42 protein-coding genes (1 of these 42 only partly in view) are annotated in these 57,671 nt (G+C 68.6%); 18 read left to right on the top strand and 24 right to left on the bottom strand.

Annotated elements, in window-relative coordinates:
- The 4 genes from GLA29479_RS17530 to GLA29479_RS17515 all read right to left on the bottom strand — a co-directional run.
- Positions 1 to 626 carry the 5' portion of a LytR/AlgR family response regulator transcription factor gene (locus tag GLA29479_RS17530; protein ID WP_036148912.1) on the bottom strand. The gene continues 112 nt to the left of window position 1, outside the view, so only the first 626 of its 738 coding nucleotides appear in the window; it begins with the start codon at positions 624 to 626; its stop codon lies off the left edge, out of view.
- 17 nt (positions 627 to 643) lie between these two features.
- Positions 644 to 1,699: a sensor histidine kinase gene (locus GLA29479_RS17525; RefSeq protein ID WP_057972358.1), complete on the bottom strand. Its 1,056-nt coding sequence runs from the start codon at positions 1,697 to 1,699 to the stop codon at positions 644 to 646.
- 13 nt (positions 1,700 to 1,712) lie between these two features.
- Entirely contained in the window at positions 1,713 to 2,408 is a 696-nt protein-coding gene (locus tag GLA29479_RS17520) for an alpha/beta hydrolase (protein ID WP_057919886.1), read from the bottom strand.
- 122 nt (positions 2,409 to 2,530) lie between these two features.
- On the bottom strand, positions 2,531 to 3,493 hold the full coding sequence (locus tag GLA29479_RS17515) for a TonB family protein (protein WP_057972357.1): 963 nt from the start codon (positions 3,491 to 3,493) through the stop codon (positions 2,531 to 2,533).
- Between the two features lie 354 nt (positions 3,494 to 3,847).
- Here GLA29479_RS17515 and GLA29479_RS17510 point away from each other — a divergent pair, with 354 nt between their 5' ends.
- From GLA29479_RS17510 to GLA29479_RS17490, 5 genes are all read left to right on the top strand, one after another.
- On the top strand, positions 3,848 to 4,222 hold the full coding sequence (locus GLA29479_RS17510; protein ID WP_144436592.1) for a hypothetical protein: 375 nt from the start codon (positions 3,848 to 3,850) through the stop codon (positions 4,220 to 4,222).
- 287 nt (positions 4,223 to 4,509) lie between these two features.
- Complete coding sequence (locus GLA29479_RS17505; protein ID WP_248842755.1) at positions 4,510 to 5,709, top strand: TolC family protein; 1,200 nt, start codon at positions 4,510 to 4,512, stop codon at positions 5,707 to 5,709.
- Entirely contained in the window at positions 5,706 to 6,704 is a 999-nt protein-coding gene (locus tag GLA29479_RS17500; RefSeq protein ID WP_057916662.1) for an efflux RND transporter periplasmic adaptor subunit, read from the top strand. The genes GLA29479_RS17505 and GLA29479_RS17500 overlap by 4 nt, the downstream gene beginning before the upstream one ends.
- 40 nt (positions 6,705 to 6,744) lie before the next feature.
- Positions 6,745 to 9,966, top strand: coding sequence for an efflux RND transporter permease subunit (locus GLA29479_RS17495; protein WP_057973251.1), 3,222 nt, complete (start codon positions 6,745 to 6,747; stop codon positions 9,964 to 9,966).
- Between the two features lie 94 nt (positions 9,967 to 10,060).
- On the top strand, positions 10,061 to 10,948 hold the full coding sequence (locus GLA29479_RS17490; protein WP_057972355.1) for a cation diffusion facilitator family transporter: 888 nt from the start codon (positions 10,061 to 10,063) through the stop codon (positions 10,946 to 10,948).
- Between the two features lie 140 nt (positions 10,949 to 11,088).
- On the opposite strand, the gene GLA29479_RS17485 is transcribed toward GLA29479_RS17490, so the two are convergent.
- The 3 genes from GLA29479_RS17485 to GLA29479_RS17475 all read right to left on the bottom strand — a co-directional run bounded on the left by GLA29479_RS17485 (position 11,089) and on the right by GLA29479_RS17475 (position 14,371).
- A complete protein-coding gene (locus GLA29479_RS17485; protein WP_144436590.1) occupies positions 11,089 to 11,658 on the bottom strand; it encodes a hypothetical protein in 570 nt (189 codons plus the stop codon).
- A gap of 10 nt (positions 11,659 to 11,668) precedes the next feature.
- Positions 11,669 to 13,852, bottom strand: a complete 2,184-nt coding sequence (locus GLA29479_RS17480; protein ID WP_057972353.1) for a xanthine dehydrogenase family protein molybdopterin-binding subunit — start codon at positions 13,850 to 13,852, stop codon at positions 11,669 to 11,671.
- A gap of 63 nt (positions 13,853 to 13,915) precedes the next feature.
- Complete coding sequence (locus GLA29479_RS17475; protein ID WP_057916659.1) at positions 13,916 to 14,371, bottom strand: (2Fe-2S)-binding protein; 456 nt, start codon at positions 14,369 to 14,371, stop codon at positions 13,916 to 13,918.
- A gap of 307 nt (positions 14,372 to 14,678) precedes the next feature.
- On the opposite strand from GLA29479_RS17475, the gene GLA29479_RS17470 reads away from it, so the two are divergent.
- Together GLA29479_RS17470 and GLA29479_RS17465 are read left to right on the top strand one after the other, a co-directional pair.
- Positions 14,679 to 15,695 (top strand): XdhC family protein, encoded by a 1,017-nt coding sequence (locus tag GLA29479_RS17470; protein WP_057972352.1) that lies wholly within the window; start codon positions 14,679 to 14,681, stop codon positions 15,693 to 15,695.
- 3 nt (positions 15,696 to 15,698) lie between these two features.
- A complete protein-coding gene (locus GLA29479_RS17465; RefSeq protein ID WP_057972351.1) occupies positions 15,699 to 16,304 on the top strand; it encodes a nucleotidyltransferase family protein in 606 nt (201 codons plus the stop codon).
- A gap of 1,144 nt (positions 16,305 to 17,448) precedes the next feature.
- Here GLA29479_RS17465 and GLA29479_RS17460 read toward each other — a convergent pair.
- Positions 17,449 to 17,664, bottom strand: a complete 216-nt coding sequence (locus GLA29479_RS17460) for a hypothetical protein (RefSeq protein ID WP_031372547.1) — start codon at positions 17,662 to 17,664, stop codon at positions 17,449 to 17,451.
- A gap of 275 nt (positions 17,665 to 17,939) precedes the next feature.
- On the bottom strand, positions 17,940 to 18,851 hold the full coding sequence (locus GLA29479_RS17455) for a LysR family transcriptional regulator (RefSeq protein WP_057972350.1): 912 nt from the start codon (positions 18,849 to 18,851) through the stop codon (positions 17,940 to 17,942).
- Positions 18,852 to 18,949: 98 nt separating this feature from the next.
- Here GLA29479_RS17455 and GLA29479_RS17450 point away from each other — a divergent pair, with 98 nt between their 5' ends.
- The gene (locus tag GLA29479_RS17450) at positions 18,950 to 19,396 is read left to right on the top strand and encodes a carboxymuconolactone decarboxylase family protein (protein ID WP_057919884.1); all 447 of its coding nucleotides are present in this window, start codon (positions 18,950 to 18,952) and stop codon (positions 19,394 to 19,396) included.
- Positions 19,397 to 19,476: 80 nt separating this feature from the next.
- On the opposite strand, the gene GLA29479_RS17445 is transcribed toward GLA29479_RS17450, so the two are convergent.
- Complete coding sequence (locus GLA29479_RS17445) at positions 19,477 to 20,286, bottom strand: class I SAM-dependent methyltransferase (protein WP_057972349.1); 810 nt, start codon at positions 20,284 to 20,286, stop codon at positions 19,477 to 19,479.
- 356 nt (positions 20,287 to 20,642) lie between these two features.
- Here GLA29479_RS17445 and GLA29479_RS17440 point away from each other — a divergent pair, with 356 nt between their 5' ends.
- The gene (locus GLA29479_RS17440) at positions 20,643 to 21,560 is read left to right on the top strand and encodes a rhodanese-like domain-containing protein (protein ID WP_057972348.1); all 918 of its coding nucleotides are present in this window, start codon (positions 20,643 to 20,645) and stop codon (positions 21,558 to 21,560) included.
- Positions 21,561 to 21,577: 17 nt separating this feature from the next.
- Here GLA29479_RS17440 and gloA2 read toward each other — a convergent pair whose 3' ends face one another.
- Positions 21,578 to 21,967 (bottom strand): SMU1112c/YaeR family gloxylase I-like metalloprotein, encoded by a 390-nt coding sequence (gene gloA2, locus GLA29479_RS17435; RefSeq protein WP_057972347.1) that lies wholly within the window; start codon positions 21,965 to 21,967, stop codon positions 21,578 to 21,580.
- 144 nt (positions 21,968 to 22,111) lie between these two features.
- Between gloA2 and GLA29479_RS17430 the strand changes: the two genes are divergently transcribed.
- Positions 22,112 to 22,396, top strand: a complete 285-nt coding sequence (locus GLA29479_RS17430) for a DUF4031 domain-containing protein (protein ID WP_031372541.1) — start codon at positions 22,112 to 22,114, stop codon at positions 22,394 to 22,396.
- Between the two features lie 3 nt (positions 22,397 to 22,399).
- Here the strand turns inward: GLA29479_RS17430 and GLA29479_RS17425 are convergent, their stop codons facing one another.
- The 4 genes from GLA29479_RS17425 to GLA29479_RS17410 form a co-directional block, all read right to left on the bottom strand.
- The gene (locus tag GLA29479_RS17425; protein WP_057919883.1) at positions 22,400 to 23,029 is read right to left on the bottom strand and encodes a LysE family translocator; all 630 of its coding nucleotides are present in this window, start codon (positions 23,027 to 23,029) and stop codon (positions 22,400 to 22,402) included.
- A gap of 277 nt (positions 23,030 to 23,306) precedes the next feature.
- Positions 23,307 to 26,414 (bottom strand): autotransporter domain-containing protein, encoded by a 3,108-nt coding sequence (locus tag GLA29479_RS17420; protein ID WP_248842754.1) that lies wholly within the window; start codon positions 26,412 to 26,414, stop codon positions 23,307 to 23,309.
- 535 nt (positions 26,415 to 26,949) lie between these two features.
- Positions 26,950 to 27,615: a response regulator gene (locus GLA29479_RS17415; protein ID WP_057916651.1), complete on the bottom strand. Its 666-nt coding sequence runs from the start codon at positions 27,613 to 27,615 to the stop codon at positions 26,950 to 26,952.
- Positions 27,612 to 29,120, bottom strand: a complete 1,509-nt coding sequence (locus GLA29479_RS17410) for a sensor histidine kinase (protein WP_057972345.1) — start codon at positions 29,118 to 29,120, stop codon at positions 27,612 to 27,614. Before GLA29479_RS17410 ends, GLA29479_RS17415 begins: the two co-directional genes overlap by 4 nt.
- A gap of 128 nt (positions 29,121 to 29,248) precedes the next feature.
- Between GLA29479_RS17410 and GLA29479_RS17405 the strand changes: the two genes are divergently transcribed.
- The 5 genes from GLA29479_RS17405 to GLA29479_RS17385 all read left to right on the top strand — a co-directional run bounded on the left by GLA29479_RS17405 (position 29,249) and on the right by GLA29479_RS17385 (position 34,991).
- A complete protein-coding gene (locus tag GLA29479_RS17405) occupies positions 29,249 to 30,460 on the top strand; it encodes a DUF418 domain-containing protein (RefSeq protein ID WP_057972344.1) in 1,212 nt (403 codons plus the stop codon).
- A 240-nt stretch (positions 30,461 to 30,700) separates the two neighbouring features.
- A complete protein-coding gene (locus tag GLA29479_RS17400) occupies positions 30,701 to 31,288 on the top strand; it encodes a beta-barrel domain-containing protein (RefSeq protein ID WP_057972343.1) in 588 nt (195 codons plus the stop codon).
- Positions 31,285 to 33,438 carry a peptidase domain-containing ABC transporter gene (locus GLA29479_RS17395; RefSeq protein WP_057972342.1) on the top strand — a complete coding sequence of 718 codons (2,154 nt, stop codon included), beginning with the start codon at positions 31,285 to 31,287 and terminating at the stop codon, positions 33,436 to 33,438. The genes GLA29479_RS17400 and GLA29479_RS17395 overlap by 4 nt, the downstream gene beginning before the upstream one ends.
- Positions 33,439 to 33,518: 80 nt before the next feature.
- Complete coding sequence (locus GLA29479_RS17390; protein WP_057916646.1) at positions 33,519 to 33,704, top strand: hypothetical protein; 186 nt, start codon at positions 33,519 to 33,521, stop codon at positions 33,702 to 33,704.
- A gap of 165 nt (positions 33,705 to 33,869) precedes the next feature.
- Positions 33,870 to 34,991 carry an MvdC/MvdD family ATP grasp protein gene (locus GLA29479_RS17385; RefSeq protein WP_057916645.1) on the top strand — a complete coding sequence of 374 codons (1,122 nt, stop codon included), beginning with the start codon at positions 33,870 to 33,872 and terminating at the stop codon, positions 34,989 to 34,991.
- 925 nt (positions 34,992 to 35,916) lie between these two features.
- Here GLA29479_RS17385 and GLA29479_RS17380 read toward each other — a convergent pair.
- Positions 35,917 to 36,963: a lipid A deacylase LpxR family protein gene (locus GLA29479_RS17380; RefSeq protein ID WP_057972341.1), complete on the bottom strand. Its 1,047-nt coding sequence runs from the start codon at positions 36,961 to 36,963 to the stop codon at positions 35,917 to 35,919.
- 324 nt (positions 36,964 to 37,287) lie between these two features.
- Positions 37,288 to 37,692 carry a DUF3224 domain-containing protein gene (locus GLA29479_RS17375; RefSeq protein WP_057916643.1) on the bottom strand — a complete coding sequence of 135 codons (405 nt, stop codon included), beginning with the start codon at positions 37,690 to 37,692 and terminating at the stop codon, positions 37,288 to 37,290.
- A gap of 287 nt (positions 37,693 to 37,979) precedes the next feature.
- Here GLA29479_RS17375 and GLA29479_RS17370 point away from each other — a divergent pair, with 287 nt between their 5' ends.
- Positions 37,980 to 40,148 (top strand): TonB-dependent receptor, encoded by a 2,169-nt coding sequence (locus GLA29479_RS17370; protein WP_057972340.1) that lies wholly within the window; start codon positions 37,980 to 37,982, stop codon positions 40,146 to 40,148.
- A 1-nt stretch (position 40,149) separates the two neighbouring features.
- Positions 40,150 to 41,523, top strand: coding sequence for a PepSY-associated TM helix domain-containing protein (locus GLA29479_RS17365; protein ID WP_057972339.1), 1,374 nt, complete (start codon positions 40,150 to 40,152; stop codon positions 41,521 to 41,523).
- 105 nt (positions 41,524 to 41,628) lie between these two features.
- Here the strand turns inward: GLA29479_RS17365 and GLA29479_RS17360 are convergent, their stop codons facing one another.
- The 3 genes from GLA29479_RS17360 to GLA29479_RS17350 form a co-directional block, all read right to left on the bottom strand.
- Entirely contained in the window at positions 41,629 to 47,952 is a 6,324-nt protein-coding gene (locus GLA29479_RS17360) for an autotransporter domain-containing protein (RefSeq protein ID WP_057972338.1), read from the bottom strand.
- A 521-nt stretch (positions 47,953 to 48,473) separates the two neighbouring features.
- Positions 48,474 to 48,899 (bottom strand): organic hydroperoxide resistance protein, encoded by a 426-nt coding sequence (locus GLA29479_RS17355; RefSeq protein ID WP_057972337.1) that lies wholly within the window; start codon positions 48,897 to 48,899, stop codon positions 48,474 to 48,476.
- Positions 48,900 to 49,023: 124 nt separating this feature from the next.
- Positions 49,024 to 49,491, bottom strand: a complete 468-nt coding sequence (locus GLA29479_RS17350; protein ID WP_057972336.1) for a MarR family winged helix-turn-helix transcriptional regulator — start codon at positions 49,489 to 49,491, stop codon at positions 49,024 to 49,026.
- A 221-nt stretch (positions 49,492 to 49,712) separates the two neighbouring features.
- On the opposite strand from GLA29479_RS17350, the gene GLA29479_RS17345 reads away from it, so the two are divergent.
- Positions 49,713 to 50,819, top strand: a complete 1,107-nt coding sequence (locus GLA29479_RS17345; RefSeq protein ID WP_057973250.1) for a serine hydrolase domain-containing protein — start codon at positions 49,713 to 49,715, stop codon at positions 50,817 to 50,819.
- Between the two features lie 72 nt (positions 50,820 to 50,891).
- Here the strand turns inward: GLA29479_RS17345 and GLA29479_RS17340 are convergent, their stop codons facing one another.
- From GLA29479_RS17340 to GLA29479_RS26150, 4 genes are read right to left on the bottom strand one after another with little or no spacing between them, the layout of a single operon-like run.
- On the bottom strand, positions 50,892 to 51,665 hold the full coding sequence (locus GLA29479_RS17340; protein WP_082638778.1) for a M15 family metallopeptidase: 774 nt from the start codon (positions 51,663 to 51,665) through the stop codon (positions 50,892 to 50,894).
- Positions 51,604 to 53,208, bottom strand: coding sequence for a serine hydrolase (locus GLA29479_RS17335; protein WP_082638777.1), 1,605 nt, complete (start codon positions 53,206 to 53,208; stop codon positions 51,604 to 51,606). The genes GLA29479_RS17340 and GLA29479_RS17335 overlap by 62 nt, the downstream gene beginning before the upstream one ends.
- 58 nt (positions 53,209 to 53,266) lie before the next feature.
- Entirely contained in the window at positions 53,267 to 56,236 is a 2,970-nt protein-coding gene (locus GLA29479_RS17330) for a TonB-dependent receptor (RefSeq protein WP_057972335.1), read from the bottom strand.
- 42 nt (positions 56,237 to 56,278) lie between these two features.
- A complete protein-coding gene (locus tag GLA29479_RS26150; protein ID WP_425599987.1) occupies positions 56,279 to 56,857 on the bottom strand; it encodes a transglutaminase-like domain-containing protein in 579 nt (192 codons plus the stop codon).
- Positions 56,858 to 57,671: the final 814 nt, after the last annotated feature.

Below are 57,671 nucleotides of genomic sequence, written 5' to 3'. Positions count from 1 at the left end.
AGTTCGACGATCTCGTGGCGCGCGACCAGGCAGTTGCGGTGAATGCGCACGAAGCGTTCGCCGAATTCGTCTTCCAGCGACTTCAGCGATTCCTCGATCAGGTCTTCGCCGCGCGCGTGATGGACGATTACGTACTTCTCTTCGGCGTGCAGGTAGTGCACGTCCTCGATCGGGATCAGGCGCAGGCTCCCGCGCAGACGCGCGCACAGGTGGCTGCGGCTTTGCCCGGGCGCGGTTTCGGTGCCGCCGACATGGCGCTCGCGCCCGGCGGCGAAGGTGCGCACCCGCTCGAGCGCGGCGTCGAGGCGTTCGGCCCGTACCGGCTTGACCAGGTAGTCGATCGCCTCGGCCTCGAACGCCGACAGGGCGTGGGCGTCGTAGGCGGTGCAGAACACCACCGCCGGGCGCGGCTCGAACGCGGCCAGATGGCGCGCCGCTTCGAGCCCGTCGATGCCGGGCATGGCGATGTCGAGCAGGACCAGATCCGGCCGGTGCTCGGCACAGGCGTGCAAGGCGTGCTGGCCGTCGGCCGCTTCGGCGACGACCTCGACGTCGTCGCGCTCGGCCAACAGGCTGCGCAAGCGCTCGCGCGCCAACGGTTCGTCATCCGCGATCACCACTCTCATGGCCGGCCTCGTCGCTTTCATCGGCTATGCGCCTCCACCCCGGTCGGCACGTGCAGTTCGCACAGATAGTAGCCTTCGTTCCAGCCCGCGGTCATCCGCACCGTCGGCCCATAGGCATAACGCAGGCGCTGGCCGATGCTGCTGTGGGCATGGCGGGCCCCGCTGCGGCCGTCGGCCGGGGGCGGGGCCGGGTTGCGGATGCGCAGCAGCAGCTCGTCGCTGAGCTCGGTCAGCTCGATTTCGATCTCGCCGCCGCCCGGCAGCCGCGAGATGCCGTGCAGCACGGCGTTCTCGACCAGGGGCTGCAGGACCAGGCGCGGCAGCGGCATCCGCCACGGCAGCGGCTCGCGCTTGCGCCAGACCACCCGCAGGCGCTCGCCCAGGCGCAGCAGCTCGATCGCCAGGTAGCGCTCGGCCAGCTCGACCTCCTCGGCCAGGCTGGAATCGGACTTGGACGCGCCCAGCGCGGCCCGGAACAGATCCGACAGGTCCAGCACCGCGCGCTCGGCGACCACCGGGTCGCTGCGCACCAGGCCGGCGATGGTGTTCATGCTGTTGAAGAGGAAGTGCGGCTTGATCCGCGCCTGCAGCGCATCGACCTCGGCGCGGGCGTTGGCGCGGACCTGGGCCTTCCAGCTGTCGTTGACGTAGAGGTAGCGCAGGACCACGCCGACGGCGAGGATCGCCACCGCGGCGGTGCCGCCGACGAAGCGCTGGAACGAGATCCCCGGCGGCACCAGACCGATGCCGGTGACGCTGTCGATGATGTGGGTGATCGCCGCGACCGCCGCGGCGATCGCCGCCGCCGTCGCGGTGGCGATGAAACCGCCCACGCCGGGCGGCAAACGCGACAGCTGGCGCCGCGACACGCACAGCAGCACCGAGATCGCCAGCGCCAGCCACAGCGCGAAGGCGCTCGAGGACACAAAGCGGCTGAGGTCCCAGCGGGTGCCGTCCGGGGCCAACGCCAGCACGATCACGATCAGCTCGGCCATGCTCAGCATGACCACCAGCCGCGGCAGACGGCACAAGTCCGGCAGCCACGGTTCGTGTTCGCCGGCGGACTCGAGCATGGTCAGGGCCGGCTCATGCCGTGGCGGCGAACCGTTGCGACATCCAGTCGCCGAGCGCGTCGATCTCCTCGGCGCAGACCTGGTGCGCCATCGGATAGGCGTGCCAGTCGACCTGGAAGCCCAGGCCGCGCAGCCGCGCCGCGGCGCGTTCGCCGCCGGCATAGGGCACCATCGGGTCGTGTTGGCCGTGGGCCATGAAGGCCGGCTGGCTCGGCGCGACCGAAGTCGCCTCGGCGACCAGGCGCTCGGGCATCGGCAGATAGCTCGATAGGGCGATCAGCCCGCCGAGCGCCTGCTTGCGCCGCAATGCGGTGGCCAGGGTGATCGCGCCGCCCTGGGAAAAACCGGCCAGCAGGATGCGTGAGGCCGGCACGCCGCGTTCGATCTCGCGCTCGATCAGCGCATCGACCTGCTGCACCGACTCGTCGACGCCGGCTTCGTCGGCGCGCTGGGCCAGATCGCTGATGTCGCGGATGTCGTACCAGGCGCGCATGCGCGCGCCGTTGTTGATCGTGACCGCGCGCACCGGCGCGTGCGGGAACACGAAGCGCAGGGCCGGCCAATCGCGGCGCAGCAGTTCGGGCACGATCGGGGCGAAGTCGTGGCCGTCGGCGCCAAGGCCGTGCAGCCACAGCACGCTCCAGCTCGGCGCCGGGCCGGTCTCGCGTTCGACGGTTTCGAGTAAGGCGGGGGGTGCGGAAGTCTCCATCGCCGCATTGTGGCGGCACAGCGCGCGGACCGCCAAGCTCCCGCCCCGGCGGACGTGTCCGCCGTCGCAATCGGCCATCGCAGTGGACCGTGGCAAGGACCGACCGCCCCGCCCCGCGCGCCTCAGCGCGAGGGCAGGCGGAAATTGAGGGTGCGACGGGCCGTATGCGACTGGCCGCTGGCTTCGAAACGCAGGCGCGCCACCGCCGCCAGCGCGGCGGCGTCGAACACCCCGGCCGGTTCCGAGGACACCAGCCTGGGCGCGCCGACGCGCCCGTCGGGCAGGATCGTGAAGCTGACCTCGACGCTGCCCTCGATCTTGCGGTTCAAGGCCGGCAAGGGATAACGCGGGCTGGCATCGGCGAGCAGGCGCGGCATCGCCGGCGAGGCGGCGTTCGCCGAGGTCATTGCCGGCAACGCAGCGGCCGGGGTCGCGGCCGAGGCCGCCACCGGTTGCGCCGCCGACGCGCTGCCGGTTTTCGCGGCGGCGGCATCGGCGGCGAGCGCGCTGGCGGCCGCATCGGCCTTCATCGCCGCGTTCGCCAACGCCGCATTGGCGGTACGCGCCGCCTCGCGACGCGCCGACAGCACGGTCGCCGCGTCGGTGCGCTCGGCCATCAGGCGTTCGGTTTCCTCGCGGGTCTTGCGCTCGCGGCTCGCCTCGGCCACGCGCAGGCTTTCGCGCATGCGCGGCAAGGCCGGCGCTTGCGGGTCCATGCGCGCCAGCAAGTCCAGCAAACGGTGCGATTCGGCCAGATCGTCGTCGAGCAAAGCCTGCTCGCCGGCGATCACCACATAGGGCTGCAACTCGTCGAGCGCGCCGATCACGTCGATCTGGCCCGGCTCCTTGTCGCGCAAGGCCAGGTAATAGTCGACCGCGCTGTCGCCGGCCGGGGTGTGGATGCGCTGCTCGCGCAGGGCCTGAGTGGCGCGCGCGCGCAAACCTTCAATATCGAGTTCGTCCAGCGGCGCCGGCAATTCCAGCGCGGCATCGGCAAGCGGCGCCGGGGAGGCGGCGCTGTGGGGAGCTTCGGAACCGCAACCGCCCAGGGCGACGCCCAGGGCCAGACCGGCGATCGCGCGCATACCGGCTTTCGACCAACGACCGGCGGGGAACTCACACACCGGCTTCACAACAACCTTCACTGCCAAACCCCCTGTACCGCCACTACCGAATACGTGCGCAGACTAGGTAAACGATATGACGGCGCCGAGGCACCGTCATTGCCGATCCTGTCCGGACAACTGTCTGGGTATCCCTGCCCGCGGTTCCGCAGGTCCGTTGCGCGGCGCGATTATCGCCGCAATCGGCCGCCGCAGCAGAGCCGCCGCGGGCCCGCGGCGGCCGGCATTCAGTGGCGATGCGCTACGGCCGTACATGAACGGCGATGCGAGGCCTGAAATTGTATAGCGGGCTCGGCAGCTCCTAAGATGCCCGCCATGCCCGGCCCCTCCGCCATCGCGATCGCGTTCCGCTACCTCGTCTTCGGCGTGCTGATCGCCGTGATGCTGGTCAAGCCGACGCTGACCTTCGCCACCGAAATCGGCGAACTCGCCGGGCCGGTCGCGGCGCTGGCGCACGAGCACGCCGGCGCATCCGCCGGCGACAGCGCCGCACCGGACAGCGCCGACCCGGACGGTTGCGGCGACGCCCGCTGGCACCTGAGCCACTGCTGCGCCCTGCAAGCCGCGCTGCTGCCGCGCTTCGAGGTCGGCCTGCTCGCACCCAGTGCCGCCGGCCCGGTACCGGCCGTTTCGACCGCGTTCGTGCCGACCCCGACCGCGGTCCCGTTCCGCCCACCTATCTCCGCCTGATCCCGATGCCGGCCTGAGCCGGTCGCTCGCGTGCGCCCCTGCAGCGCCGCGTCGGCCTGCGCGGGTCTTCGTCGCCGTGCGCTGCGTTCGCGCCCGGCGTCTTTCGAGATTCAGGAGAACTCCCCATGCGTTTGCGTCCGGCGGCCCTGGCCGTCCTGACGGCCGCTCTGTGCTTTTCGGCACAGGCGCGGCCTTCCCTTGCCGCCGCTTCCGGTCCTGCCACGTCCGGCCCTGCGACTTCCGGCCCGTCCGCTTCCACCCCAGCCGGGACCGCGCGCGCGGCCTCGGTGTTCACCCTCGACGACGCCTTCGCGCGCATCGGCGACGCCCATCCGGACCTGCGCCTGTTCGGCAGCCAGCGTTCGGTGCTCGAAGCCGAGCGCGATCTCGCCGCGCAGCGTCCGGCCTGGGTCGCCGGCGCCGCGGTCGACAACGTCTTCGGCAGCGGCGCGGTCAGCGGCGTCAAGGGCGCCGAGCTCACCCTCAGCCTGGCCTCGGTGTTCGAACGCGGCGGCAAGCTCGATGCGCGCCGCGCTTTCGCCCAAAGCCGCATCGATGCGCTCGCGGTCGACCGCGAAAGCCGTCGCCTCGACCTGCTGGCCGAAACCGCGCGGCGCTATCTCGGCATCGTCGCCGCGCAGCGCCGGATCGAACTGGCGCAGTTCGACATCGGCCAGCGCAAGCGCACCGTCGCCGCCGCACGCCAGCGCCTGGTCGCCGGTGCCTCGCCGGAGTCGGGCTTGCTGACCGCGCAGGCGGCGCTGGCGCGCGCCGAACTCGATCGCGCACGTAGCGAGCAAAGCCTGCTCGCCGCGCGCCAACACCTGGCCGCGCTGTGGGGCGAACGCGACCCGGGTTTTGCCGGCGTCGCCGGCGATCCGTATGCCCTGCCCAAGATCGAAGAGGCGACGGCCCTGGCGGCCTTGCTCGACCGCAGCCCGGAACTGACCCGCTTCGTCGACGCACGCCGGATCGGCGAGGCGCGCGTGCGCCTGGCGCAGAGCCAGGCCAGCGCCGACATCGATTGGCAGATCGGCGTGCGCCGCCTGCAGGACGGCGGCGACACCGCGCTGATCGGCAGCGTGTCGATGCCGCTCGGCGCGCGCAGCCGCGCCGAACCCGGCATCCGCGGTGCCCAGGCCGAACTGACCGTGCTCGAAACCGAGCGCGAAGCCAAGGGCTTGTTGCTGTACTCGACCCTGGTCGAAGCGCACGGCCGCTACCGGGTCGGCGCGCTCGAAGTCGCGCGCCTCAAGGACGAGGTCCTGCCGCGCATGAGCCGGGCCGAAAACGCCGCCGAGTACGCCTACCGCGCCGGCGCCATCAGTTACCTCGAACTGGCCCTGTTGCAGGCCGACAGCGTGGCCGTGCGCAAACAGCGCCTGGACACCGCGCTCGACGCGCAACTGGCGCTGATCGAGATCCAGCGCCTCACCGGCGAATCCTTCCTCGCCCCATCGTCCGCCCCCGCAGGAGCCACCCCATGAAGCCCGAACTGTTGATCGCCGCGGGCCTGCTGGCTCTGACTTTGAGCGCATGCGGCGGCTCCGCCGAAGCCCCCGCGGCCAAAGCCGAGGGCACGCATGCCGACGAAGCCAGCGACGAGCACCGCCACGGCGAGGGTGAAGCCGGCCATGGCGAGAAAGGCGAGGCCGAAGAGGAAGCCGAAAGCACCGCGATCCCGGCCGCGATCGCTCAACGTTCCGGCATCGTCGTCGCCGCCGCCGGCCCGGGCACCATCGCCGACGAACACGAAGTGCAAGGCCTGGTCACGCCGCTGGAAGGCCGCATCGCCAACATCACCGCGCGCTATCCCGGCCCGGTGCGCTCGCTGCGCGCCAACGTAGGCGACCGCGTCAAGGCCGGCCAGACCTTGGCCACGGTCGACAGCAACCTCAGCCTGACCACCTACGCCATCGCCTCGCCGATCACCGGCGTGGTGCTGGCGCGCAACGCCTCGGTCGGCGAAGTCGCGGTCGAAGGCACGACCCTGTTCGAGGTCGCCGACCTGTCCACCCTGTGGGTCGATCTGCACGTGTTCGGCGCCGATGCCTCGCACCTGCGTCCTGGCGTGCCGGTGACGGTGATGCGCATGGGCGAGGAACAAGGCGTGGAAACCACCCTCGACCGCATCCTGCCCGGCACCGCGACCGCGAGCCAGAGCACCGTCGCGCGCGCATCGATCGCCAACGCCGACGGTCTGTGGCGTCCGGGTTCGGCGGTGCGCGCACGCGTCACCGTCGAACAGCAGCCGGTCTCGCTGGCGGTGCCGCTGACCGCGCTGCAACGCATGGACGAACGCGACGTGGTGTTCGTGCGCGAGGGCGAGCGGTACATCGCCAGGCCGGTCCGCATCGGCCGCCGCGACGCGCGCCGCATGGAAGTGCTGTCCGGCCTGCGCGCCGGCGAACAGGTGGTGGTCGAGCAGAGCTTCCTGATCAAGGCCGACATCGAAAAATCGGGAGCCTCGCATGAGCACTGACACGACGACCGGGCCGGCCCCGGCGCCGGCGCGCTCGGGCCTGCTCGAACGCATCCTGCGTTTCGCCATCGGCCACCGCTGGCTGATGCTGGCGCTGACCGGCGCGCTGATCGCGATCGGCGTGTGGAGCTTCCGGCAACTGCCGATCGACGCCACCCCCGACATCACCAACGTGCAGGTGCAGATCAACACCCAGGCGCCGGGCTACTCGCCGCTGGAATCCGAACAGCGCGTGACTTTTCCGATCGAGACCGCACTCGCCGGCCTGCCCAAACTCGACTACACCCGCTCCCTGTCGCGCTACGGCCTGTCGCAGGTGACGGTGGTGTTCAAGGACGGCACCGACCTGTACTTCGCCCGGCAACAAGTCGCCGAGCGCCTGCAGCAGGTGAAGTCGCAGATCCCGGCCGGCCTGGAACCGGAACTCGGCCCGACCGCGACCGGCCTGGGCGAGATCTTCATGTACACCGTCGACGCCGAGCCGAAGGCGCGCAAGGCCGACGGCACGCCGTACAACGCCACCGACTTGCGTACCCTGCAGGACTGGGTGATCCGCCCGCAGTTGCGCAACACGCCCGGGGTCACCGAGGTCAACACCATCGGCGGCTACGCGCGGCAGATCCACATCACCCCGGACCCGGCGCGGCTGGTGGCCTTGAACCTGACCCAGCGCGACGTGGTCGCCGCGCTCGCCGCCAACAACCAGAACGTCGGCGCCGGCTACATCGAACGCAACGGCGAGCAGTTCCTGGTGCGGGTGCCCGGGCAGATCGTCGGCATCGAGGCGATCGGCGACATCGTCCTGGACCGCCGCGACGGCGTGCCGATCCGGGTGCGCGACGTCGCCAAGGTCGGCGAAGGCCCCGAACTGCGCAGCGGCGCCGCCACCCAGAACGGCCACGAAGTCGTGCTCGGCACGGTGTTCATGCTGGTCGGCTCCAACAGCCGCGACGTCTCGCAAGCAGCCGCAGCGAAGCTGCAACAAGCCAATGCCAGCCTGCCGAAGGGCGTCAGCGCCAACGCGGTCTACGACCGCACCTCGCTGGTCGACCGCACCATCGCGACGGTGTCGAAGAACCTGGTCGAAGGCGCGCTGCTGGTGGTGGTCGTGCTGTTCCTGCTGCTCGGCAATTTCCGCGCGGCGCTGATCACCGCGCTGGTGATTCCGCTGGCGATGCTGTTCACCATCACCGGCATGGTCCGCGGTGGCGTGTCCGGCAATCTGATGAGCCTGGGCGCGCTCGACTTCGGCCTGATCGTCGACGGCGCGGTGATCATCATCGAGAACTGCCTGCGCCGCTTCGGCGAAGCCCAGCATGCACTCGGCCGCGAGATGAGCGACGAGGAACGTCACGACCTCACCGCTACGGCCACCGCCGAGGTGATCCGTCCGAGCCTGTTCGGCCTGGGCATCATCGCCGCGGTGTATCTGCCGATCTTCGCGCTCAGCGGCATCGAAGGAAAAATGTTCCACCCGATGGCGATCACCGTGGTGCTGGCGCTGACCGGCGCGATGCTGCTGTCGCTGACCTTCGTCCCGGCCGCGGTGGCGATCTTCCTCGGCGGCAAGGTCGCCGAAAAGGAAAACCGCGCCATGGCCTGGCTGCGCCGCCGTTACGAGCCGGTGCTGGCCTGGGCGCTGCGCAGCCGGATGACGGTGTTGGCCGGCACCGCGGTGCTGGTGATCCTCAGCGGCGCGGTGGCGATGCGCATGGGCAGCGAGTTCGTGCCGAGCCTCGACGAAGGCGATGTCGCGGTGCAGGCCATGCGCATTCCCGGCACCAGCCTGACCCAGTCGGTGACCATGCAGAAGACGATGGAGCAGGCGTTTTTAGCGATGCCGGAGGTCGAGCGGGTGTTCAGCAAGATCGGCACCGCCGAGGTCGCCAACGACCCGATGCCGCCCTCGGTCGCCGATACCTTCCTGATGCTCAAGCCGCGCGAGCGTTGGCCCGACCCGGGCAAGACCAAGGCGGCGTTGATGGAGGACATCGAAGCGGTCGCGCGCACCCTGCCCGGCAACAACTTCGAGTTCACTCAGCCGATCCAGATGCGCATGAACGAGTTGATCTCGGGCGTGCGCGCCGACGTCGCGATCAAGGTCTACGGCGACGATCTGCAGCAATTGCTCAAGATCGCCCAGCAGATCGAAACGGTGGCCAAGCAGGTGCCCGGCGCGGCCGACGTCAAGGCCGAGCAGGTTACCGGCCTGCCGATGCTCAGCGTCGAGCCGGACCGCCGCTCGCTGGCCGTGTACGGGCTCAACCCGGCCGCGGTGCAGGACACGGTGGCGACCGCGGTCGGCGGCGAAGTCGCCGGGCAGCTGTTCGAAGGCGACCGCCGCTTCGACCTGGTCGTGCGCCTGCCCGAACGCCTGCGCCAGGACACCGCGGCGCTGGCCGACCTGCCGGTGCCGCTGCCCGCGCGGAGCGAAGGCGACCGCGACGAATCCAGCCGCGACGCCACCTGGAGTTCGGGTGCGCCGCGCACGGTGCCGTTGCGCGAAGTGGCCAAGCTCAATTCGATCCTCGGCCCGAACCAGATCAACCGCGAGAACGGCAAGCGCCGCATCGTGGTGACCGCCAACGTGCGCGATCGCGACCTCGGCGGTTTCGTCACCGAGCTGCGGCAGAAGCTCGATGCCCAGGTGAAGGTGCCGGAGGGTTACTGGATCGGTTACGGCGGCACCTTCGAGCAACTGATCTCGGCCAGCCAGCGCCTGGCGGTGGTGGTGCCGGTCACCCTGGTGCTGATTTTCACGCTGTTGTTCATGGCTTTCGGCTCGGCCAAGGACGCCGCCATCGTCTTCAGCGGCGTGCCGCTGGCGCTGACCGGCGGCGTGATCGCCCTGGCCTTGCGCGGCATACCGCTGTCGATCTCGGCCGGGGTGGGCTTCATCGCCCTGTCCGGCGTGGCGGTGCTCAACGGCCTGGTGATGATCGCCTTCATCCGCAAGCTGCGCGAACAGGGCGACCCGCTCGACAACGCCATCGTCGACGGCGCCCTGGGCCGGCTGCGGCCGGTGCTGATGACCGCGCTGGTGGCTTCGTTGGGCTTCATCCCGATGGCCTTCAACGTCGGGGCCGGCTCGGAAGTGCAGCGGCCGCTGGCGACGGTGGTGATCGGCGGCATCGTCTCCTCGACCCTGCTGACCCTGCTGGTGCTGCCGGTGCTGTACCGCTGGTTGCATCGCAACGACGCCGGCGAGCGCAAGTTCGATCCGCCGGCGCTGGCGACGGCCGAGCCCTCGCCCGCACACTGATACGGCGAAATGGCGGGTCGCGTTCGCGCGGCCCGTCCCGATCCTGGGCATCGCCCGCGGGCGATCCGCTTACGACGCAAACAGGAGCATCGATATGGGCAGCGGACACGACCACGGCAGCACCGCGATCCGTCACGAACGTCCGCTGTGGTGGGCGCTCGGCTTGACCGGCGGTTTCCTCATCGCCGAAGTCGTCGGCGCCTTCCTGACCAACAGCCTGGCGCTGTTGTCGGACGCCGCGCACATGGGCACCGACACCCTGGCGCTGATGATCGCGCTGACCGCGGTGCGGCTGAGCCGCAAGCCGGCGGATGCGAAACGCAGCTACGGCTACGCGCGCATGGAAGCGATGGGGGCGATGGCGAACGGGCTGATGCTGTTCGCGGTCGCGGCCTACATCCTGTGGGAAGCGGCCGGCCGCTTCAGCGAACCGCCGCAGATCGCGACCGCCGGCATGCTGGCGATCGCCGCGCTCGGCCTGGTCGTCAACTTGGTGGCGATGCGCCTGCTCAAGGCCGGCAGCGGCGAAAGCCTCAACATGAAAGGCGCCTACCTCGAAGTGTGGAGCGACATGCTCGGCTCGGTCGCGGTGATCGCCGGCGCCATCGTGATCCGTTTCACCGGCTGGACCGTGGTCGACCCGATCCTGGCCGTATTGATCGGCCTGTGGGTATTGCCGCGCACCTGGACCTTGTTGCGCGAGGCCGGCAACGTGCTCATGGAAGGCGTGCCCGGCGGCATCGACCTCACCGCGGTGCGCACGATGCTGATGGCGGCGCCCGGCGTCGGCGAGGTGCACGACCTGCACGTGTGGTCGTTGGGATCGAGCACCCCGGCGATGAGCGCGCACCTCGTGGTCGATGCAGGTGTCGATGCCGATGCCCTGCGCGGCGAATTGGTGCGGCAACTCGACGAACGCTACGGCATCGAGCACTGCACCCTGCAGATCGAGAGCGCGGCTTGCGACAACCCAAGCCACTGACGATCTGCTTCAAGGGTAGGAGCGGCGCGAGCCGCGACCGCGACCTCCCGGTTGCGATGCGAGCGCGGTTTCGCGGTCGCGGCTTGCGCCGCTCCTACTCTTAGGATCAACCGCATCGACACGATGATTCGTACGCCGCGCTACGACGCCGGGCACGGCCCGCCCGCGTCGGCCCAGGTCTTGAACTTGGCGACGAACTCCGGGTGCGGCACCGACACCGGCTTGCGTTCGCCGCCCGGCGCCCAGCCCCACAGGACCAGTTTGTCTTCGCTGACGTGCTTGATCAGCGCGGCGAAGTCGCGGCCGCCATTGCTCTTCTTGTCCTTGATCATCTCGCACAGCTTCGGTGACGGCAGCCCGATCCAGGCCATCTTGTGGTCCGGCGGCGGCAGCTGCCAATGCGGCGCGCCCGGCGGCGCGTTCGGGCCGTAGCTCGCCGGCAGGTTGGCTTCACCGTGGCAGGTCGAACACGGCAGGCCGGCCGCGCCCTTGCCTTCGGGGCCGCGCACCACGCCCATCGCATGCGGCAGGCCGGCATCGAATTGCAGCGGCTGGTCGCCGGGGATGTGGCAGTTCTGGCAGCGCGGATGCTGGAACACCTGCTGCACGGTCGCGAACGCGGCGATGCCCTGCTCGCGTTGCTCCGGGGTGACCTTCGGACCGCAAGCGGTGGCGGCGAGGGCCGCCATGGCGATGATCAATGCGCGCATCGTCGTCTCCTCAGGCCGGCAGCTGCAGCGGCAGTTCGCGCAGCCGCTGTTGATTGAGTGCGAACACCGCATTGGCCACCGCCGCCGCGACCGGCGCGGTGCCGGGCTCGCCGGCGCCGCCCATCTTCTCGGTGCTCGGCACGATGTGCACTTCGATCTGCGGCGCCTCGTCCAGGCGCAGCACGCGGTAGTCGTGATAGTTCGACTCCTGCACTCTTCCGTCCTTGAAAGTCAGTTGGCTGTACAGCGCCGCGCCGAGGCCGAAGTTGATGCCCGATTCCATCTGCGCGCGCACGCCGTCGGGATTAACCGCCAGGCCGCAGTCGATCGCGCAGACGAAACGGTGCACGCGGATGCCGTGGCCTCCGCCCGGTTTGGGCTCGACCGAGACTTCGGCGACCTGGGCGATGTAGCTGCCGAAGGATTCGTGCACCGCCACGCCGCGCGCGCGCCCCGCCGGCAAGGCCGTGCCCCAGCCGGCCTTGTCGGCGACCAGGTCCAACGCCGCCAAATGGCGCGGATGTTGCTTGAGCAAGGTGCGGCGGTATTCGACCGGGTCCTTGCCGGCGGCGTGGGCCAGTTCGTCGATCAGGCTTTCCATGACGAAGGCGTTGTAACTGTGCCCGACCGAGCGCCACCACAGCACCGGGATGCCGGTGCTCGGCGAATGCAGGTCGACGCGGTAGTCGGCGATCTCCTTGAGATACGGCGAATCGGCGACGCCCTCGACCGAGGTCGCGTCGATGCCGTTCTTGATCATCGCCCCGGCGAACGGCGTGCCGGCGATGATCGACTGCCCGACCAGCACGTGCTGCCACGCCACCGGGATGCCCTGCGCATCGATGCCGATGCGCGCGTGCTGCAGGTACATCGGCCGGTAATAGCCGCCGCGTACGTCGTCCTCGCGCGACCACACGGTCTTGACCGGTTTGCCGGCGGCCTTGGCGACATGCACCGCTTCGGTGACGAAGTCCGCGGTCGGGGTGGCGCGGCGGCCGAAACCGCCGCCGAGGAACATGGTGTGGATCTGCACCTGATCGGGCTTGAGGCCGGTGATCTTGGCCGCGACCTGCTGGTCGACGGTCTGGAATTGGGTGCCGGTCCAGATCTCGCAACTGTCGGCCTCGATCTTGACCGTGCAGTTCAGCGGTTCCATCGGCGCGTGCGCCAGATAGGGCACGTTGTACTCGGCCTCGATGGTCTTGGCGGCTTTCGCCAAACCGCCCTTGACGTCGCCGGCCTGAGCCGCGACCGCGCCGTCGGTGGCGGCCAGCTTGCGGAAGTCTTCGCGTAGCTTCGTTGTATCCAGGCCGGCGTTCGGGCCGAGGTCCCAATCGATGACCAGCGCGTCGCGCCCCTGTTTCGCCGCCCAGTAGTGATCGGCGATCACCGCCACGCCGCTCGGCACCTGCAGCACGTCGCGTACGCCGGGCACGGCCTTGGCCGGTGCGGCATCGAAGGATTTGACCGTGCCGCCGAACACCGGCGCGCGCGCGACCACCGCGGTCAGCAGGCCGTCGAACTGCACGTCCATGCCGAACTTCGCCTTGCCGGTGATTTTCTCCGGCGAGTCCAGGCGCTTGGTCGGCTTACCGATGATCTTCCAGTCCTTGGCGTCCTTGAGCGTCTGCGGCGCGGTCGGCGCCGGCAGCTTGGCCGCGTCGGCGGCGAGCTCGCCGTAACGCGCGCGCTTGTCGCCGGCGATGGCCGCGCCGTTTTCAGTGCGGACCTGGTCGACCGGCACGCCGAAGCGTTGCGCCGCGGCCGCCACCAACAAAGCGCGCGCGGTCGCGCCGGCCTGGCGATAGCGGTCGAACTCCGACCAGGTGCTGGTGGAACCGCCGGTCATCTGCATGCCGAACGCGGTGTGCGCGTACGCCGGCGCGGCCGGCGCGTGTTCGACCTTGATCTTCGACCAGTCGGCATCGAGTTCTTCGGCGATCAACATCGCCAGACCGGTCCACACCCCCTGGCCCATCTCCGAATGCGAGATCAGCACGGTCACGGTGTCGTCGTCGCCCACGCGCAGGAAGGCGTTGGGCACGAAGCCGCTCGACACCGCCGTGGCCGCGGCCGGATCGGCGTGGGCGAAACGCTTGGCGCCTGGCACCACGAAGCCGACCACCAGGCCGCCGCCGATCAAGGCGCTGGTCTTGAGGAACTGGCGCCGCGACGGCGCCGGTACGGTATTCACATCGACCTCCTAAAGCGCCCGAGGTGCCGGCGCTGCGAGCATGACGTCGTGGGGATGACGCGATCAGGCCTTGCCGATTTCGGCCGCGCGCTTCACCGCCGCGCGGATGCGCGGATAGGTGCCGCAACGGCAGATGTTTCCGGACAGCGCCTGGTCGATGTCGGTGTCGGTCGGCTTGGGGATCTGGGTCAGCAAGGCGGCCGCCGACATGATCTGGCCGGACTGGCAGTAACCGCACTGGACCACGTCGATCTCGGCCCAGGCGCGTTGCACCGGATGACTGCCGTCCTGCGACAGGCCTTCGATGGTGGTGATCTGTTTGCCTTCGACGCTGGCGACCGGGGTCACGCAGGCGCGTCGCGGCGCACCGTCGACATGGACCGTGCAGGCACCGCACTGGGCGATGCCGCAACCGAACTTGGTGCCGGTCAGGTGCATCAGGTCGCGCAGGACCCACAGCAGGGGCATGTCCGGTGGCGCGGCAACCTCGTGTTCGGTGCCGTTGACAAGAAGCTTCATGGTTCCCTCGCGGCGGCTGGGGTCGTCCGAGCCTACTCCTCAAAATTGGCCTCCGCCAGATCGCCTTCGATACCAAGATGAAGCGCCGAAACAGGGCGCTTGCCGGATTCTCCGAGCCTTGGTGGCGGTTGTGCGATGCAGGTCGCGGCCTCCTTCGCGAGCGTTGCGACACGTCCCTGGATTTTCGCGCGAGGGCCTCGATCGCGGCTTGCCCAAAACTGCCGCCTGCGGTCGGCGTGATGCACCGCAACGCCGCCGATGCCGCGAACGCTCTAGACTCGAAGCTTCTCCGCCCCTGGGCGTACGCATGGCCGACTCGCCGGACCCCTCGTTTCCGAAGCGCAGCGCGCCCGGCGGTCCGCGCGCGGTGCTCGAGGCCAGCGCCGCCGCGGCCGCGCGCGGCGATCCGGCCGCATTGGCGATCGTCCTCGAAACCGAAGGCTCGACTTATGTCCGGCCCGGGGCGATGGCCTTGTTCGGCGCACGCGACGGCCAGGTCGGCTGGCTCAGCGGCGGCTGCATCGAGCCGGACATCGAACTGCGCGCACAGGACGCCGCGCAATCGCAGGGCATCGAGTGGATGGACATCGACACCCGCAGCGACGAAGACCTGTTCGCCGGTTCCGCGGTCGGTTGCCGCGGCCGCCTGCGCCTGGCGCTGCTGCCGCTGTCGGCACTGCGCGAATGGCCGGCCTTGATCGACGAATGGCGGCGCGGCCATGGCGACCTGCACCTCGACCTGCGCAATCACGGCGCCCTTGCCGCCTCGGTCGGCGACGAACGCATGCGCTGGACCCTCGCGGTCAACACGCCGCCGTGGTCGTCGGCCGCAGTCGCCCAATGGAACCTCGAAATCCCGGCGCCGCCGTCGGTGCTGGTGTTCGGCGCCGGCCCGGAAACCCCGACCCTGTTGCCGCTGCTGCGCACCTTGGGCTGGATGACCACCCTGGTCGAACGGCGTTCGCGATGGAGCGCGGCCGGCGCGCTCGCCGACCACGCGATCGAGCGCAGCCCGGCGCAGGCCTTGGCGACCGCGCGGCCGCACGACGCCGCGCTGGTGATGCACCACCACTTCGATCTCGACCGCGAGGCGCTCGAACATCTGGCCGAAAGCGCCAACGGCCAGCAGATCGGTTTCGTCGGCCTGCTCGGCCCGATGCGGCGGCGCGAAGACCTGTTCCGGGTGCTGCCGGCCTCGGCCCAGGCCTCGCTGACGCCGCGCCTGCATTCGCCGATCGGGCTCAAGCTTGGAGGCGAGGGTCCGGAAGCGATCGCGCTGAGCATCGCCGCGCAATTGCAGACCCATCGCCACGGCGAACCCTGAGCGATGACGCATGTCGCCGTAGTGTTGGCCGCCGGTGCGAGCCGCCGTCTCGGACAGCCCAAACAATGCTTGCGTCGCAACGGCGAGACCTTGCTGCACCGCGCCGCGCGCTTGGCGAGCTTGACCGGCGCAGAACGCATCCTGGTCGTACTCGGCGCGCATAGCGGCGCGATGGCCGCCTCGGTCGCCGACCTGGCGGTCGAGTGCATCGACAACGACGCCTGGGAGGGAGGCCTCGCCAGCAGCCTGCGCGCCGCCGCGCGCGCGCTGAGCGATTTCGGTATCGAAGCGCCGGTGCTGGTGCTCGGCTGCGATCAACCGGCGCTGGGTGCCGCGCACCTGCAGGCCTTGCTCGATGGCGCCGCGCGAGCCACCTCCGGTTGCGCCGCGACCGCGCATGGCGATGCGCTCGGCATCCCGGCGGTGATCGCCGCCGCGGTCTGGCGCAAGGCCGAACAGTTGCGCGGCGACCGCGGCTTCGGCGCGGCGCTCAAGCGCCTGCCCGCCGAGACGGTCTGGCGGCTGCACGCCCCGGAGCTGGAACACGACCTCGACACCCCCGCCGACCTCGTTGCCGCGACGGCGCGAGGTTGGATCGATATGCCGTAGGGAAAGCGGAAGCCAAACCTGGCCGTTGCACCCAGACGGCGCGCGGATCCTGTCGGAGCACTCTGTAGGAGCTGCGACCCACGGGGAACCCTTTGGTCACAAGCTAAGACCGCGAATCCACAGCGACAACGCAACCGACAGGACGCGGTCGCGGCTCGCGCCGCTCCTACCCAAGAGCGGCGGCGAATCCAACTGGAGCCCTGACGAATCCTGCGGGGCTTCTGTAGGAGCTGCGCAAGCTGCGACCGCGAAGCCGCAGCGGCGACGCAACCGGACAGGACGCGGTCGCGGCTTGCGCCGCTCCTACCCAAGAGCGGCGGCGAATCCAACTGGAGCCCTGACGAATCCTGCTGGGCTTCTGTAGGAGCTGCGCAAGCTGCGACCGCGAAACCGCAACTACGACGCAACCGGACGGGACGCGGTCGCGGCTTGCGCCGCTCCTACCCAAGAGCGGCGAAGAATCCAACTGGAGCCCTGACGAATCCTGCTGGGCTTGTGTAGGAGCTGCGCAAGCTGCGACCGCGGTGCCGCAGCGGCGACGCAACCGGACAGGACGCGGTCGCGGCTTGCGCCGCTCCTACCCAAGAGCGGCGACGAATCCAACTGGAGCCCTGACGAATCCTGCTGGGCTTGTGTAGGAGCTGCGCAAGCTGCGACCGCGAAGCCGCAACTACGACGCAACCGGACGGGACGCGGTCGCGGCTTGCGCCGCTCCTACCCAAGAGCGGCGACGAATCCAACTGGAGCCCTGACGAATCCTGCTGGGCTTGTGTAGGAGCTGCGCAAGCTGCGACCGCGAAGCCGCAGCGGCGACGCAACCGGACAGGACGCGGTCGCGGCTTGCGCCGCTCCTACCCAAGAGCGGCGACGAATCCAACTGGAGCCCTGACGAATCCCGCTGGGCTTCTGTAGGAGCTGCGCAAGCTGCGACCGCGAAACCGCAACTACGACGCAACCGGACGGGACGCGGTCGCGGCTTGCGCCGCTCCTACCCAAGAGCGGCGACGAATCTCACCGGAGCCCCTGTAGGAGCGGCGAGCGAATCCGGCCGAAGCTCTGCCGGCGCCCGCGTTGCGGACGCTAGGAGGCCCGCGCCGCCCGGCCAGACTCCTGTCAGCCGGGCGGCGCAAACCGCACGTCGGCCCTAGGGAACCAACGTGCCAAACACGGGCTGCGAATCGGCATCGTAGATACGCAGCCACAACCCCTTCGGGGCGTGCGCGGCGTATCTCCTGGCCTGCGGCAGTACTGCGCGCAACGCCGCTTCGGCGCTGCGGTATTCCTGCGCGATCTCTGCAATCGCTACCGCCAGCGCACTGTCGTCGCTGCCATCACGCTGCTTCAGTTCGACGCGAAACATGATTCATCCTTGTAAAAGTTCAGCCGGCGCGGTGGGGGGGAAGTTCGCCTCAGGGCGAATCTGTATCCGGATGCCGTCGGAGCAATCAAAAGATGCGTCTTGCGTGAACAGTAAACCGTCGTCGGAACACCCCTAAGCGTGTAGGATTTTTCCTAATGTGATGTGCGTTCAGTCACAGGTTTCAAAAGTAACTGTGGACTTTTTGTAGCGGACGATCCGAGCGGACCGGCTTCACGGATGCGGGTGCAAGCGCCCGATCCCGTCCGCCGACGCGCCTAGGCCGAAGCCCCTCGCCCATCCAACACCGGCTGCAAACGAGCCAATCCTTCGCGCATGGCCTCGCTGAAGACCCGGATGCGCTCGGTGCGGCGCAGGTCCGGGTGGCTCAGCAGCCACAGGTCCGCGGCCAAGCCCTCCAGCGGCTCGCCCACCCTCGCCAGGCGGCGGTCGGCATCGCCCAGGAAACAAGGCAAGACCGCCAGGCCGATGCCGTTCGCGGCCGCGTCGCGCAAGGCCAGCAGGCTGTTGGCGCGCAGCACCGCGCGTTCGTCGTAACGCTGTCGGTGCAGCCATTGCGCCATGCCGATGTGCGCCAGGCTGTCGTCGGGCACGACCCAGTCGCAGTCGGCCAGGGCCTCGGGGCCGGCGCCGCGCGGCAGCCTCAGCGTACGCGGCCGGTACACCGCCGCGGCCAAACGCGCGACTTTGCGCCCGATCAGGCCCTCCGGCGGTTTGCCGCCGGGGCGCAGGGCGACATCGGCCTCGCGCCGGCTGAGGTCGCGCACGGCGTTGTCGGCAACCAGCTCCAGGACGATGCCCGGGTGCTCGCGGCGGAATTTCGCCAGCAGCGGCGGCAACAGGCCGTACAGCACCGGCTCGACCGTGGTCACGCGGATACGGCCGCTGAGGCGCGCGTCCAGCCCGGCCAGGCGCCGCTCGGTCGCGGCGATGCGCGTTTCGATCTCGGCCGCCACTGCGATCACTTCCTCGCCGGTCGGCGTTGCCGTGTAGCCGTCGCGGGCGCGTTCGAACAAACGCGCACCGAGCGCGCGCTCGATCGCGTTGATGCGGCGGAACACGGTCGGATGACTCACCGCCAGGCGCTTGGCCGCGCCGTTCAGCGAGCCCGCGCGGCCGACCGCAAGGATGAAACGGTAGTCGTCCCAACCCAGGGATTGTTCATTCATGCAAGCTCGATTTACATCCGTGGCGGAATGCCTTTCAGGAACGAACATCCTAACGTGGCGTCATCGCGTCGCACGATGCTCACCCGATGGAGACCGCCATGTCCGCCCGCCTGGATTACAACGCCGTCGACCCGCAGGGCACCCGCGCCCTGGCCGGCCTGCAAAGCTATGTCGACAAGAGCGGCCTGGAGCGCTCGTTGATCGACCTGGTCAACGTGCGCATCTCGCAGATCAACGGCTGCGCCTATTGCCTGCGCGTGCACACCGAAGAAGCGGTCGCGCGCGGCGAGAGCCATCGCCGCCTGCACTTGCTGCGGGTCTGGGCCGAGGGCCCGTTCACGGCGCGCGAGCGCGCCGCCCTGGCCTGGGCCGAAGCCATCACCGCGGTCAACCAGGCGCCGGTGTCGGATGCGGTCTATGCCGGGGTAAGCGAGCATTTCGGCGACCACGACTTGGTCGCGCTGACCTATGCGGCGATCTCGATGAACGCCTGGAACCGGTTGGCGATCGCGTTTCGCAAGCCGGATCCGGCGTTGGCGGCATGAGCCGAATGCGGCATTCGGGGCGGCGATGCGGCGCGCTCGCGGCTCGCCCCGCTCCTACAGGAAGCAGGCTTGCTCGCCTCTCAGAAGCGGAAACGGGCTACCCGCCCCAGGTTGCGCAGCCATTCGGAGCGGTCGTAAAGCTTGAACAGCCAACGCTGCGCCCGCGGCAGGGCCGCCACCTCGACGACTTCGCTCAGGCGCGGCTCGTCGACGAACTGCAGCCGCGGGTGCCAGGCCTCCAGGCTGCGTGGTTCGGCGCGGGTCCAATCGCCGATGCGGGCCTGGGTCGCGCGGATCATGGTCGCGTGGCGGAGCAGGCGCAGCGCGAGCGGGCTGTACAGGTCGCACAGCAATTGCCCGCCCTGCGGGAACCGCTCGATCAGGCGCTGCACCAGTTCGCGGGCGCGGCGCTCGTCGAGGTAGGGAAACAGGCCTTCGGCGATCACCAGGACCGGGCGCTGGTTGTCCAGGCGCTCGATCCAGTCCGGCTCCATGACGTCGCTCGCCAAGCTGCGGTAGCGCCCGGCGCGTTGCGGCAGCAACGCCTCGCGCAGGCGGATCACCTCGGGAAAATCGAGGTCGATCCAGTCCACTTCCAAGGGCGGGTCGACCCGGAACACGCGCGAGTCCAGGCCGCAGGCCAGATGCAGCACCAGGGTGTCGGGGCGCGATTGCAGCGCGGCGCGGGTCCAGCCGTCGATGATGCGCGAGCGCAGCGCCAGCCCGCGGATGTCCGAGGGCCCCAGGCCGAAACGCTCGAAGTCGTAATCGATGTGGCGGACCAGGTCGTCGGCCAGGGCGTCGCGCAGGATCGACGGCGTGGCGCGGTTATCCATCGCCTTGGCGTAAAGCGTGATCAACAAGGTTTCCTGACTGCCTTCCAGGCGCATCGAATACTCCCATGACCGCCGGCCGCATCGACCCGGCACCGGTCATTGTGCGACCGCCGATGTGACGCCCAAGGCTACGGCGACCGCAGTTTGGACCCGCATCGGGCCCGAACACGGCGGACCGGCGACCGCAGCGCCGATACCAAGCCCGCAACGATCCGTCGCCGCCATGCGATTGCAGCGGATGCGGCGCGGGCGGAAACTGTCGATGGCTTTGCAGCCGTGCGAGGCGGCCTGGCCACGTTGGCTTGCCCACGCCTCCCCCCGGCCGCGCGACGCGGCTTGCTGATGTTTCCGACCGCGCGACGCGGCCTGCTCATGTTTCCGACCGCGTGACGCGGTCTTAGGACCGGCCGATGGACGCCCTGCTGCATCTGATCCAGACCTACGGGCTGCTCGTGGTCTTCGTCAGCGTGTTCCTCGATCAGGGCGGGCTGCCGGTGCCGGCCTATCCGCCGATCATCGTCACCGCCGCGATTGCGGTGGACCAGCAGCAGAGCCTGTGGCCGATCCTGTTGATCGCCGCGCTTGCCGCCTTGCTTGCCGACAGCCTGTGGTATCTCGGCGGGCGCCGGATCGGCGCGGCCTTGCTGCGGCTGATGTGCAAGGTCTCGCTGTCGCCGGACTCGTGCGTGCTGATGACCCGCGGCGTCTATGCGCGCTGGGGCGCGCCGTCGTTGGTGGTGGCCAAGTTCGTACCCGGCTTCGCCGCGGTCGCGACCACCCTGGCCGGCGAAACCGGCACCAGCGCGCGCCGCTTCGCCTTCTACGACGGCATCGGCGCCCTGCTCTGGGCCGGCCTCGCGGTGGCGGTCGGCGCGGTCTTCCACGAGGCCGTCAACGACGTGCTCGCCAGCCTGGAAACGCTCGGCCGCTACGGCCTGCTGCTGGTGGCCGCGGCCATCGCCGCGTTCGTCGGCTACAAACTGCTCAAGCGCCGCCTGTTCCTGCGCGAATTGCGCATGGCGCGGATCACCGTGCCGGAGCTCTATCGGCTGCTCGAAGACGGCAACGGCCCGATGATCCTCGACGTGTGCTCGCAGCCGCAGCGCGACGCCTCCGGCTGGATTCCCGGTGCGGTGTTCGTGGCCTCGCTGGCCGACGTCGCTCTCGAACCGCGCGACGAGGTCATCGTCTACTGCGATTGCCCGAACGAAGCCTCGGCCGCGGTCCTGGCGCGCGAACTGCGTCGGCGCGGTTTCAAGCGCGTGCGCCCGCTGGCCGGCGGTTTCGAGGCCTGGCGCGAGCACGGCCACCTCGTCGCCCACGCCTGAGGCGGCAGCCCAGCGACTTAGCCGCGCTCGTAGAACTCGATCGGCAAGCCGTCGGGGTCGGCGAAGAAGGTGTAACGGCGCCCGGTGTATTCGTCGACGCGCACCGCCTCGACCGCGATCGACTGCGCCTGCAGCTCGGCCACGCAAGCGTCGATGTCGTCGACCGCGAAGGCGAGGTGACGCAGGCCGCAGGCTTCCGGATAGGACGGCCGCGGCGGCGGCTCGGGGAAGGAGAACAGTTCGATCTGGCCGCCGTCGGGCAAGGCCAGGTCGAGCTTGTACGAACGCCGCGCCTCGCGATGGACCTCGGCGAGCACGCGCAGCCCCAGCACCTGGGTATAGAAATGCTTCGAGCGTGGGTAATCGGAACAGATGATCGCGACATGATGGATGGCCGAGATCCGCATGACGGCTCCTGCGGGCGAGGCAAGACGCCCGCGATGCCGCGATTGTCGGATACTGGGCACGGCCTGTCGCCTGCACGGCCGCCGGACGCGCGTCGTGACAGAATCGTCCCCGACGCAACTGGATTCATTCCCTGGAGAGATGCGGTGACCGTGTACGTCGACGATGCCGTGTGGCCCTGGCGCGGCGAACGCTGGGCGCATCTGATGGCCGACCGCCTCGACGAGTTGCACGCCTTCGCGGCGCGGCTCGGCAAGCGCCGCGAATCGTTCCAGGACAAAGCCAGCGGCTGCCACTACGACGTTACCGCGCAGATGCGCGAACGCGCGATCGCGCTCGGCGCGGTGGCGATTTCGCGCCATCGCGACCGCGCCCAGGTCCGCGCGATCATCCAGCGCGCGCGCGACCAGGCCGCCGGCCGCGCCCCTTGAGCCTCAGCGGCGGGCGTCGACCGCCATCCGCACCGCCAACCCCGACAACACCCCGCCCATGACCCAGCGCTGCGCGGTCACCCAGCGCGGCCGTCCGGCCAGGAAGTTCGCGATGCCGCCGGCGCCGGCCACGATCAATGCGTTGACGCCGACGCTGATCGCGATCTGCAGACTGCCGAGCAGCAGCGACTGCAACATCACGCTGCGCTGCGGGTCGATGAACTGCGGCAACAGGGCGAGGTAGAACATCGCCACCTTCGGGTTCAACAGACTGGTCAGCAGGCCCATCGTGAACAAGCGGCGCGGGCTATCGGCGGCAAGGTCGCGGACCTGGAACGGCGAACGCCCGCCGGGCCGGACCGCCTGCCAGGCCATCCACAGCAGATACATCGCGCCGCCGATGCGCAACGCGTCGTAGGCGAACGGCACCGCGAACAACAACGCGGTGATGCCGAAGGCGGCGGCGAACAGATAGAAGAAGAAGCCGACGCCGACCCCGGCCAGCGAAATCAGCCCGGCCTTGCGGCCCTGGCAGATCGAGCGCGAGACCAGATAGATCATGTTCGGCCCCGGGGTGAGGACCATGACCAGGGCCAGACCGGCGAAGGCCAACAGTGCCGACAGCTCGAACATGCGCATCTCCGGAGTCGTTGGGAACCGGCGCGATGCACGGGGCGATGGCGGCGGTGCCTCATCATCGCCGAATGCGGCCGCCGGCATAAGCCGGTGTGGCGCAACGCTAGGGGGTGGTGGATGGCGATGGAGCGGGGGCGGCTCTCGGACCGTGGGTGATGGCGACGGTTCGTGAGAGCCGGAGCAAATCCCCCCTAGCCCCCCAGACGAACCCAAAAAAGAAGCCGCAACGGCTTGCGCCGTTGCGGCTCCGGGGGCTCCCCCTTCGGGCGGGGGGTTAGAAGCGCAGGGAATACCGCGCGTTGACTCCGTGGTCGTGCGCCTCATCGGCGAGCTGACCGCTGTAGTTCAGTTCCAACAGACCGTTCGCGCTCAGGCGTGCGGCGATGCCGGCTTCGAGCAAGGTGGCGTCGTCGGCCAGCGGTGCGCCATGCACCTGGAAGGTGTTGCCGCCGCGCCAGGCCACCGAGGTCGCCGGGTTGAGGTCGCCGCTGGCATGGCGACGGCCGAGGCCACCGCGCAGGCTCAACCAGCTCTGCTCCTGCTGCGAGCCCTTCAGGTCGACGTTGAAACGCAGCCCCAGCGTCGACAGGTTCACGCGGCTGTCGGCGCTGCGGCCGGTCAGCGCCGCGGCGCCGCCGCTTTCCTGGAAGCCGTCGCTCTTCACCCGCACCTGGGCGAACTGCGCATACGGCTCGAAGGCCCAGGCGCCGGCATCGAAGCGGTAAGCACCTTCGACGAAGCCCTGCTTACTGTCGGCGTCGTAGTTGGAACGGGCGCGGTCGTTGAAGCCGTTGAAGGCGATGTCGCGATCCAGGTCGACGTCGTGGCGGGCGAAAGCCAAGCCGGCGCTGAGGCCGAAACCGCCCCAGTTTTGGCCGGCGTACAGGCCCAGGTGACGGGTCTTGATCCGGCCCTTGTCGTTGCGGGCGTCGTTGTTGTCGCTGCGACCGGTGCCGCCGAGCACGCCGATGCGCCAGCCGCCGTCGAAGCGGTAGTCGTAACCGAGCAAGGTGGCCGAGCCGTTGTACTCGTTGCGTGCGGCATTGCCGTCGCCGTCGAGGGTGCCGCCGGACTTCAGCAACTGCACCCAGGCGCCCTGCGAGGACTCGCCGGCCGTATCCGCGGCGAAGTCGCCGCGACCGGCGCGCGCGCGGCCCAAGGCGGCGTCGCGCACATGGCGGTTATCGTCGACCATGATCGAACGCAGGCTGGCGTGGGCTTCGCCGCTGAGCGCGTCGAGCGCGGCCAAGGCCTGCTCCGGGAACAACTGGGTCAGCGGCTGCGGAATGCCCTGGCCGATCGCGAGGCGGTCGGCGGCGGCGGCGGCGGCGCGCTGGTTGTCGGTCTGCGCGCTCGCCGCGAGCGAGGCGCCGCGGGTGACGTCGATGCCGACCTGGTTGGCCGCATAGCTCAGGCCGAACTTGAGGAACGGCGAGAACGCGGTCTGGTCGAGCGAGGCGAACTGGCCGCTGACGCCGCCGGCCGCACTGATCAGATTGAACGACTGGCCGAGCATGTACTGGCCCGGCGCGTGCAGCACCACCAGCTTGCCGCCTTCCAGGCGGGCCTGGCCGCTCACATCGATGCGGTCGGAAGCGCCGCCGGCCGCCAGCTCGGCCACATAGGTCGAACCCGCTGCCTGCACGTAGTTGCCCTGCACACTGAGGGTGCCGATCGAGTTGCCGGGCGAGACCGCGCCTTCGATGCGCACGTCGCCGACGATGCGGCCGCTGCCGCCGAGCGCACCGCCGGCGAGCACCGGCAACGAGGCCGTGGTCAGGGTGCCGTTGACGACCAAGGTGCCGCCCTCCACCTGCGCGGCGTAGGTGTTGTTGCCGGTCAGTTCGAGCACGCCGTCCTTGACCTTGAGGCCGCCGAAATTGTTATTGCCGCTCAGGCGCAGCCAGCCCAGTCCGGACTTGCTCAACACGCCGGGGCCGCCGATGTCGTTGCGCCAGTCGTCCCAAGCCTTGCCGTCCCACACCTTGGCGCCGCCGCCCGGGCGGTCCATGACCACGTTGGTGTCGACGCGGATCTGGCCCGGGCCGTCGATGGCTTTCTTAAGATCGACCATGCCCCAGCCGTAGATCTCGTCCACGCCCGGCGCGCCGAGATCGCGTGCGGTGGTCAACAGCACGTCGCGCACCTGCGGGCTGCTCAAGTACGGAAAGCGTTCGAACAGCAAGCCGAGTGCGCCGGTGACGTGCGGTGCCGCCATCGAAGTGCCGGTTTTGAGGCCGTAGCCATACTCGGGCTGTTCGTTGTCGATGCGGAAACGCAGGTAATCGTCGGTCAGCTCCACAGCGCCGTCGATGCGGCCGCCGACGACGGTGCTGGCGATATCGGTGCCCGGCGCCGACACGCACCAGTTCATGCTCATGCCGCAGATACTGGAACCGTCGTTGATGACGTAATCGGACTCGCCCGCTGCCGCCTCGGGCTCGCGCACGTTGGCCACACTGACCCAGTACGGCTCGGCCTCGGGCCGCCAGCGCGGCAGGGTGGCTGCGATGCTCGCCAGGCCGCCGCTCTGGTTGCCGGCCGCCCATACCTGGATCAGGTCGGACTGCGGCTTGCCGTCGGCACCTGGCGCATAGATGCTCGCGTACACCGCATAACCTGCGCCGGCGCTGGCGTAGTGCGCCTCCAGGTCGGCCAAGGTGGCATTGCGCCGGGTCGGGCCCCAACTGTGGTTGAGCACACGCGTGCCCAGCGCCTGCGCCTGCTGGTACATGTCCATAGTCGCCGGATCTTCCGGATCGGTACGGTAGAGCGGACGCGGACGGTAGAAGCCGTCGGGATCCAATCGCCATTCGCTGTAGGTGTCGCCGAACACTCGCGCAGCGGTGAGGTCGGAAGCGAAGGCGACGCCGTGCATGCCCTGGCCGTCACGGTTGGCCCCGATGGTGCCGGCGACGTGAGTGCCGTGATCGTCGTAGAGGAAGCCGAGGCCGAAACGTTGCGCGATGAGCTGGCGGATCCGATCCGGAACGCCGGCGCCTACGCCGGTGTATTCGTAACCGGGCTTGTCGCCGCGGGTCGCTCCGCAAGCGCCGTCGCCGGCGACGATGCTGGGATCGGCGCAATGGGCGACGTTGCCGATGGAAATACTGTTGGTGTTGCGGCCGCCGAACTCCGCATGGGCCAGCGCCGAACCAGAATCGAACATGCCCAGGCGGACGCCTTTGCCGGTCAGGCCACGCGCATAGGCGTAGTGGGCGTTCATCGCGCCCAGGCCCCAATCGGCGTTGAATTCGTCGCTGCGCCAGCTGTCGGGATTGCCGAGCTGGCCCATCGTGTTCGCGTTCTGCGCCGAGGCCGACGCCGAAACGGCGAGCAGGCCGCCGACGATGGCGAGCGAAAGCAGGGTACGGGAATGCATGCGTCGGGTAACGCTGTTACGCGTGGTGCGGGTAGTGCCTTGCATCGGTCAGTAGTCCCTTATCGTGTCGAAAGCGCGGCGTGGCGGCGCTTGAAGCAGCGGTGCGACGCCTTTGGCGGCATCGTGTTCGGTCGATCTTCGTGCGACCTGAGTGATCACAAACGCAGGGACATGTGTGCCTCCCTACCTGTTTGTGTCGTCGGACAGGCATGACTAACGACGCTTGCGTGGCAAGCGAGGCAGCGGAAACGATCAATTTGACTTTGCCGAATCTGGCATCAAGCGCTACGACAACGCGCGCGGATGCTTGAGAGGGACGCCGCGAGAGTGATTTGTCGTCGTCCCCCCGCACAGGCAGGACTCAGGGCTTCACCGAAGCATCACTCTGAAGTCTCTGGATCCCCGCCTTCGCGGGGATGACGTTGGGTAAGTTCCGCGGCATCTCTCTCAGCCGACATTCCCGCGCAGGCGGGCTCCGCTTTACTTCGGCGAAGCCGAATACCCTAGGCCTTATCGAGGCAAGACTCCGAAACCTTCAGCCGCCGCCGTGCTCGGATTCGGCCGACATCAGGCCGCGGCGCCAGGCGAATGCGACCGCCTCGGTGCGGTCGGCCAGGTGCAGCTTGGCCAGGACATTGCCCAGGTGCGACTTCACCGTCTTCTCGCCGATGTTCAAGGCCGCGGCGATGCGCGCGTTGCTGCCGCCCTCGGCGAGTTTGCGCAGGACGTCCAACTCGCGTTCGGTCAGGCAGGCGAACGGGTCCTCGCGCGGCTCGCGCTTGCGTCGCATCGCCTTGAGGATGCGCTGGGCGACGAAGGGATGGATCACCGCCTCGCCGCCGGCGATGCGGCGCAAGGTCGCCAACAACTCGTCGCCGAGCATGCTCTTGAACAACAACGACTGCGCACCCGCCTCGATCGCGGCGAAGGCCAGGTCGTCCTGGTCGGTCGAGGTCAGCACCGCGATGGCGCTGCGCGGGCTCAGGCCCTTGATCGCACGGATCGCCTCGACGCCGTCGACGTCGGGCATCATCAGGTCGATCACGATCAAGTCCGGCGCCAGTTCGCGCGCCAGCTCGATCGCCTCGGCGCCGCCGCCGGCTTCGCCGACGACCTCGAAGTCGTCGGTCAGCATCAACAGGCTGCGGATGCCCTTGCGCACCACCTCGTGGTCGTCGACCAGCAATACCGATGTACTCATGCCTGGATTCCCTGCGATTCCAACGTGAACGACACGGTCACCACCGTGCCGCTGGGCGAGCTGGCGAGACGGAAGCGCCCGCCGGGCAGCGTGCGAGCGCGCAAGCGCATGTTCGCCAGGCCCATGCCGGTGGCCTCGTGTTCGTTGGGGACGAAGCCGCGGCCGTCGTCCTGGATGGTCCAGCCGTAGCGGTTGCCGGAGTTGTTGAGGACGACCTCGATGCGGCGCGCGCCGCTGTGGCGCAGGCTGTTGCTCACCGCCTCGGTGGCGATCAGCAACAACTGTCCGGCGTGCTGCGGCCAGGCGCCCAGGCCGCGCTCGGCGACGCCGTCGAGCAACAGTCGCCACTCGATCTCGCTGCCGGCGAGCAGATGCGAGCAGGTATCCTCGATGGCCTTGCGCAACCCCTGCTCGGCCACGGTCGGCGCCGAGAACCGCTGGATCACGTCGGCCAGATCGCGCTGCAGTTGCCCGGTCAAACCGAGCGCAGCCTTGATCAAGGTGATCTGGCGCGGGTCCTGCTCGCCGCCCTCGCGCTGGCTCAGGTGATCGAGCACGCTGAGCTGCAGGCCGAGGGCGAAGCTGCGCTGCTTGGCGGTGTCGTGCAGGTCGCGGGCGAGGCGGTTGCGCTCCTCCGATACCGCCAAGGCCTGGCGCACCTGGATCACTTCGCCGAGCGCATCGGCCATGCGGTCGAAACGCTGCGACAAGCGCCCGAATTCGTCGCGGCCGGTATCGTGGATGCGCGCGCCGAGTTCGCCCGCGGCCCATGCATCCGCGGCGCGCTCGGCATGGCCGATCCGGCGCGTCAGCAGGGTCGCCACGGCGATCGCCGACATCGCGCTGATCAGCACCAGATAGATCGCCAGGCTTTCGATGTCGCCCGAGTCCATGTGCATGAAGCTCGCCAGCGAACCGCCGGCGTGCTGGCCGACGCTGAGGGTCGCGCCCGGGGTCCGTGCCAGCGGCAAGGCCACCGCGCTGATCCAGTCGCCTTCGCGCTCGTGCCGGCGCGGCACCGGCGCATGCGACGACACCGCTTCCTGCTCGACTTCCTCCAGCGTCTGCGCCAGCGGCGGACTCGCCTGCGAGGGATAGCGGCACACGCGGCCGTCGCGGTCGCGATAGCGGATCGACAAGCGGCCGTCGTGGGTGCTGCCGGCGAAGCTGTGCGAGTTCATCCACTCCTGCGAGTCCATGCCGACGATGCGCACCAACAACGCCTGCAGGATCGCCTCGCATTGCGCGCGCGAAGTCATGGCCAGGTCGGGCAGCGCGCCGAACTGCTGCAATTCGCGTTGCATCGCGTCCTGCAGCACCGGCGGCGCCATCGCCTCGCGCACCTCGGTGCGCGACAGGTACAGGTCCAGGCCGGACAGCAGCGCGGTGCTGATCCACGAGGCGATCAGCATCGACAGCAGGCATTTCCAGAACAGCCCGCTCCACCAGCGGCGCGCCGGCGCGCGCGCGGCCGGCACCGGGCGTGCGGCGGGGATTTCGCTCATGCCGCCAGTATTCCAGTTTCCGCGCGCGGCGAATCCGCCAAACGTCCCGGTTGGCTCCCGTCGCGGGCCCGATGCCAGCGCCGCGGCGCCGCGCGCAGCATCCACGCTCCCCCGTTCGCGCCGCCCCCATGACCGCATCCGCCCACGCCGTCCCGCCACGCATCGAACAGCTCGATGCCCTGCGCGGCCTCGCCCTGTTCGGCATCCTGGTCGTCAACCTCGGCGTGTTCGCCTCGCCCTACTACGGCCTGGGCCTGCCCGACCCGAGTTACGACGGAGGGCTGGACCGCGCGGTGCGCCTGCTCGTTGCCGGCCTGTTCGAGATGAAGTTCTATCTGCTGTTTTCGTTCCTGTTCGGTTACAGCTTCAGCCTGCAGCTCGACTCGGCGCAGCGCGCCGGCGAGGCCTTCGTGCCGCGCATGCTGCGGCGTTTACTCGGGCTGTGGCTGATCGGCCTGGCCCATGCCGTGCTGCTGTTCCACGGCGACATCCTCGGCACTTATGCGGCGATGGGCCTGATCCTGCTGACGACGCGCGCGCTGTCGGAGCGCACCGCGCTGCGTAGCGCTTTGGTCCTGATCGTAGCGACTGCCGTCGCCTGGGCCGGATTGGCTTTGCTGATTCGGCTCAGTGGCGAAGCCGGCGTCGTGGATGCCCGCATCGTCGCAGCCCAAGCGCAGACGACCCTCGCCGGCTTCCTCGGCGATCCCGCTGCCGTGGTCGCCCAGCGCGTGCGCGAACTGGCGTCGACCGGGATCGTGCTCGCCTTCATGCAGGCGCCATGCGCCTTGGCGATGTTCCTGCTGGGCCGGGTCGCCGGCCGTCGCCGAATGCTCGCCCATCTCGATCGTTATCCGGCGTTGCTGCGCAGACTGCGCCTCTGGGGCTTCGGCATCGGCCTGCCGGCGGCGGCGCTCTATGCCGGCGTCTCGACCTTCGAGCCCGGCGGCGCGCTCGAACTGTCGGCGCTGGCCTTGAGCCTGCTGACCGCGCCCTTGTTGACCGGCGCCTATGCCGCCCTGGCCATGAGCGGCTTCGCCGGCCGCGCCGGCCCGCGACTCGTGCGATTGCTGGCCCCGGCCGGACGCATGGCCTTGTCGAACTATCTGCTGCAATCGGCCGCCGCCGCGTTGGCGTTCACCGGCTATGGCTTCGGTCTGATGGGGCGGCTGTCGCCGCTCACCGTGCTGGCTTTCGCGATCATGCTGTTCGGCGCGCAACTGCGCTTCAGCGCCTGGTGGATGCAGCATCACGGCCATGGTCCGATGGAATGGCTGTTGCGCGCGATCACCCTCGGCGCCTGGCCGCGCTGGCGTAAACCCGCGCGCGATGCCGCTTGAGCATGCGCTGCGGTGCGATACGCGTCGCAGCGCGGCATGGCCGATAGCAGCAGGGCTGAACGATTTGTTGCAATCCCCGCGAACCGTGACGGCGTTCGACAATGGCGACCTGGAAACACCTTCGGCCTTGTACGACACTCAGCGACCGAGTCGTAACGACAGGAGACGACAGACGCACCGTGATCGCCATGGGTTCGCCGAACCGCACCCTTGGATCCTCGCCACGCGTCTGAGGCTTACGTGCACGAAGACCTGTTCAGACGCGAAATGCTGGAAGCCAGGAAAGAACGCTGGCTCGGCAGCATCCGCCTGCCGATCTCGCGCCTGGGCTGGCCGATGGCCGCACTCGCCCTGCTCGGTCTGCTTGCGCTGCTCGCCCTGCTCGGGTTCGGCCGTTATACCCGCAGCGAACCAGTAGAAGGCATGCTGATAGCGCAGGCCACGTCGAACGGCACCTCGTCCATGCAAGCGCAGCTGTGGGTGCCCGATCGCGCCATCGCCGCGATCCGTCCCGGCACGCCGGCGGTCCTGCGCTACCGCGCCTTCCCGTATCAGCGCTACGGCCTACAGCACGGCCGCGTGGTCGCGATAGCCGCCGCGGCCTCATCGCCCGACCAAATCCACCGGCGCAGCGGCCTGCGCCTGGACGCGCCGGTCTGGTCCGTGCAGGTCGAGCTGGATCGCCAGCGCATCGGCACGCAGGCATTGCGGGCGGGAATGCGTGTGGATGCGGAGCTGCAGTTGGAGCAGCGCCGTCTCTACGAATTCGTGTTGGCGCCGCTGTCGAACACCGACGCGTCACCCGACACGCATCGGACGGGCTCATGAGCGCGAAGCCCGTGCCGGTGATCCAGCAGAACGAATTGGCCGAGTGCGGTCTGGCCTGCCTGGCGATGATCGCCGTCCATCACGGCCACGACATCGATCTGAGCAGCCTGCGCCGGCGCTTCCCGGTGTCGCCGCGCGGCGCCACCCTGGCGCGTTTGATCAAGATCGCCGGCGCGCTCGACTTCGACACCCGCCCCTTGCGGGCCGAGATCGAACACCTCGCCGATCTGCGCCTGCCGTGCGTGCTGCATTGGGACCTCAACCATTTCGTCGTGCTCAAGCGCATCGCCCGCGGCCGCGCCGAACTGCACGACCCGGCGCGCGGCGCGGTCAGCCTGCCGCTGGCCGAATTCGGCCGCCACTACACCGGCATCGCCCTGGAACTGTCGCCGAAGACCGACTTCGTGCCGATGCGCGAACGCCAGCGCCTGAGTCTGCGCGGGCTCGCCGGCCGCATCGTCGGCCTGCGCCGCGCCGGTGCGCAGATCCTGATCCTGGCGCTGAGCCTGGAGGTGTTCACCCTGCTGCTGCCGTTGGCGATGCAGTGGGTGATCGATCGGGTCCTGGTCGCGGCCGACATCGGTTTGTTGAACCTGCTCGGCATCGGCTTCCTGGTCGTGGTGGTGTTCCAGGCGACGCTCACGGCGATGCGCGGCTGGCTGGTCGCCGACCTCGGCGCCGCCCTCAATTCGCAATGGCTGGCCAATCTGTTCGGCCACCTGATGCGGTTGCCGCTGGATTTCTTCGAGAAACGCCATGTCGGCGGAGTGATGTCGCGCTTCGTCTCGGTGCAGGCCATCCAGCAGACCCTGACCGGCAGTTTCGTCGAGAGTCTGCTCGACGGCCTGACCGTGACCCTGGTGTTGGCGCTGCTGCTGTTCTACAGCCCGCCGTTGACCGCGCTGGTGCTGGCCGCGTTCGCCGTCTACGCGATTCTGCGCTGGGCCGCGTACCGGCGGCTGTGGCGACTCAAGGAGGAGCAGCTGATCCAGGTCGCCAAGCAGCAGAGCCTGTTGATCGAATCGATCCAGGGTGTGCAGACGATTAAGCTCGGCAATCAACAGGACGACCGCCGCGGACGCATCGCCAACGCCAGCGTCGAGGTCGCCAATCGCGAGGCCGCGATCGCCCGCACTACCGCGGTGTTCTCGGCCTTGTCGAAACTGGTGTTCGGCGCCCAACGCGTGCTGCTGATCTGGCTCTGCGCCTGGCTGACCCTGCAGGGCCGCTTCAGCGCCGGCATGATGGTGGTATTCGTCGCCTATGCCGACCTGTTCGCCACCCGCACCGGCAGCCTGATCGACAAGCTCGTCGACCTGCGCCTGCTCGGCCTGCACGGCCAACGCATCGCCGACATCGCCTTCGAGCCGCCCGAAGCGCATGTGCACACCGACTACGCCGGCCCGGTGCCGGCGCCGCGCATCGAGATCGACCGGCTCAGCTTCCGCTATGCCGACGACGAGCCGTGGATCCTGCGCGACTGCAGCTTCAGCATCGAGGCCGGCGAATCGGTGGCGATCGTCGGCGCTTCGGGCTGCGGCAAGACCACCCTGGCCAAGTTGATCCTCGGCCTGCTGCGGCCGAGCTCGGGCACGATCCGCATCGGCGGGGTCGACATCCACGACTACGGCCTGGCCGCGTACCGCGAGCTGTTCGGTGCGGTGATGCAGGAGGACGTGCTGTTCGCCGGTTCGATCGGCGAGAACATTGCCTCCTTCGACCATGCGGCCGACCCCGCGCGCATCGAAGCGGCGGCGCGCGCGGCGCGCATCCACGACGACATCGCGGCGATGGCGATGGGCTACGAATCCCTGGTCGGCGACTTGGGTTCTTCGCTGTCGGGCGGACAGAAACAACGCGTGCTGTTGGCGCGCGCCCTGTACCGATCGCCGGCGATCCTGTTGCTCGACGAGGCCACCAGTCACCTCGACGTCGCTCGCGAGCACGAGATCAATCGCGAGATTTCCGCCTTGCGCATGACCCGCATCGTCATCGCGCACAGGCCCGATACGATCCGCAGCGCAGACCGCGTCGTCGCCTTGCGCGACGGCGTCAGTGAACGGATCACAACGTCCGAGTTTGCAATCCCCATCGCTTCGCGCATTCAGGGCGAAAGTGGGATCGCGATTAGCAAACCGCGACTTTCATAGTTGCTAGCATCGATGCTCGTGCCGACGCCGGGACGGCCTTTCAACTCATCCTGGCACTCTACGGTTTAGGAGAACGCTCCATGAGTAAGCAAGACGTTTACAGCAACAACGCTCTGCCTCAGGACGAAGCCGCCCGTCCGCTCGCCCGCATCGCGGCGCGCGAACTTTCACTGGACGAGATCGCAGCGATCTCCGGCGGCAAGGGCGATACCACCCACGCCACCGGCCCGAACGGCGACGATCCGGGCGATCCCGATTTCCTGTAATCGCCTCGCCTTCCGGTTGATCTGATCGGATGCAGTCCATGCACCAGGCCGGGTGGACCCGCGCGCGAGCGACGTGCGCGTAAACCCCGCCGCCACGCATGACCCGGCACGCCCCGTCCGACGGGGCGTGCCGTTTTCAACGGCCCTAAAAATACGAACGCTTCCATGCCCGCTCACCGCCGTCCGCTGATCCTGTCTTCGCTGGCCCACGACATCCATGCTTCCGCCGCGCGCTGGGCTTTGCGCGCCAGCGGTATCGACGCGACCTGGCTTAGCTCGCTGGCCGAAGCCGAACTCGGCGCGATGTCCCTGCATTGCGATCCCGACCTCGGCCTGCGCATGAGTGGCCCGCTCGACGACGCCAGCGTCGGCACGGTCTGGTACCGGCGGCCGCGCAATCCCGAATCCTTCCCGCGCGCGCAGGCCGGCGACCAGCCCTTCCTGCGCGGCGAATGGGGGCGTTTCCTCAAGAACGTCTACGCCTTGACCGATCAGGGCGCCGATCGGCTCTGGGTCAATCGCCCCGCTGCCGCGGCGATGGCCGAGAACAAACTCGTGCAACTGCGCGCGGCCCACCACTGCGGCCTACGCTTCCCGCCGACCCTGGTCTCGCACGATCCCGCCGAGATCCGTCGTTTCGTCCAGCGCCATGGCCGTGTGGTCTACAAACCCTTCCTGACCCACACCTGGAAGGACGCCGAGACCGGCCGCATGTTCAGCACCTATGCGCGCATCGTCGAACCGGCGATGCTCGAAGACGACCAGAGCCTGTTGCACTGCCCCGGCATCTATCAGGTCTATGTCGACAAACGCCACGACCTGCGCGTGACCGCGATCGGCGACCGTTACTTCGCCGCCCGCCTGTACGCCCAACACGACGACGGCTTCGTCGACTGGCGCGTCCCCCAGAACACCCAGGGCTTGCGTGCCGAAGTCGGCGAACTCTCCTCCGCCGACCAGGCCAAGCTCGCCGCCCTGATGCGCGAACTCGGCCTGGTGTTCGGCTGCATCGACCTGGCCATCGACGCCAACGGCGATGCGCATTTCCTCGAAGTGAACCAAGCCGGCCAATTCCTTTTCATCGAAGACCTGCTGCCCTCGCTGCCGCTGTTGCGGGCGATGAGCGCGATGCTGGCCGAAGGCCGCCCGGATTATTCCCTGGCGACCATCGCCAAGCTGTCCTATGCCGAGTATTGCGCCAGCGAAGAACACCGCGAATGGTGGGCGCAGGCCAGCGAAACCCTGAAGGGCCGCAGTGCGGCGGCGGCGGGGATTACGCTGGAGTAGGCCGGATTGCGGCCTAGGGACGCGCACAGGCAGCAGCGCCGAAGTCGTCGACAGCCTTCGCAGGGTAGGAGCGACGCGAGTCGCGACCGCGATGTGGCAGTCTTGCGACGCATTTATCCAGCAAGATCAAACGCATGAAGCTTCCGCCCCCTAAAGGGTGCGGGTAACTTTCTTTTGGCCAAAGCCCCAAAAGTCCGTCTGGATTCCCTTTGGTCAAAAGTCACCAAAGAAAAAGTGCTTTTCCTTGACGAAGCTCCCCTGCGAGCACGCGGCTCGCGGCTCGCGGCTCGCGCAGGGATGTTCGCAAGGTCGTGGCTGCGCCAGGCAAGAAAAGCCGGAGCGGCCCCCAGGTTGCCGTTGCCGTTGCCGTTGCCGTTGCCGTAAAGATTCTGCCGTTGCCGTGCGTCGCCACGAACTAGCGAAGGCAATTGAAGACCCGGAGGGCGGCCTGCATGGATGCAGGCCGTTTTTCATCGGGACAGGGATGTCCCGTATGAAAAATCGCCGCGGAGGCATCGCTCGTGCGGGCCTGTGATTCAAAGAGAAGCATTTTTCTTTGGTTAGCTTTCTTTTGTTGCTTATGACAAAAGAAAGTAACCCGCCGCTTTAGTGGCGGAAGCTTTTGGCGTTTGATCCTGATCTTGCTTGAGCGATACGCCGCGAAACCGAAAAGACGCGGTCGCGGCTCGCGCCGCTCCTACCCCTTGCGAAAGCACGCCGCTTCGATTGGATGGCATCGGCGTTGCAGCCTCTGCGCGTCCCGCGGTCGCGGCTTGTGACCGTAGGAAATCCCTGGGGGACGCCGCCCCTACCCTTTGCGACAGCACGCCGCTTCGATGATGCGATATCGGGCATTGCCATCACTGCGCATCCCGCGGTCGCGGCTCACGCCGCTCCTACAGCGGAGACAAGCTAATCGCGTGAGTCAAAACGCCCGACTCACGGTAAAACTCCCGAACACCGGCGTCTGCTTCTGCCCCTCGAACTCCCGCGTCCGGTGATAGCGCGCCAAGGCGAACTTCCACCGTCCGCGCATCGCCGCCAGGCCGTAGCCGACGTCGGCCACCAACGGCCGCTTGTCGACGCTGTGGCTGTCGCGGAAGGTGTTGCCGTCCAGGGTGATGTCGCGCAACACCCAGCGCGCGTCGAAGGTCACGAACAGGTGCGCGCCGAAACGGCGGTTGCCGGTGTTGTAGTGTTGGGTCGGCGCGGTGTTCTCGCCGGCCGGGCGCAACGGGGTGCTGCCGAAATCATCCGGCAGGCGCAGGCCGAAGCGCAGCTCCGCGCCGGCGTTGGCGTAGGTCGCCAGGTTGCCGAAGCTGCCGCCGTAGTGGCTGATCGCATCCCAGCCCCAGCGACCGTTGTGAGCATCGCCGGCCGAGTAGCGATGCATGCGTTCGTGGACGATGCGGAACACCGGTTCGTCGTGCAGTTGGTGGTCCCAACCGCGGAAGGTCTCGTCGCCGAGCATCTTGTGCACTTCGTTCTGCACTTGCTTGCCCAGCGCCGACGGCCCCACCAGACCGAACTGCAACTGCGTGGTCTGCAGGTAATCGCCGTTGCGGGCGTTATAGCCCAGGCCGACCAGCAAGGCCGCCGCATACGGCCGGTCGTCTTCGATCAGATCGCGGCGGGTGTAGTCGGTCGGAGTGAAGATGCCCTGGGCGAAGGTCGCGATCATGTTGCGTTGCTCGAAGCCCTCGGGCTGGAGCGCGTCGAGATGGCGGTTGACCCAACGCGCCAGGCGCGGAATGCAGGGGTCGTCGGTGTAGTCGGCCAGGTTCGGCGAGACCAGGGTCAGTTGGATGCCGTTGCTGTAGCCCTGGTCCTGGCCTCCGAACAGATCGTTGTCGAGGCGCAGATTAACCGTGGGCGGAAGGCGGGTGTGGCCGTTGGTGCAGGCCTCGCGACCGGCGGCGTGGGCACCGGAAGCGAACAACAGAGCGGAAAGCAGGACAGCGGTATGGCGCATGGGGAAGGACTATCGAGACGAACGAAGCGGACGGAGCGGCCTCGCCCGAACAGCGGCGGCGAGGCGGTGCGATGCGCATGCAAGCGCCGATCCATGCGGCGTCGCGGCGCCCGCTCTGCGGGGCCGACCAGGCAGGAGGATCGGCGCACACGTTCGCACGGAAGCGCCGCGACGGCGTTCGCAGGGCCGCGATGGATCGTCCCGTCGATGGTGCTTGAGACGCGGGCCGGCGTCTTTGCGCGATGTGCCGGCCGGACCGGCGGCGCGCCGGCACAGCCATTCTCACGGCCCGCGCGCATCGGCGCGGCCGGCGCCAGTCGTCCGTTACTCGGCTTCGGGCAGCGCGTATTCGAAGCGATAGAAGTGCGCGCCGCCTTCGCGGATGTCGATGCCCATCGTGCCGCTCAGGCCGAGCAATTCGCCGGTGCCCGAGTCCGGCACCACTACGATGCTGAGGTCGGGCGTACCGCGCACCATCAAGGCGCGGTGCAATAACAGGAAGCTGCCGCTGCGGCCGTCCAGGCGGCCCTCGACTTTCTCCAGGGCGACATAGCCGGCCGAGCCTTCGACCTCGGTCATCGCCGCAAGCATCTCGCCGCGGCTGGCCGCATCGAGTTCGCCATGGAAGCGTTTGTCGATCGCCATGCGCCCGAATTTCCCGGTGGCCGCGTCGTGCACCGGCTCCGGGCTGAGTTTCACGTCGAAGGGGCCTTCGATCTTGCGGGTCATGGAGTCACCGTGGCGGGTGTGGGCGGCTGCGAGGCCGGGGCGATCCGCGCCGCTCCTGCAGCGCGGGCCGCCAGCATAGGCCGGAATGCATCGCAGCAGATGCGAGCGCCGCGACCGCAGGTCGGAAAGCGCAGTGCGGCAACTTGCCGCAGCCGGACGCGCCACCGCCTCGCCTAGCATCTGCGCGCCCGGCGGCTGCAAGCGCCGCGTCCTCCTATCCACCGCGACCGTGGCCGCCTCCCTGCAGTGCGGCCGCGAGTCCGTCGTTCCGAGTCCCGATTCCGCAGATGCACCGTCGCCACCACCGCTCCAGCCTCGCCCTCGCCTGCCTCGCCGCGGCCCTCGCCCCGCAGCTCGCCCACGCCGACGCCGCCGCGGTCGACCTGGATGCGGTGCGCGTCGTCGCCGCGCCGCCCCCGACAGGCTCGATCGCGACCGCGAGCCGGCTCGGCCTGGACCCGGAGGAACTCCCGGCGACGCTCGACGTGCTGGATCGCAACGAGATCCAGGCACGCGGCCTGCGCGACAGCGTCGAGGCGCTGCGCGCGATGCCCGGGGTCATGGCCGGCAATCTGCCGGGCCAGCCGGGCGTGGCCTCGATGCGAGGCTTCGCCAGCGGCGCGATCTCCTATTTGTTCGATGGCGTGCGCCTGACCAGTTCGGGCTTCTCCTCGCGCAACTGGGACAGTTTCAATTTCGAGCGCATCGAAGTGCTCAAAGGCCCGGCCTCGGTGCTGTACGGCGAAGGCGTGCTCGCCGGGGCGATCAACTACGTGCCCAAGAGCGCGCAACTCGACGAGCGCGGCGAAGAGCTGCTGCTCGGCTACGGCAGCCACGGCAGCGCCCGCCTCGGCCTCGACGGCAACCTGCCGCTGAGCGAGCGCCTGGCGATCCGCGCGGTGCTCAGCGCCCACCGCTCCGACGGCCACGTCGACGACACCGACTCGGCGGCGCTGGCGTTCAGCGGCTCGCTGCTGTGGCGCCCGAACGAGCGCTTGTCGGCCACGCTCGCCCTCGACCATCAGCGCGACGATTTCGACACCGCCTACTTCGGCACGCCGCTGGTGCCGCGCGCGGCGGCCAGCCGGCCGAGCGACCTGGTCGACAACGCCTTCGGCCTGGCGATCGACCGGGCCGCGCGCGAACGCAACTACAACGTCGGCGACGGCCGCATGGATGCGCATTCGACCTGGCTGCGCTCGCGCCTGGACTATCGCATCGACGAGCGCTGGTCGCTGAGCAACGAACTCAGCGTCTATGACGCGCGGCGCCGCTGGGACAATACCGAGGACTTCAGCTACAACGCCGCCAGCGGCCTGCTCGACCGCAGCAGCGCGCGCATCCATCACGAACAGCGGGTCTGGAACGAGCGCCTGAGCCTGCGCCACGACGGCCGCCTCGGTGGGCGCCGGCACGTGTTCGCGGCCGGATTGGAATACAGCGATACCGACTTCTTCAACCGGCGCCGCTTCGGCCGCGCCGCGCCGGTCGACCTGGCCGCGCACGAGCGCGGTGAGTTTCCGGCCGACACTGCCGCCAATTTCCGCAATGGCCGCAACGATTTCGGCACCCGCGTCGAGGTAGCCGCCGTGTTCGTCGAGGACGCGATCAACCTGAGCCCACGCTGGCTGCTGGTCGGCGGATTGCGCCACGAGCGCATCTCGCTGGATCGCGATGGTCTCGATCTCGACACCGGCCTGCGCAGCGGTTTCCGCCGCCGCTTCAACCCGACCTCGTGGCGGCTCGGCAGCGTGTTCGATCTGCGCCCCGGCACCCAGCTGTATACGCAATACAGCAACGCGGTGCTGCCGGTGAGTTCGTTCCTGACCATCAACCAGCGCAACAACGCCTTCGAGCTCAGCGAAGGCGATTCGATCGAAGTCGGCCTGCGCACCCGCTTGCTCGATGATCGCCTGCAACTGACCGCGGCCGCGTACCGCCTGCGCCAGGACGACATCCTGACCCGCGACCCGTCGCAGCCGGCACTGACCGTGCAGAACGGCCGGCAGTCCTCGCGCGGGGTCGAATTCTCGCTGTCGGCGCAGGCCACGCCGCGGCTGCGCATCGACGCCAGCGCGTCCTTGCTGTCGGCGCGCTTCGACCGCCTGCTCGAAAGCGGCGGCGTCGACCGCAGCGGCAAACGCCCCTCCAACGTGCCCGAGCGCAGCGCCAACCTCGACGCCTGGTATCGCCTCGAAGGCTTGCCCCTGAGCTTCGGCCTCGGCCTGCGCCACGTCGGCGATTTCTACACCGACAACGCCAATGCCTACCGGGTTCGTTCGCACACCGTCGCGGACGCTTCGGTCGCCTGGGAACCCTCGCCCGCCAGCCGTTACAGCCTGCGCCTGCGCAATCTCGGCAACGCTTTCTACGCGCAGTGGTCGGGCTATAGCGCGACTCAGGTCTACCTCGGCGCGCCGCGCACGCTCGAGCTGACCTATTCGCACTCGTTCTGACATGACCGCGGCCGGTCACGACTTCTATCGCGCGGTCTGGCGCTGGCATTTCTATGCCGGCCTGTTCGTCGCGCCCTTGCTGCTGATCCTGGCGATCACCGGTTCGATCTATCTGTTCAACGACGAGATCGAAGATGCGGTCCACGCCGATTTGCGCTTCGCCCCGGAACGCCGCGGCGCGCTGCCGCCGTCGCGGCTGATCGCCGCGGTGCAATCGGCGTATCCGGGCACGGTGACGCGCATCGACCTGCCCTCGCAGCCGCGGCGCACCGCGCAGGTGTTCGTGACGCCGGCGCAGGGCGCACCGCTGCGGGTATTCGTCGACCCCGGCAGCGCCCGCGTCCACGGCGCCTTCGTCTATACCCGCACCCTGGTCGGTTTCGCCGACACCGTACACGGCTCACTGCTGCTCGGCCGCGTCGGCGACGCCATCGTCGAACTGGCTGCGTGCTGGGCGCTGCTGCTGATCGCCACCGGCGTGTATTTGTGGTGGCCGTCCGGCCCGGGCTGGTATCGCGCTTTTTGGCCCGATCTGCGTGCGCGCGGACGCGGCTTCTGGCGCAGCCTGCATGGCGCGGTCGGGGTCTGGAGCTCGACGCTGATCGTGTTCCTGATCCTGACCGGCCTGCCCTGGGCCGGGGTCTGGGGCGACCTGTTGCGCGCCGGCACCCAGTCGCTCGGCATCGGTTATCCCGAGCAGCATCGCCATCACGGCCCGACCAAGACCACCGCCGCGCCGACCATGGCGCAGGCCGTCGGCGAAACGCCGTGGACGCTGCGCGACGCGCCGATGCCAATGTCCGCGCATGCGCATCACGCCACCCATGCCGGCGCCTCGCCGGCATCGGCGAGCGACATCGGCATCGATGCCGCGGTACGCGCACTCGCCGCGCAGGGACTCGTCGCCGACTACCGCCTGTCCTTGCCGCAGAGCGCCGACGGCGTCTATTCGGCGGTCGTCTATCCGGACCGCCCGCAAGGCCAGCGCAGCGTGCAGATCGACCGTTATCGCGGCACCGTCGTCGGCGACACCGGCTTCGCCGATTACGGCTGGGCGGCGCAGGCGGTCGAGGTCGGCGTGCAGTTGCACATGGGCAACTACTTCGGCCGCGCCAATCAGCTGATCATGCTGCTGCCCTGCCTGGGCGTGTTCGGCCTGTGCCTCAGCGGCGTGTGGTTATGGTGGCGGCGGCGCCCACGCGGCCGCCTCGGCGCGCCGCGTACCTCGACGCCGACCCAGGCGAAGACCATCGTCGCCATCGCGGCGGGCTGCGGCCTGCTGTTGCCCTTGCTCGGCGCATCGTTACTGCTCGTGCTCGTACTCGACCGTTGCCTGATCGCGCGACTGCCGCGCTTGCGCACTGCGTTGCGTTGATCCCGGCGCGATGCAGTCGTGGCGATAAAAGCGACTACTGGCTCCGGTCCAGCGTACCGGAGCCAGTAGCGCCCCCTGCCGGGGACGCTGATGCATCGGTCCGGTCTAGTCGACCCGGGCCGAAGCCTCGTCGCACCAGTGCGACGGCAGGGCCACCGCACCCGACGGAGGGGCGGGAGGCGGTGTCTGGGCGGCGAGCCGCGTCGCACTGCGACGTGGCTTCGCCTTGATGCCGGTGCCGCGCGAAGCGACACGCTTGCTCTTGGAGATCGGCCGCGCGGCTCGGGCCTTGGCATTGGCGACCGAACCCGCGGCCTTCGACGCGCCCGCGGGCTTGATCGGGCAATAGCCGTAGTTGGCCGGCGCCGTAGCCGTCGGCGCGGTCGTGCCCGCGCTCGAAGCCGGGGACGCCGCCACAGCGGTTCCGCTACCGACCGCAGCCGCTGCGACAGCCGGTGCCGGCGATGCCTTCTTCGCAGTCGAGCTGGTCGTAGCGGCCGGATCGACCCCGCCCGCATTGGCCTGGGCACCGGCCCACGGTGCCGCGCGCGCAGCCGCGACCGCGGCCTTGCCGCCCCAACCCAAGCGCAGGCCCATGTTGAGCGAATGCGCGCGATCGTCGCTGCCGATGTCGCCGCGGTATTCGATGAAGCCGCTGCTGACCGGGCTGAGCCGGTAGGACAGGCCCAGGCCGACGTTCCAGCGATTGCGCTCGGCGACGAAGCCGTTGACGCCGAAGTCGGGCACGCTCGCGCCGGCGAAGGCGTTGCGCGCGAACGGCCGGTCGTCCTGCAGGTCGCGCAGATAACGGATGTCCGCGGTCGGCTGCCACTTGCGTGCGCCCTGGCCGGGCAGGCCGGAGAAGCGCACGCCGATACCGGCGGTGGTGGCGTCGAAACTGTCGCTGTTCACCACCAGGTTGGCGTCGCCGCCGCCGCGTTCGCTGAAGCGGATCGCTTCGAGCTTGCTGTAGTAAACGCCGAGCAAGGGTTCGATGCGCAGGCTCGCGCCGTCCCAGCGCCAACCGGCTTCGAGCATGCCGTACACGCCGTCGCCGCTGAAATGCGCATCGGTGCGGGCGTTGAAGGTACCGACCGCGATCTCGCGCTCGGCGTCGTAGCTGGCGTAGCTGTAGCCGACCGCACCCTGGGTCCAGAACGGGCCCGGCGCATACAGCCACTGGATGCCGACATTGAACAGGTCGGCTTCGACCTGGTCGTCGCGACGGTCGGTTTCCATCTTCGAGTGGGCCATGCCGACGTGGCCGCCGAAACGGAAGTTCGCGCCGGGCGAACCTTCCAGGCCCATCGCGAAACCGGCCAGCGAGTTGTCGATGCCGGCCAGGCCTTCGCCGTCGAACTCGGCGCGGCCGCCGTAAGCGGTCGCCCACAAGGTGCCGAGGGTGTCCTCGTCCTCGACGCCGGCATCGCGCACGCGGTCGAGTTGGCGGGCGACGCTGCGCTGCAATTGCTCGGCGTTGTAGCGCTGGGCGCTGACGATGGAGGCGTAGGTCTCACCGCTGAGCGTGTCGAAGGCGCGCGGTGCCTGCGCCGCGCTGAGGCCGCGTGCGGCCGCGATCAAGGTCGGCAACTGACCGCTGTTGGCGTCGGCGATCGTCTGCAAGGCGTTGGCCACGGCCTGTTGATTGCCGCTGAGGCCGGGGAACTGGTTGAAGCGGATGCCGCTACCGCCGACGTCGTGTTCGCTCAAGCGCAGGAACACGTCGTTGCCGATCGTCACCAGGGTCGCATCGAGGAACGGCAAGGCGGTCTGCGAGACGCCGGTGAAGGCGCCGCTGATCGCGCCCGCATCGACGATGCGGTAGTCGGTAACCGGCGCGTAGCTGCCGGCCTGCGGAATCGCCACGACCTGGCCGCCGCTCAAGCTCGCCGTGCCGGCAACGATCACGCTGTCGGTGACGCCGGCGCCGGTCTGCCGCACTTGCAGGGTCGCGCCGGGATTGAAGGTCAGGCTGGCGACATTGAGCGACGCGCCGACCGACCCGTTGCCGCCGGCCGCACTCGTCGCTCCGGCCAGGCCGGAAGGCGCGAGGGTCCCGCCGAGCGTCAACGCGCCGGTCAACGCGCCGTCCCCAATCAGTGCGCCGCCCGCCGCGACGACAGCGTTGCCGGTCAGGCTGCCATTGAGCACCAGGTTGCCGGCGATGGCGCTGTTGGCGAAGTTGGCGGTGCCGCCGGCGGGCAGGATCAGGGTGCCGCCGGCAGCGAGGTTGAGCTGTTCGAAGCCGATCAACGCAGCCCAGGGCAAGCTGCCCTCGCCGCTGCCGCCGACCGCGAAAGTATCGCTGCCGCTGTTGCCGTTGATGGAGCCGGTGATGCCGGCCAGGTTCGCCAGGCTGCTGTAGAAACGGTCGTCGCCGCCGCCGAGATCGACCGCGCCGGCGATCGCGCCGGTCGCGCTGAGTTGGTCGACGCCGCCGCTGAAGTTGGCGCTGGTGCCGGCCGCTGAGGTGAAACCGGCGGTGATCGGATTGCCGACGTTGAGGGTGCCGCCCTGCACCGACAGGCCACCGGCGAAACCGGCGACGTTGCCGCTGAGGGTCAGCGCGGCGCTGCCGGCCTTGATCAAAGTGCCGCTGCCCATGACCGTGCCGCTCAGGGTCAGTGCGTTGTTGCCGATCGTGCTGAGCGCGCTGCCGGCGCCGACGTTGACGGTGTTGGCCAGATCGATGCCGGCGACCGCGGCACTGAGGTTGGCGTTGCCCCCGACATCGAGCGCGCCGCTGCCGAGCGCAGTGGAGCTGCCCAGCGCGAGCGTGCCGGCGTCGAGATCGAAACCGCCGCCGAAGGTATTGGCGGCGCCGAGGGTCAGGATGCCGCTGCCGTCGAAGGCCAAACTGCCGGCGCCGCCGATCGTGCCGTTGAGGGCGAGATCGTTGGCGCCGCCGATACCCAACTGCGCGCCGCTCGCCAAGGTGATCGCATTGCCGAGCGCGATGGCCGGTGCGGTTGCGGTGAGTTCGGCATCTCCACCGACGCTGAGCGTGCCGGTGCCGAGAGCGAGATTGTTGCCGACGCCCAGCATGCCGGCATTGAGCGCAACGCCGCCACCGAACAAGTTGGCGCCGCCGAGCTCGAGCGTGCCGGTGCCGTTCATCGCCAGGCCGCCCGCGCCGCCGATGCTGCCGTCGAGCGAGAGCGCGTTGGCACCGCTGATAGCGAGCGTCGTACCGGCACCGAGATTGATCGCATTAGCCAAGGCGATGTTCGCCGCGCTGGCGGTCAGGCCGGCGTTGCCGCCGACGTTGAGCGCGCCGCTGCCGAGGGCGAGATCCGCGCCGACCGCGAGGGTGCCGCCGCCGAGCGCAACGCCGCCGTTGAACGCGTTGGCGCCGCTGAGCGTGAGCGTGGCGGGGCCGTTGAAACTCAGGCCGCCGCTGCCGCCGATGCTGCCGCCGAGGGCGAGATCGTTGGCGCCGCCGATGCTCAGCGCGGCGTTGAGGTTGATCGCATTGCTTACGTTCAAGGCGGTGCTGGCATTGAGCGTGGCCGTGCCATTGACCGACAGCGCGCCGCTGCCGAGCGCGGTATCGGTGCCGAGATTGAGCGTGCCGGCCTGCAGGTCGAAGCCGCCGCCGAAGTTGTTGGCGCCATTGAGCGAGACCGCGCCGGCACCGGTCTTGATCAGCGAGCCGGCGCCGCCGATGGTGCCGCCGAAGCTGAGGTCGGCGGCGCCGCCGAGGGTAAGGCCGGCGCCGGCGCCGAGGTTGATGGCATTGCCGAGGTTCAAGGCCGCGCCGGTACTGGCGAGACTGGCATTGCCGGTAACGCCGAGCGTGCCGGTGCCGAGCGACGCATCGGTGCCGAGCAGCAGGCTGCCGGAGGCGAGCGAGACACCGCCGCCGAAGCTGTTGCTGCCGCCGAGGGTGAAAGCGCCGCTGCCGTTGATCGACAGTCCGCCGTCGCCGGCGATCGTGCCGTTGAGCGCGAGCGCGTTGGCGCCGCTCAGGGCGAGCGTGGTGCCGGTGCCCAGATTGACGTTGTTGGACAGGGCGATGCCGGGCACGCCCGCGCTCAATCCGGCATTGCCGCTGACATCGAGCGAGCCGGTGCCGAGTGCCAGATTGTTACCGACGCTGAGGTTGCCGCTGGCCAGACCGACACCGCCGCCGAAGCCGTTGGCGCCGTTGAGGCTCAAGGTGGCGCTGCCGCCGTAGTTCAAACCGCCGGCGCCGGTAATCAGGCCGCCGAACGCGATGTCGTTGCTGCCGCCGATGCCGAGGTCGGCATTCAGCACCACGGCGTTGCCGAGGTTGACCGCGGCCGTGGAGCTGAAGTTCGCCGCGCCGTTGACCGTCAACGTGCCCAGGCCGAGCGAAGTGCCGGTGCCGACGCTGAGCCCGCCGCCGAGCAGATTGACGCCGCCGGCAAAGGCGTTGGCATTGCCGAGGCTGAGTGTGGCCGCGCCGCTTTTGGTCAGACCGGCGAGGCCGCCGATGCTGCCGTTGAGGGCGAGGTCGTTGCTGCCGAGTATGTTCAAACCCGCATTGAGATTGAAGTTGTTGGCCAGACTGAGCGCAGTGTTGGCATCCAGCGAGCCGGCGCCGCTGACGGTGACCGCACCGCTGCCGAGGGCGGTGTTGCTGCCGACTGTCAGTGCGCCGCCGCCGAGATTGAAGCCGCCGGAAAAATTATTGCTGCCGTTGAGGGTGACCCCGGACGCACCGGCGAGGCTGATGCCGCCGGCGCCGCTGATCGTGCCATTGAGGGTCAGCGCGCCGCCGCTGCCGCCGGCGCCGAAGTTGAGGGTGTTGTTGAGCACGATGTTATTGCTCAGGGTCACCCCGGCCGCGCCGGTCAGGCTGCCGGCGCCGTTGACGGTCAGGGTGCCGGTGCCGAGCGCGCTGTTGTTGCCGACATCGATCGAGCCAGCCTGCAGCACGGTGCCGCCGCTGTAGTTGTTGCTGCCGGTCAGCGCCAGCGCGCCGCTGCCCAGGGTCAGGCTGCCGGCGCCGTTGATATTGCCCGCAAGGGTGAGCGCACCGGCGCCGTTGAGCGTCAGCGCGCCGTTGAGCTGCACTTGGTTGGTCAAGGTGCCGGAGAAGGCGGTGTTGAGCGTCGCCGGGCCGCCGACCAGGAACAATCCGGTGCCGAGCGAGCCGGCGCTGCCGAGAGTGAGCCCGCCGGCGTTGAGCGCGAGGCCGCCGCTGAAGTTGTTGCTGCCGAGCAGCGACAGCGTGTCGGTGCCGTTCTTGATCAGGCCGCCGGCGCCGCCGACGGTGCCGCCGAGGCTCAGGCTGTTGCCGCCTTGCACGATCAAGCCGCCGGTGAGGTTGACGTTCTGCGTCAAGGTCAATCCCGGCAGCGAGGCTTCGATCGCGCCGCCGTTGCCGGTCAGCGTACCGGTGCCGAACGCCAGGGCGTTGTCGAACAACGACAAGCCGCCGTTGAGGGTCGCGCTGCCGCTGACCACGGCGCCGCTCAAGGTCCAGGTGCCGCTGTTGACGGTCAGGTTTTCGAAGTTGAGGTATTGCAGCGCCGAGATCGAACCGCTGCCGCCGGTGCCGGAACCGGGGCCGGCGACGGTGTTTTGCAGCACCAGGGTGTCGAAGCCGCCGACGCCGGCGTCCACGGTGCCGGTGGCGGCGAAGGTCAGCAGACCGGGGGGCACGGTCGGCGTGGGTACCGTCACCGGCGGCAGCGGAATCAGCGGATTGCCGAGCGTGGAACCGGTCACCGCGACGAAGGTGTCGTTGCTGAGCGCGGTGCCCAGCGAGACGCTGCCGTTGATCGTGCCGGCGTTGACGAAAACGTTACCGCCGCTGCCCGGGCTGGCGAAGGCGACGCGGCCGGTGATCGTGCCGGTATTGGTGAAATTGACGTTACCGCCGCCGTAGATCGCCACTGCCACCGAGTTGACCGGATCGAACAGGCCGAGCGCGCTCATGCCGATCGAACCGCTGTTGGCGATGGTGGTGGTGCCGGCGTTGGCGATCAACATCGCCGAGCCGCCGAGACCGAAGGTGCCGTCGAAGGTGCCTTCGATCGAACCCTGGTTGTTGATGGCGACGTTGCCGCTGGTCGGCGCGACCAGGTTACCGACCGCAAGCGCGCGCGCCAGCACCAGCGAGCCGGCGGCATTGGCGTCGATGGCGCCGAGGTTGTTGAGGGTCAGGCCGGTGCCGCCCAAACTCATCGCGGTGCCGCCCGGCAGCGTGCTCATGATCGCGCCGGCCTGGACGGTAACGTCGAGATTGTTGGCGTTGCTGAGGAAACTGTTCGGATTCGGCGGCAGCAGGATCGGCACGCCGGTGCAGCTGACCGTTGCGCCGTCGGTCGGCGCGGCCGGCGTGCACGCGGCACGGGCCTGGCCGGCGAACATCTGCAGCGCGATCAGCAGCGGGATCGCCTGGGCGATGCCGCGGCTGAGGGGATGAAGGCGAAGACGACAACGCGCATCTGCGGGCATAACCGTTTCTCCGTAGGCCAAAGCTGGCACGAAGGGGACGGTCGAAGGACGAGGACCTTCGATTACAACGGCGTCACGCCCGTGCCAACGACGAGGCCGGGCGCTGGCCCGGCCATCCGACAACGACGAGATCCTGTTTCGAAAGCTACGAACGACAGCGGCAATCGACAGCGTGCAGCGGGTGAGCCGATTCGCGACAGAAGAGAACGAAACGCCATGGCGAGTCTGTGCGATCGCGTAGCAGTTTATTCATCGGCCTGCGTTGCGAACTCACGCTCGCTCACCCGTATTCAGACAGCTGTATGTAGCTCACCGAAACTCACCGTGCAGCCTCTTCAAGCCGTGCGGGGGTATCGAACACTTCCACCAACATCGCAGCGGACATCGTTGCGCAGGGTCGCTGGACGCAGGCGCGGCGCTCGAACGGAAACGGCCCGGTTGCATGCGCAACCGGGCCGTTCGTCATCGCTTACAGTCGCGCATCGACCGCATCGTGGGCCGACACGGTATCGCCGCGCCGATCAGACCAGGGTCAAGGTCACGTCGATGTTGCCGCGAGTGGCGTTGGAGTACGGGCAGACCACGTGGGCCTTGTCGACCAGCGCCTGCGCCTGTTCGCGCGGCAGGCCCGGCAGGGAGATCTTCAGTTCGACTTCGATGCCGAAGCCGGTCGGGATCTGGCCGATGCCGACGCTGCCGTCGATCGCCGCGTCGGCAGGCAGCGCGATCTTCTCGCGGCCGGCGACGAACTTCAGCGCGCCCATGAAGCAGGCCGAATAGCCGGCAGCGAACAACTGCTCCGGGTTGGTGCCGTCGCCGCCGGCGCCGCCGAGTTCGCGCGGGGTGGTCAGCTTGGCGTCGAGCGCGTTGTCGGAGAAGACGGCGCGGCCGTCGCGGCCGCCGGTGACGTGAGCGTGGGCGGTGTAGAGGACTTTTTCGATGGACATGGTGAGGCTCCGGTGGGGTGGTGATGGAGGGCGACAAGCCCGCTTGAAATAAATCGATAGCTATTCAATCGCACACTATTTACAGAGTCGAACGATGCGTCCGGCGGAGGACCGCCGACATCGATCAACCTTTTCGGATCAGACTCTCGCGCAGACTTTCGAGTTGCTGCTTGATCAGCGCCAGTTGCTCGTAAGAGCAACCTTCGACCGCGCACGACACGCCATGCGGAATGCCCTGGGCCTTGGTCTTCAAGGCGCGGCCCGACTTGCTCAGTTCGATGATGACCTGGCGCTCGTCGCTGGCGGCACGGGTGCGCGTAACCAGGCCTGCGGCTTCGAGCCGCTTCAGCAGCGGCGTCAGCGTGGCCGAATCGAGGAACAGGCGTTCGCCGATCTCCGACACCGTCACCTCATCGCGCTCCCACAGCACCATCATCACCAGGTACTGCGGATAAGTCAGGCCGAGCTTGGCCAGCAGTTTTCGATAGACCTTGTTGAGCGCCAGGCTGGTGGAATACAGGGCGAAGCACAGCTGGTCGTCGAGCAACAGGGTCGGCTGCGGCGATTTGGCGGGGGCGGCGGGCTTCTTCATGGCGCTCAATTTACATAGCGCGCTATTTAATAGCAAGCATAGACAGACGCCGGTCCGGGACCGGAGCGTTCCAGTTCTGGATCGAATCCCGGGCGGACCTCTTTCAGCCGCGCCCCCTCACCGGCATCATCCCCGCGTAGGCGAAAGCCATGTCTTCCCGTCTTCGCGGCAACCAGACCAAGGCACTTCCGGTCGCGCACGCCCTGTCGCAGTATCGGCCGATGCGAACGCTCACCCTGACCCTGGGGCTGTCCGCCCTGATCGCCGGCTGCGCCGGCGCGCCGGTTTCCTCGACCACCGATCCTGCGAGCGCCGACCCAGCCACGGCCGAGCGCGTCGACGCCTTGATGCGCGACTACGCCGGCACGGGCCCCGGCGCTTCGTTGCTGGTGGTGCGCGGCGGCCAGGCGGTGCTACGCCGCGGCTACGGCCTGGCGGAGGTCGAAAGCGGCGCCGCGGCAACCCCGCAGACCAACTACCGCCTGGCCTCGATCAGCAAGCAGTTCACCGCCGCTGCGGTGCTGTTGCTCGTCGAGGACGGCAAGCTCGGTCTCGACGACCCGATCAAGCGTTGGCTGCCGTCGCTGCCCAAGGCCGCCGATGCCATCACCCTGCGCCAGATCCTCAGTCACACCTCGGGCCTGATCGACTACGAGGACGTCATGCCGCCGGAGTTCGACGACCGCGACCGCCAGATGCACGACCGCGACGTGTTGCGCGTCCTCGAAGGCCAGGACCGCACCTATTTCGTCCCCGGCCGGGACTATCGCTACAGCAACAGCGGCTACGCCCTGCTCGCGCTGACGGTCGAGCAGGCTTCCGGCAAACGCTACGCGGACTTCCTGCGCGAGCGCATCTTTCTGCCGCTGGGCATGCGCGATACCGTCGCCTACGAGCGCGGCGTGTCCGAGGTCGCGCACCGCGCTTACGGCTACAGCTTCGAGGGCCGCTGGACCCGCACCGACCAGAGCCCGACCAGCGCGGTGCTCGGCGACGGCGGCATCTATTCCTCGATCGACGACCTGACCCGCTGGGACGCGGCCCTGTACGACGACCGCTTGCTCAGCGACGCATCGCGACGGCTGGCCTTCAGCCCGCATACCTCCACCGATTTGGCGGATGTCGCCTATGGCTACGGTTGGCGCATCACCGGCGAGACCCTGTGGCATTCCGGCGAAAGCATCGGCTTTCGCAACGTCATCGTGCGTTACCCGCAGCGGCGCCTGACCGTGGTCCTGCTGAGCAACCGCAACGACCCCGAGCCGTATCGCCTGGCGTTGCGGATTGCGGAGCTGTACTTGCCGGCGGCTGCAGAGGCGGGTCGTTGAGATTCGGTTGAGGCAGCGCGAGGCCCTCACCCTCCCCCGTAAACGGCAGCGGTACAACGGCTCCGGGAACCCTCACCTCACCGGAAAATCGAACGCCGTGCGCGGCGTCGGTTCTGGCTTGTAGGTGTAGTGCCACCACTCCAAAGGATAATTCTCGAATCCCTCGCGGCGCATCGCCGAGCGCAGCAGCTCGCGGTTGGAACGCTGCCGGGCGCTCACGTTCGGCGAGGCGGTATGCGCGGTTTCGTCGAAGAAGTCGAAGGGCGTGCCCATGTCCATCGGCTCGAAGCGGTCCTCGCGCAGCTCCAACAGGCTCAGGTCGACGGTGGCGCCACGGCTGTGGCCCGAAGTCGGCGAGATGTAGTCGCCGAGCAAGTCGCGTTTGTCGAGGTTCGGGTAGTACTGCGGCTTACTGCTCTGATCGTCGAGGTCGCCGGCCCAGACGACGAAGTCCTGAACCGCGCGCACCGGCCGGTAGCAGTCGTAGATCCGCAGCATCAGCCCTTGCGGGCGCAGGCTGCGTTCGACCCGGGCCAACGCCTGGGCGACGCGTTCGTGCAGATAGCATCCGGCCGCCTCGTAGCCCTTGACGGGCCGGCCGACGAAGTTGTCGTGGCCGGCATAACGGATGTCCAAGGAAATGTCCCAGACCAATGATCGGATCTCGACCATGCCGGCGCCGGCGGCATCGCTCGCAGGCGACAACTGGGGCGCGACCGCTTGCGCCTTGGACGGAACTACCGGCGGCGTAGCGCAGGCCGTGAGCGCCAATGCCGCGCTCAACTCAAGGGCAGTCGCCAATGCGCGCGAACGCCAGGTCTTCGTAGTCGTAGCTGAAATCCGCATCGGGATCGACCTTGGCCAGTGTCAGGGCGACGGCGCCGTCGGTCGCAGTCGCGAAGTCGAGCCAAGCCTCGGCATCGACTTCGTCCGCGCTCCAGTCGAGCAACAGGCGCTCGCCGACACTCATGATCTTACCCGCGAGCAAGGGCGACTTGCGCGCAACGAACTCGACGCCGTCGCCGCGCGCGCAGACCGAGGCCTCGCCGAACCAAGGGTCGCGATAGACGCCCAGGCGGCCGCTCAGCGTCGATGGGCGTATCGCCGTGCGCTTCGAGGTATCCGGCGCGCGCTTCGCGGCCGGCGCCGCTGCCTCGCGCTCCAGCGCATCGGCGTAATAAGCCACCGTACGGGCCGTCGCCGGCGCACCGATGCGCTCGCTGAGGACTTGGTCGAGCACGCTGCGCGCCTGTCCGGCCTCGCCGTTGATCAGCACGACGAAACCGCTGCGGCGCTCGGGCAGCAAGGTCACCAACGAGTACATGCCCATCAGCGTGCCGGTATGCGAGACCTTGAGCCGGCCGTCGGTATCGCTGAGCCGCCAGCCGTAGCCGTAGGCGGCGAAATGGGTCCGGCTCCATTCGCGCTGCCGTTTCGACACCGTCATCGCCATCTGCGGCCGCCACAGTTCCTCGCGCTGCCGCGGCGACAGCCAGGGTTTGCCGTCGGCGCCTGCGCGCTCGGGGTCGAGCCAGGCCCCGATCCATGCGGTCATATCGCGCAGACTGCAGCGCACGCCGCCGGCCGGGTCCATCGTCGTCGCCGCGATCTGCGCACCGTCGCGGCGCACCGCGACATTGCCGCCGTCGCGCCGCACGTGCGGTTGCGCGACGTCCCCAACCGCATCGCGGCTCCAATCGCCGATCCGGCAGCGCGACAAGCCCAAGGGCTCGAACACTTCGCGCCGCAGCAGGGTTTCATAAGGCGCGCCGCCGGCCGCGGCGGCCACTTCGCCGGCGACGATGTAGAGCAGATTGTCGTAGTCGTAGCGCGAGCGGAAGCTGTGTACGGGTTTGAGATAGCGCAGGCCGCGCAGGATGTCGGCCCGGGTGAACGTGTTGGGCTCCGGCCACAGCATCAGGTCGCCGGCACCGGCACGCAGGCCGCTGTTGTGGATCAGCAGGTCGCGCACCTGCATCTCGCGCGTGACCCAATCCTCGTGCATGCGGAAATCCGGCAGATAGCGCCTCACCGGGTCGTCCCAGCGCAGCTTGCCGGCATCGACCAGGCGCGCCAGCAAGGCGGTGGTCATCGACTTGGTGTTCGAGGCGATCTTGAACACGCTGTCGGGCGTGATCGCCGCGCCCTCGCCGGCCACCAACTCGCCTGCCGTGCGCTGATAGGTCACCGCGCCATCTTCGACTACGCCCATTGCGAGCCCGGGCAGGCGGTAGCGCGCCATGGCGTCGTCGAAAATGCGGTCCAGCGCTCGCCGGTTCGCGTCATCGGCGCCCGGCGCATCGACACGTCCGGCCGCCGCGCCCGCCAGGGGCGCGGCGAGCAGCGCAAGAATAAAAATCAGGACCGGCGAACGGGGTCTGTGTCGCATCGGACGGCCCTGCGGGAAAGAAAGGCGGCCCCTCCCGGGGCCGCCAACGGGTACACCATCAGAAATCCACGGACACGGTCAGCTGGGCGTAGCGCGGGCTCTGGTAACCGGTGCCGTAGCGATAGAACTCGTTCGGCACGCCGATACCGGTCTCGAACTCGTCGTCGACTTCGAGCTTGCGCTGGTTGTTGAGCAGGTTGTAGACCGCCAGCTTGACCCGCAGGTCGGCTGCACCGATCGAACGCTGATAGCTCAGGCTGGCACCGATGTCGAAGGTCCACGGCAGGTGCCCGCCCGAACCGCGGCGACGCAGTTCGTACACGCGCTGCGAAGCATCGGCGGTGCAGTTGGACACGCAGACGTAGAAGCTGTGGTAACTGGTGTCGTCGAACGGATTGCCCTTGCCGAAGGCGTTGATCGGCCGGCCCGACTGCGCATTCAAGGTGGCGCCCACCGACCAGTGGTCGTCGAAGGCGTAGGCGCCGCGCAGTTTGATCTGGTGGCGACGGTCGTTCGGCAAGGGGCCGTTGCCGTTCAAGTTCACGAACGGGTCGTCGAAGGACTCGGTGCGGCCGGTGTTGTCGAAACCGAAGTCGGAGTTCGACGGCCCTTCCGCATTACCCTCGCTCTTGGACCAGGTGTAGGACGCATTGAAGGCCCACTTGTCGTCCCAGGCGCGGTCGAGCATGAACTCCAGCGCGCGGTAGGTGCGCTTGGGCTTGACCCAGCCGCGCTCGCCGACGTAGTTGCCGTCGTCGTCGTACAAGGCCCAGCCGGCGCGCGAGGTGTCGATGGTGACGAAACCGTCGTTGGTGCCGTCGCAGTTGGTGTCGGTGTAGAGGGTGACGTCCTTGCCCGGGTTGGCCATGACGTAGCCGATGCTGCCGGGTTCGCCGCCGCACAGGATGCCGTTGGAGGTGATTTCCATGTCGTCGATGGCGTTGTGCAGGCGGCGGTAGATGCCGCGCACGCCCCACGACCAGGTGTCGTCGATCATCGACTGGAAGCCGAGGATGGCCTCGTCCTGGTAGACCGGGTCGATATCGGCGTCGACCTCGCTGCGCAGGTCGCCGACGGTGCCGTCGCCCTGGCTGTTGTCGACCGCGCCGATCTGCGCGCCCAGGATCGGGCGGTAGTAAGTCGAGCCGTTGTACTGGAACGGCTCCAGGCCGTTGAACACGTAGAAGGTGCGCTCGTCGAGGAAGGCGCCGGCCTGCTTGACGTTGATCTGGTTGACGATCGGCAGGAAGTAACGGCCGACGTTGCCGAACACCTTGGAACGGCCGTCGCCCTTGAAGTCCCAGGAGAAGCCCAGGCGCGGCGCGACCATGTCGTCGATCTTGATGTAGGTGTTGCCTTCGCCGTTCTTGTTGTCGAAGCCCTCGATGCGCACGCCGGCGTTGAGCATGAAGTCCGGGGTGATCTGCCAGTTGTCCTCGAGGTAGTACGCCGAGTTGATCGACTCGAAGTTGCCGCGCACTTCCTGCTGGCGCGCGCGCACGTAGGCGGTGACGCCGGCCGGCACGACGCCGCCGTTTTCCAGCGTGGTGCCCGGGCGGGTCGGGTAGATCTGGAAGAACTTGCGCGACGGCCCCGGGTAGAAGCTCTCGTTGTCGGAGGTGTTGACTTCGCGGTCCAGGCCGAAGCGCAGCAGGTGGTTGCCGAGCTGCCACTCGAAGTCCAGGCGCGCCGCCTCGCGCTTGTCCAGGCCTACTTCGATCTGCGCCGACGACACGCAGCCGATCTGCGGCAGGCCGGCGACGCGGCGGTCCTGCACCGCATCGCAGGCGATGTCGTTGAGGCTGCTCTGGATGCGGTCGCGCTTGTTCTCGCCGTACAGCGCCTTCATCGAGAAGTTCTCGGTGAGGTAGCCGGTGTAGGTCAGCGCCCAGTTGGTGCCGCCGGCCTCGTTGAATTGGGTGTTGGAACGGTTGCCGCGCTGGCCGGCATCGAAGTCGTACTGATAGTTGTCGGTGGTGGTCTCGTTCTTGTCCGAGAAGGCCAGGAACTCGAGCAGGTGCTTGTCGCTGATCTGCCAATCCAGCTTGGCGCCCCAGAAGCCCTTGTCGGACTTGCCCTTGAAGAAGGTGCTGCCGGCGTCGTTGGTGCTTTCCGGCTGATAGTCGCGGAACTCGTACATCGCGTAGAAGAACAGCCTGTCCTTGACGATCGGACCGGAGGCGTGGACGTTGAGGTTGGTGCGGTCGTACTGGTCCTTGCTGGCGATGCGGAACGGATTGCCGTCGGCGTCGTAGTGGTTCTTGCCCTTGGACTGCAGCGAAGCCGGCTCCCACACCAGTTCGGCGCCGTAGCGGAATTCGTTGGTGCCCGACTGGGTCACCGCATTGATCACGCCACCGGTGGTCCGGCCGTACTCGACCGAGTAGCCGCCGGTCTTGACCTGGAACTCCTTGAAGAAGCCGAACGGCACCGAGGAGAAGCCCACGCGCTTGTAGAAGTCGGTGACGTTGAGGCCGTTGATGTAGACGGCGTTCTCCGACACCGACGAGCCGCCGAACGAGGCGCCGCCGTATTGGCCCTGGATCACGCCGGGCGCGAGCAAGGCCACCGATTGCGCATCGCGGCCGACCGGCACGCGTTCGAGCTCGGCCTTGGTGACGTTGGTCGCCGACTCGGTCGAACGCACGTCGACCGGCGAGATCACCCGCGAGCCGATCACCTGCACCGCGCCGAGGTTGGTCGCGTCGCCGAGGTTGATGTTGGCCTCGTTGCCCAGGCTCACCACCACCTCGATCGGCTCGCCGACCGCGGCGCCGTCCTTGCTGGCCTGCAACTGATAGGTGCCGATCGGCAGGAACGGGAAGCGGTAGTTGCCGCTTTCGTCGGCCTTCACGGTGCGGGTGAAACCGGTCTCGGTGCTGCGCACCGTGACCTCGGCGCCGGCGGTCACCCGGCCGGCGAGCGAGCCGTCGGTGTTGGCCGCCAGCGCCGGCTGCAGCGCCATCGAAGCAAGGCAGATCCCCATCGCCATGCACAGCCCGGACTTACGCAAGGTCTTGCCGTTCATACCGCACTTCCTCCCCAGAATGATGGACGCCGCTCCGCCTGCTCAGGCCTTGGCGGGCAGCACTTGTGTCTCGTAGTCGTAATCCCATTGGTCGAAGTAGAGATTCCCCCCTTCCCACTCGACCTCGCCCCGTTGCGAATCCACGGTTTCGGAGCGTTCGTGCGTCTTGGCCGGGACGAAGTCGCGGCCGTAGTCGTCGTTGTACGCGATGCGATAGGCATCGAAGCCGCCGAAATAGAAGTCGGCGAGCTGCGCATCGGACGAATCGAAGCGGCCGGTCGTGACGTCGACCGGCATCCAGCCGTAGGGCGCCAGGTACATCCAGGCCCAGTCGTGCATGTTGGTGTAGCCGTCGTCGCCGTAGACCCAGCCCGACTGCCAGCGCGCGGGAATGCCGTTGAGGCGCAGCAGGGTCATCAGCAGCAAGGTTTGCTGGCCGCAGTCGGCATGACCGGCGTGCAGGGCGTAGTCGCTGATGTTGGAGATCGTCGAGTACTCGCGTGCGCCGGCCCAGGGAATGCGGTCGACCGCGGCGTAGAGCTTCTTGGCGATACGGTAAGGGTTGGTTTCCTCGCCGACCGCTTCGCGCGAGAACTTGCGCAGCGCGTCGGTATAGACCATGTGCGGCGCGCGTTCGCCCAGATACGGCCGGGTGCGTTCGTCGACCGGCGCCGGCACGACCCGCTCGGGGTCGATCGCGCGGTACTGGCCGTACACGGTCAGCTCGTAGCGCACCTGGAACTTCGTCGGCTGGCCGGCTTTCGCGGTCTGCTCCAGATAGACCGTGCGCTGCAGGGCCGACTCCGGGGCGATGCGGTGGCGAGCCGGTGTGCTGGCCAGATAGCGAATGCCTTCCTGCTGGTGCGGCAAGGCGCGCGGGTACGGCAGCCAGGCGCGCACGGTCTTGCCGGCCGGCACCGCATCGGCTTCGACGGTCAGCGACTGGGTCACCCGCACGCGCCGCGGCGCGGCATGGGCGAGCCCGCTGTCGAGCGCGGCGTCGCGAACTTCGGCGTGATGGGCGTTGAGCACTTCCATCGGCCCATGGCTCAGCGGCTTGGCGCCTGGCTTGCGGCGCGCCAAGGCCTGTTCGCTGAGCCGGAACAGGTTCGACGGCGCGCGTTGGAAGTAACGCTTGTCGCCGTCGATGACGAGGTATTCGAGCAGGCCGGCGCGGTCCCAGGCGGCGAACTCGTCGGCGCGCAGGTCCGGAATCTGTTCGCGCAACTTGGCCTGGGCCTGGGCTTCGTCGAGGGTGAAGTCCAGGCGGATGCGGCGCATGCGTTCGCGCTCGAACTCCAGCGCCTGGCGTTGCGGCGCGGTCAAGCCGGGGCGCGCCAGGGTCTCGGCGATGCGGGCCCGGGCGCCCTCGAAATGACCGGTGTCGACCAGAGCCACGATAGCAGCGAGGCGTTCGCCGGCGTCGTCCGTGGCC

The organism is Lysobacter antibioticus (assembly GCF_001442535.1).
In the GTDB taxonomy this organism is placed as follows: Bacteria; Pseudomonadota; Gammaproteobacteria; order Xanthomonadales; family Xanthomonadaceae; genus Lysobacter; species Lysobacter antibioticus.
The sequence above is the reverse complement of the archived record's forward strand: the minus strand, read 5'-3'. Positions and strand labels throughout refer to the sequence as shown.

Excerpts from the sequence above, each read along its gene's own strand:
- GLA29479_RS17525 (WP_057972358.1), bottom strand. The coding sequence starts at position 1,699 with ATGCTCGAGTCCGCCGGCGAACACGAACCGTGGCTGCCGGACTTGTGC.
- GLA29479_RS17520 (WP_057919886.1), bottom strand. The coding sequence starts at position 2,408 with ATGGAGACTTCCGCACCCCCCGCCTTACTCGAAACCGTCGAACGCGAG.
- GLA29479_RS17515 (WP_057972357.1), bottom strand. The coding sequence starts at position 3,493 with ATGCGCGCGATCGCCGGTCTGGCCCTGGGCGTCGCCCTGGGCGGTTGC.
- GLA29479_RS17510 (WP_144436592.1), top strand. The coding sequence starts at position 3,848 with ATGCCCGGCCCCTCCGCCATCGCGATCGCGTTCCGCTACCTCGTCTTC.
- GLA29479_RS17500 (WP_057916662.1), top strand. The coding sequence starts at position 5,706 with ATGAAGCCCGAACTGTTGATCGCCGCGGGCCTGCTGGCTCTGACTTTG.
- GLA29479_RS17490 (WP_057972355.1), top strand. The coding sequence starts at position 10,061 with ATGGGCAGCGGACACGACCACGGCAGCACCGCGATCCGTCACGAACGT.
- GLA29479_RS17485 (WP_144436590.1), bottom strand. The coding sequence starts at position 11,658 with ATGCGCGCATTGATCATCGCCATGGCGGCCCTCGCCGCCACCGCTTGC.
- GLA29479_RS17475 (WP_057916659.1), bottom strand. The coding sequence starts at position 14,371 with ATGAAGCTTCTTGTCAACGGCACCGAACACGAGGTTGCCGCGCCACCG.
- GLA29479_RS17470 (WP_057972352.1), top strand. The coding sequence starts at position 14,679 with ATGGCCGACTCGCCGGACCCCTCGTTTCCGAAGCGCAGCGCGCCCGGC.
- GLA29479_RS17465 (WP_057972351.1), top strand. The coding sequence starts at position 15,699 with ATGACGCATGTCGCCGTAGTGTTGGCCGCCGGTGCGAGCCGCCGTCTC.
- GLA29479_RS17460 (WP_031372547.1), bottom strand. The coding sequence starts at position 17,664 with ATGTTTCGCGTCGAACTGAAGCAGCGTGATGGCAGCGACGACAGTGCG.
- GLA29479_RS17455 (WP_057972350.1), bottom strand. The coding sequence starts at position 18,851 with ATGAATGAACAATCCCTGGGTTGGGACGACTACCGTTTCATCCTTGCG.
- GLA29479_RS17450 (WP_057919884.1), top strand. The coding sequence starts at position 18,950 with ATGTCCGCCCGCCTGGATTACAACGCCGTCGACCCGCAGGGCACCCGC.
- GLA29479_RS17445 (WP_057972349.1), bottom strand. The coding sequence starts at position 20,286 with ATGCGCCTGGAAGGCAGTCAGGAAACCTTGTTGATCACGCTTTACGCC.
- GLA29479_RS17440 (WP_057972348.1), top strand. The coding sequence starts at position 20,643 with ATGGACGCCCTGCTGCATCTGATCCAGACCTACGGGCTGCTCGTGGTC.
- gloA2 (WP_057972347.1), bottom strand. The coding sequence starts at position 21,967 with ATGCGGATCTCGGCCATCCATCATGTCGCGATCATCTGTTCCGATTAC.
- GLA29479_RS17425 (WP_057919883.1), bottom strand. The coding sequence starts at position 23,029 with ATGTTCGAGCTGTCGGCACTGTTGGCCTTCGCCGGTCTGGCCCTGGTC.
- GLA29479_RS17420 (WP_248842754.1), bottom strand. The coding sequence starts at position 26,414 with ATGCATTCCCGTACCCTGCTTTCGCTCGCCATCGTCGGCGGCCTGCTC.
- GLA29479_RS17415 (WP_057916651.1), bottom strand. The coding sequence starts at position 27,615 with ATGAGTACATCGGTATTGCTGGTCGACGACCACGAGGTGGTGCGCAAG.
- GLA29479_RS17410 (WP_057972345.1), bottom strand. The coding sequence starts at position 29,120 with ATGAGCGAAATCCCCGCCGCACGCCCGGTGCCGGCCGCGCGCGCGCCG.
- GLA29479_RS17405 (WP_057972344.1), top strand. The coding sequence starts at position 29,249 with ATGACCGCATCCGCCCACGCCGTCCCGCCACGCATCGAACAGCTCGAT.
- GLA29479_RS17395 (WP_057972342.1), top strand. The coding sequence starts at position 31,285 with ATGAGCGCGAAGCCCGTGCCGGTGATCCAGCAGAACGAATTGGCCGAG.
- GLA29479_RS17390 (WP_057916646.1), top strand. The coding sequence starts at position 33,519 with ATGAGTAAGCAAGACGTTTACAGCAACAACGCTCTGCCTCAGGACGAA.
- GLA29479_RS17385 (WP_057916645.1), top strand. The coding sequence starts at position 33,870 with ATGCCCGCTCACCGCCGTCCGCTGATCCTGTCTTCGCTGGCCCACGAC.
- GLA29479_RS17380 (WP_057972341.1), bottom strand. The coding sequence starts at position 36,963 with ATGCGCCATACCGCTGTCCTGCTTTCCGCTCTGTTGTTCGCTTCCGGT.
- GLA29479_RS17375 (WP_057916643.1), bottom strand. The coding sequence starts at position 37,692 with ATGACCCGCAAGATCGAAGGCCCCTTCGACGTGAAACTCAGCCCGGAG.
- GLA29479_RS17370 (WP_057972340.1), top strand. The coding sequence starts at position 37,980 with ATGCACCGTCGCCACCACCGCTCCAGCCTCGCCCTCGCCTGCCTCGCC.
- GLA29479_RS17365 (WP_057972339.1), top strand. The coding sequence starts at position 40,150 with ATGACCGCGGCCGGTCACGACTTCTATCGCGCGGTCTGGCGCTGGCAT.
- GLA29479_RS17360 (WP_057972338.1), bottom strand. The coding sequence starts at position 47,952 with ATGCCCGCAGATGCGCGTTGTCGTCTTCGCCTTCATCCCCTCAGCCGC.
- GLA29479_RS17355 (WP_057972337.1), bottom strand. The coding sequence starts at position 48,899 with ATGTCCATCGAAAAAGTCCTCTACACCGCCCACGCTCACGTCACCGGC.
- GLA29479_RS17350 (WP_057972336.1), bottom strand. The coding sequence starts at position 49,491 with ATGAAGAAGCCCGCCGCCCCCGCCAAATCGCCGCAGCCGACCCTGTTG.
- GLA29479_RS17345 (WP_057973250.1), top strand. The coding sequence starts at position 49,713 with ATGCGAACGCTCACCCTGACCCTGGGGCTGTCCGCCCTGATCGCCGGC.
- GLA29479_RS17340 (WP_082638778.1), bottom strand. The coding sequence starts at position 51,665 with ATGCGGATTTCAGCTACGACTACGAAGACCTGGCGTTCGCGCGCATTG.
- GLA29479_RS17335 (WP_082638777.1), bottom strand. The coding sequence starts at position 53,208 with ATGCGACACAGACCCCGTTCGCCGGTCCTGATTTTTATTCTTGCGCTG.
- GLA29479_RS17330 (WP_057972335.1), bottom strand. The coding sequence starts at position 56,236 with ATGAACGGCAAGACCTTGCGTAAGTCCGGGCTGTGCATGGCGATGGGG.
- GLA29479_RS26150 (WP_425599987.1), bottom strand. The coding sequence starts at position 56,857 with ATGGTCTATACCGACGCGCTGCGCAAGTTCTCGCGCGAAGCGGTCGGC.